Source organism: Levilactobacillus tujiorum, assembly GCF_012641185.1.
GTDB lineage: Bacteria > Bacillota > Bacilli > Lactobacillales > Lactobacillaceae > Levilactobacillus > Levilactobacillus tujiorum.
This window is the reverse complement of sequence record NZ_JAAXLK010000020.1, coordinates 1-54,017: the sequence shown is the minus strand read 5'-3', so window position 1 is coordinate 54,017 and position 54,017 is coordinate 1. Positions and strand designations below refer to the sequence as shown.

At 43.4% G+C, this 54,017-nt stretch carries 69 protein-coding genes, 2 tRNA genes and 1 pseudogene; 4 read left to right on the top strand and 68 right to left on the bottom strand.

Annotated elements, in window-relative coordinates; translation table 11 throughout:
* Nucleotides 1-97: 97 nt before the first annotated feature.
* The 5 genes from HF569_RS10035 to HF569_RS10015 all read right to left on the bottom strand — a co-directional run bounded on the left by HF569_RS10035 (nucleotide 98) and on the right by HF569_RS10015 (nucleotide 7,269).
* A complete protein-coding gene (locus tag HF569_RS10035) occupies nucleotides 98-1,096 on the bottom strand; it encodes an Abi family protein (protein ID WP_168902312.1) in 999 nt (332 codons plus the stop codon).
* A gap of 105 nt (nucleotides 1,097-1,201) precedes the next feature.
* Nucleotides 1,202-1,819: a recombinase family protein gene (locus HF569_RS10030; protein WP_168902311.1), complete on the bottom strand. Its 618-nt coding sequence runs from the start codon at nucleotides 1,817-1,819 to the stop codon at nucleotides 1,202-1,204.
* 554 nt (nucleotides 1,820-2,373) lie between these two features.
* Nucleotides 2,374-4,713, bottom strand: coding sequence for a hypothetical protein (locus HF569_RS10025; RefSeq protein WP_168902310.1), 2,340 nt, complete (start codon nucleotides 4,711-4,713; stop codon nucleotides 2,374-2,376).
* 27 nt (nucleotides 4,714-4,740) lie between these two features.
* On the bottom strand, nucleotides 4,741-5,571 hold the full coding sequence (locus HF569_RS10020) for a hypothetical protein (protein WP_168902309.1): 831 nt from the start codon (nucleotides 5,569-5,571) through the stop codon (nucleotides 4,741-4,743).
* Between the two features lie 777 nt (nucleotides 5,572-6,348).
* Nucleotides 6,349-7,269: a hypothetical protein gene (locus tag HF569_RS10015; protein ID WP_168902308.1), complete on the bottom strand. Its 921-nt coding sequence runs from the start codon at nucleotides 7,267-7,269 to the stop codon at nucleotides 6,349-6,351.
* 1,088 nt (nucleotides 7,270-8,357) lie between these two features.
* Between HF569_RS10015 and HF569_RS10010 the strand changes: the two genes are divergently transcribed.
* Entirely contained in the window at nucleotides 8,358-9,521 is a 1,164-nt protein-coding gene (locus HF569_RS10010; RefSeq protein WP_168902307.1) for a tyrosine-type recombinase/integrase, read from the top strand.
* A gap of 1,593 nt (nucleotides 9,522-11,114) precedes the next feature.
* Here the strand turns inward: HF569_RS10010 and HF569_RS10005 are convergent.
* The 62 genes from HF569_RS10005 to HF569_RS09700 all read right to left on the bottom strand — a co-directional run bounded on the left by HF569_RS10005 (nucleotide 11,115) and on the right by HF569_RS09700 (nucleotide 52,357).
* Nucleotides 11,115-11,519: an Asp23/Gls24 family envelope stress response protein gene (locus tag HF569_RS10005; protein ID WP_024854981.1), complete on the bottom strand. Its 405-nt coding sequence runs from the start codon at nucleotides 11,517-11,519 to the stop codon at nucleotides 11,115-11,117.
* Between the two features lie 17 nt (nucleotides 11,520-11,536).
* On the bottom strand, nucleotides 11,537-11,956 hold the full coding sequence (locus HF569_RS10000) for an Asp23/Gls24 family envelope stress response protein (RefSeq protein ID WP_021742229.1): 420 nt from the start codon (nucleotides 11,954-11,956) through the stop codon (nucleotides 11,537-11,539).
* Nucleotides 11,957-12,172: 216 nt separating this feature from the next.
* The gene (gene amaP / locus HF569_RS09995) at nucleotides 12,173-12,718 is read right to left on the bottom strand and encodes an alkaline shock response membrane anchor protein AmaP (RefSeq protein WP_021742231.1); all 546 of its coding nucleotides are present in this window, start codon (nucleotides 12,716-12,718) and stop codon (nucleotides 12,173-12,175) included.
* 12 nt (nucleotides 12,719-12,730) lie between these two features.
* A complete protein-coding gene (locus tag HF569_RS09990; RefSeq protein ID WP_021742232.1) occupies nucleotides 12,731-12,988 on the bottom strand; it encodes a GlsB/YeaQ/YmgE family stress response membrane protein in 258 nt (85 codons plus the stop codon).
* Nucleotides 12,989-13,224: 236 nt separating this feature from the next.
* Nucleotides 13,225-14,277 carry a GH25 family lysozyme gene (locus HF569_RS09985; protein WP_168902306.1) on the bottom strand — a complete coding sequence of 351 codons (1,053 nt, stop codon included), beginning with the start codon at nucleotides 14,275-14,277 and terminating at the stop codon, nucleotides 13,225-13,227.
* Nucleotides 14,277-14,795, bottom strand: a complete 519-nt coding sequence (locus HF569_RS09980; protein WP_168902305.1) for a phage holin family protein — start codon at nucleotides 14,793-14,795, stop codon at nucleotides 14,277-14,279. Before HF569_RS09980 ends, HF569_RS09985 begins: the two co-directional genes overlap by 1 nt.
* Nucleotides 14,796-14,806: 11 nt before the next feature.
* Nucleotides 14,807-15,169: a hypothetical protein gene (locus tag HF569_RS09975; protein ID WP_024525390.1), complete on the bottom strand. Its 363-nt coding sequence runs from the start codon at nucleotides 15,167-15,169 to the stop codon at nucleotides 14,807-14,809.
* Nucleotides 15,159-15,590, bottom strand: a complete 432-nt coding sequence (locus HF569_RS09970) for a hypothetical protein (protein ID WP_225366131.1) — start codon at nucleotides 15,588-15,590, stop codon at nucleotides 15,159-15,161. The genes HF569_RS09975 and HF569_RS09970 overlap by 11 nt, the downstream gene beginning before the upstream one ends.
* Before the next feature lie 25 nt (nucleotides 15,591-15,615).
* Complete coding sequence (locus tag HF569_RS09965) at nucleotides 15,616-15,783, bottom strand: XkdX family protein (RefSeq protein ID WP_141639479.1); 168 nt, start codon at nucleotides 15,781-15,783, stop codon at nucleotides 15,616-15,618.
* Between the two features lie 11 nt (nucleotides 15,784-15,794).
* Nucleotides 15,795-16,223, bottom strand: coding sequence for a hypothetical protein (locus tag HF569_RS09960; RefSeq protein ID WP_168902304.1), 429 nt, complete (start codon nucleotides 16,221-16,223; stop codon nucleotides 15,795-15,797).
* 12 nt (nucleotides 16,224-16,235) lie between these two features.
* Nucleotides 16,236-17,942, bottom strand: coding sequence for a hypothetical protein (locus HF569_RS09955; RefSeq protein WP_168902303.1), 1,707 nt, complete (start codon nucleotides 17,940-17,942; stop codon nucleotides 16,236-16,238).
* Between the two features lie 16 nt (nucleotides 17,943-17,958).
* Nucleotides 17,959-18,672, bottom strand: coding sequence for a hypothetical protein (locus HF569_RS09950; protein WP_156646352.1), 714 nt, complete (start codon nucleotides 18,670-18,672; stop codon nucleotides 17,959-17,961).
* Nucleotides 18,665-19,813, bottom strand: coding sequence for a baseplate J/gp47 family protein (locus HF569_RS09945; RefSeq protein WP_156646354.1), 1,149 nt, complete (start codon nucleotides 19,811-19,813; stop codon nucleotides 18,665-18,667). The genes HF569_RS09950 and HF569_RS09945 overlap by 8 nt, the downstream gene beginning before the upstream one ends.
* Entirely contained in the window at nucleotides 19,797-20,183 is a 387-nt protein-coding gene (locus HF569_RS09940) for a DUF2634 domain-containing protein (protein WP_084994631.1), read from the bottom strand. Before HF569_RS09940 ends, HF569_RS09945 begins: the two co-directional genes overlap by 17 nt.
* Entirely contained in the window at nucleotides 20,173-20,586 is a 414-nt protein-coding gene (locus HF569_RS09935) for a helix-turn-helix domain-containing protein (RefSeq protein WP_065201442.1), read from the bottom strand. Before HF569_RS09935 ends, HF569_RS09940 begins: the two co-directional genes overlap by 11 nt.
* A gap of 8 nt (nucleotides 20,587-20,594) precedes the next feature.
* On the bottom strand, nucleotides 20,595-21,785 hold the full coding sequence (locus HF569_RS09930; protein ID WP_168902302.1) for a hypothetical protein: 1,191 nt from the start codon (nucleotides 21,783-21,785) through the stop codon (nucleotides 20,595-20,597).
* Nucleotides 21,786-21,847: 62 nt separating this feature from the next.
* Nucleotides 21,848-22,318 (bottom strand): phage baseplate plug family protein, encoded by a 471-nt coding sequence (locus HF569_RS09925; protein ID WP_084994638.1) that lies wholly within the window; start codon nucleotides 22,316-22,318, stop codon nucleotides 21,848-21,850.
* A gap of 13 nt (nucleotides 22,319-22,331) precedes the next feature.
* Entirely contained in the window at nucleotides 22,332-23,309 is a 978-nt protein-coding gene (locus HF569_RS09920) for a phage baseplate protein (protein ID WP_084994640.1), read from the bottom strand.
* Between the two features lie 59 nt (nucleotides 23,310-23,368).
* Nucleotides 23,369-29,239 carry a phage tail tape measure protein gene (locus HF569_RS09915; RefSeq protein WP_168902301.1) on the bottom strand — a complete coding sequence of 1,957 codons (5,871 nt, stop codon included), beginning with the start codon at nucleotides 29,237-29,239 and terminating at the stop codon, nucleotides 23,369-23,371.
* A complete protein-coding gene (locus HF569_RS09910) occupies nucleotides 29,232-29,474 on the bottom strand; it encodes a hypothetical protein (protein ID WP_156646362.1) in 243 nt (80 codons plus the stop codon). Before HF569_RS09910 ends, HF569_RS09915 begins: the two co-directional genes overlap by 8 nt.
* The gene (locus HF569_RS09905) at nucleotides 29,440-29,871 is read right to left on the bottom strand and encodes a hypothetical protein (protein WP_024855653.1); all 432 of its coding nucleotides are present in this window, start codon (nucleotides 29,869-29,871) and stop codon (nucleotides 29,440-29,442) included. The genes HF569_RS09910 and HF569_RS09905 overlap by 35 nt, the downstream gene beginning before the upstream one ends.
* A gap of 45 nt (nucleotides 29,872-29,916) precedes the next feature.
* Nucleotides 29,917-30,330 (bottom strand): hypothetical protein, encoded by a 414-nt coding sequence (locus HF569_RS09900; protein WP_024855652.1) that lies wholly within the window; start codon nucleotides 30,328-30,330, stop codon nucleotides 29,917-29,919.
* A 15-nt stretch (nucleotides 30,331-30,345) separates the two neighbouring features.
* Nucleotides 30,346-31,491 (bottom strand): DUF3383 family protein, encoded by a 1,146-nt coding sequence (locus tag HF569_RS09895; RefSeq protein ID WP_168902300.1) that lies wholly within the window; start codon nucleotides 31,489-31,491, stop codon nucleotides 30,346-30,348.
* A complete protein-coding gene (locus tag HF569_RS09890) occupies nucleotides 31,475-31,963 on the bottom strand; it encodes a phage neck terminator protein (RefSeq protein ID WP_156646366.1) in 489 nt (162 codons plus the stop codon). The genes HF569_RS09895 and HF569_RS09890 overlap by 17 nt, the downstream gene beginning before the upstream one ends.
* Nucleotides 31,950-32,339 carry a hypothetical protein gene (locus HF569_RS09885; RefSeq protein ID WP_156646368.1) on the bottom strand — a complete coding sequence of 130 codons (390 nt, stop codon included), beginning with the start codon at nucleotides 32,337-32,339 and terminating at the stop codon, nucleotides 31,950-31,952. The genes HF569_RS09890 and HF569_RS09885 overlap by 14 nt, the downstream gene beginning before the upstream one ends.
* Nucleotides 32,332-32,817, bottom strand: coding sequence for a hypothetical protein (locus HF569_RS09880; protein WP_139588298.1), 486 nt, complete (start codon nucleotides 32,815-32,817; stop codon nucleotides 32,332-32,334). Before HF569_RS09880 ends, HF569_RS09885 begins: the two co-directional genes overlap by 8 nt.
* Nucleotides 32,818-32,942: 125 nt before the next feature.
* Complete coding sequence (locus HF569_RS09875; protein WP_156646370.1) at nucleotides 32,943-33,281, bottom strand: hypothetical protein; 339 nt, start codon at nucleotides 33,279-33,281, stop codon at nucleotides 32,943-32,945.
* An 11-nt stretch (nucleotides 33,282-33,292) separates the two neighbouring features.
* On the bottom strand, nucleotides 33,293-33,472 hold the full coding sequence (locus HF569_RS09870; RefSeq protein WP_084994666.1) for a LysM peptidoglycan-binding domain-containing protein: 180 nt from the start codon (nucleotides 33,470-33,472) through the stop codon (nucleotides 33,293-33,295).
* Nucleotides 33,473-33,487: 15 nt separating this feature from the next.
* Nucleotides 33,488-33,991, bottom strand: a complete 504-nt coding sequence (locus tag HF569_RS09865; RefSeq protein ID WP_156646372.1) for a fibronectin type III domain-containing protein — start codon at nucleotides 33,989-33,991, stop codon at nucleotides 33,488-33,490.
* An 81-nt stretch (nucleotides 33,992-34,072) separates the two neighbouring features.
* Complete coding sequence (locus HF569_RS09860) at nucleotides 34,073-35,230, bottom strand: major capsid protein (protein WP_156646374.1); 1,158 nt, start codon at nucleotides 35,228-35,230, stop codon at nucleotides 34,073-34,075.
* A 12-nt stretch (nucleotides 35,231-35,242) separates the two neighbouring features.
* The gene (locus tag HF569_RS09855) at nucleotides 35,243-35,623 is read right to left on the bottom strand and encodes a hypothetical protein (RefSeq protein ID WP_168902299.1); all 381 of its coding nucleotides are present in this window, start codon (nucleotides 35,621-35,623) and stop codon (nucleotides 35,243-35,245) included.
* An 11-nt stretch (nucleotides 35,624-35,634) separates the two neighbouring features.
* Nucleotides 35,635-36,144 (bottom strand): hypothetical protein, encoded by a 510-nt coding sequence (locus HF569_RS09850; RefSeq protein ID WP_168902298.1) that lies wholly within the window; start codon nucleotides 36,142-36,144, stop codon nucleotides 35,635-35,637.
* Nucleotides 36,145-36,156: 12 nt separating this feature from the next.
* Nucleotides 36,157-37,086, bottom strand: coding sequence for a hypothetical protein (locus tag HF569_RS09845; protein ID WP_168902297.1), 930 nt, complete (start codon nucleotides 37,084-37,086; stop codon nucleotides 36,157-36,159).
* The gene (locus HF569_RS09840) at nucleotides 37,086-38,717 is read right to left on the bottom strand and encodes a phage portal protein (RefSeq protein WP_168902296.1); all 1,632 of its coding nucleotides are present in this window, start codon (nucleotides 38,715-38,717) and stop codon (nucleotides 37,086-37,088) included. Before HF569_RS09840 ends, HF569_RS09845 begins: the two co-directional genes overlap by 1 nt.
* 17 nt (nucleotides 38,718-38,734) lie before the next feature.
* The gene (terL, locus tag HF569_RS09835; RefSeq protein WP_168902295.1) at nucleotides 38,735-40,243 is read right to left on the bottom strand and encodes a phage terminase large subunit; all 1,509 of its coding nucleotides are present in this window, start codon (nucleotides 40,241-40,243) and stop codon (nucleotides 38,735-38,737) included.
* Nucleotides 40,240-41,070: a phage terminase small subunit-related protein gene (locus HF569_RS09830; RefSeq protein ID WP_168902294.1), complete on the bottom strand. Its 831-nt coding sequence runs from the start codon at nucleotides 41,068-41,070 to the stop codon at nucleotides 40,240-40,242. Before HF569_RS09830 ends, terL begins: the two co-directional genes overlap by 4 nt.
* A gap of 84 nt (nucleotides 41,071-41,154) precedes the next feature.
* On the bottom strand, nucleotides 41,155-41,736 hold the full coding sequence (locus tag HF569_RS09825; RefSeq protein ID WP_168902293.1) for a DUF2829 domain-containing protein: 582 nt from the start codon (nucleotides 41,734-41,736) through the stop codon (nucleotides 41,155-41,157).
* Nucleotides 41,737-41,747: 11 nt separating this feature from the next.
* Nucleotides 41,748-41,993, bottom strand: coding sequence for a hypothetical protein (locus HF569_RS09820; RefSeq protein WP_084994691.1), 246 nt, complete (start codon nucleotides 41,991-41,993; stop codon nucleotides 41,748-41,750).
* Nucleotides 41,994-42,021: 28 nt separating this feature from the next.
* A complete protein-coding gene (locus HF569_RS09815) occupies nucleotides 42,022-42,333 on the bottom strand; it encodes a hypothetical protein (protein ID WP_021742271.1) in 312 nt (103 codons plus the stop codon).
* Nucleotides 42,334-42,345: 12 nt separating this feature from the next.
* The gene (locus HF569_RS09810) at nucleotides 42,346-42,576 is read right to left on the bottom strand and encodes a hypothetical protein (RefSeq protein WP_168902292.1); all 231 of its coding nucleotides are present in this window, start codon (nucleotides 42,574-42,576) and stop codon (nucleotides 42,346-42,348) included.
* A 598-nt stretch (nucleotides 42,577-43,174) separates the two neighbouring features.
* A tRNA-Ile gene (locus tag HF569_RS09805) sits at nucleotides 43,175-43,248 on the bottom strand.
* Between the two features lie 103 nt (nucleotides 43,249-43,351).
* Nucleotides 43,352-43,417: transfer RNA gene (locus HF569_RS09800), tRNA-Leu, on the bottom strand.
* An 81-nt stretch (nucleotides 43,418-43,498) separates the two neighbouring features.
* Entirely contained in the window at nucleotides 43,499-43,966 is a 468-nt protein-coding gene (locus HF569_RS09795; protein WP_097545830.1) for an ArpU family phage packaging/lysis transcriptional regulator, read from the bottom strand.
* 101 nt (nucleotides 43,967-44,067) lie between these two features.
* Complete coding sequence (locus HF569_RS09790) at nucleotides 44,068-44,259, bottom strand: hypothetical protein (RefSeq protein WP_128491767.1); 192 nt, start codon at nucleotides 44,257-44,259, stop codon at nucleotides 44,068-44,070.
* 50 nt (nucleotides 44,260-44,309) lie between these two features.
* Nucleotides 44,310-44,564 (bottom strand): DUF3850 domain-containing protein, encoded by a 255-nt coding sequence (locus HF569_RS09785; protein WP_168902291.1) that lies wholly within the window; start codon nucleotides 44,562-44,564, stop codon nucleotides 44,310-44,312.
* Between the two features lie 12 nt (nucleotides 44,565-44,576).
* The gene (locus HF569_RS09780) at nucleotides 44,577-44,750 is read right to left on the bottom strand and encodes a hypothetical protein (protein ID WP_168902290.1); all 174 of its coding nucleotides are present in this window, start codon (nucleotides 44,748-44,750) and stop codon (nucleotides 44,577-44,579) included.
* Complete coding sequence (locus HF569_RS09775; RefSeq protein ID WP_168902289.1) at nucleotides 44,747-45,241, bottom strand: hypothetical protein; 495 nt, start codon at nucleotides 45,239-45,241, stop codon at nucleotides 44,747-44,749. Before HF569_RS09775 ends, HF569_RS09780 begins: the two co-directional genes overlap by 4 nt.
* A gap of 78 nt (nucleotides 45,242-45,319) precedes the next feature.
* Nucleotides 45,320-45,586 carry a hypothetical protein gene (locus tag HF569_RS09770; protein WP_168902288.1) on the bottom strand — a complete coding sequence of 89 codons (267 nt, stop codon included), beginning with the start codon at nucleotides 45,584-45,586 and terminating at the stop codon, nucleotides 45,320-45,322.
* Nucleotides 45,583-46,056 (bottom strand): hypothetical protein, encoded by a 474-nt coding sequence (locus HF569_RS09765; RefSeq protein WP_168902287.1) that lies wholly within the window; start codon nucleotides 46,054-46,056, stop codon nucleotides 45,583-45,585. The genes HF569_RS09770 and HF569_RS09765 overlap by 4 nt, the downstream gene beginning before the upstream one ends.
* Nucleotides 46,016-46,153: a hypothetical protein gene (locus HF569_RS09760; protein ID WP_168902286.1), complete on the bottom strand. Its 138-nt coding sequence runs from the start codon at nucleotides 46,151-46,153 to the stop codon at nucleotides 46,016-46,018. Before HF569_RS09760 ends, HF569_RS09765 begins: the two co-directional genes overlap by 41 nt.
* 169 nt (nucleotides 46,154-46,322) lie before the next feature.
* Nucleotides 46,323-46,586, bottom strand: coding sequence for a hypothetical protein (locus HF569_RS09755; protein WP_168902285.1), 264 nt, complete (start codon nucleotides 46,584-46,586; stop codon nucleotides 46,323-46,325).
* Entirely contained in the window at nucleotides 46,574-46,993 is a 420-nt protein-coding gene (locus HF569_RS09750; RefSeq protein WP_168902284.1) for a RusA family crossover junction endodeoxyribonuclease, read from the bottom strand. The genes HF569_RS09755 and HF569_RS09750 overlap by 13 nt, the downstream gene beginning before the upstream one ends.
* Nucleotides 46,986-47,696: an antA/AntB antirepressor family protein gene (locus HF569_RS09745; RefSeq protein WP_168902283.1), complete on the bottom strand. Its 711-nt coding sequence runs from the start codon at nucleotides 47,694-47,696 to the stop codon at nucleotides 46,986-46,988. Before HF569_RS09745 ends, HF569_RS09750 begins: the two co-directional genes overlap by 8 nt.
* Nucleotides 47,693-48,604: a DnaD domain protein gene (locus HF569_RS09740; protein WP_168902282.1), complete on the bottom strand. Its 912-nt coding sequence runs from the start codon at nucleotides 48,602-48,604 to the stop codon at nucleotides 47,693-47,695. The genes HF569_RS09745 and HF569_RS09740 overlap by 4 nt, the downstream gene beginning before the upstream one ends.
* Nucleotides 48,605-48,615: 11 nt before the next feature.
* The gene (locus tag HF569_RS09735; protein WP_168902281.1) at nucleotides 48,616-49,530 is read right to left on the bottom strand and encodes a PD-(D/E)XK nuclease-like domain-containing protein; all 915 of its coding nucleotides are present in this window, start codon (nucleotides 49,528-49,530) and stop codon (nucleotides 48,616-48,618) included.
* Complete coding sequence (locus HF569_RS09730; RefSeq protein ID WP_021742294.1) at nucleotides 49,454-50,323, bottom strand: recombinase RecT; 870 nt, start codon at nucleotides 50,321-50,323, stop codon at nucleotides 49,454-49,456. The genes HF569_RS09735 and HF569_RS09730 overlap by 77 nt, the downstream gene beginning before the upstream one ends.
* Nucleotides 50,324-50,539: a hypothetical protein gene (locus tag HF569_RS09725; protein WP_021742295.1), complete on the bottom strand. Its 216-nt coding sequence runs from the start codon at nucleotides 50,537-50,539 to the stop codon at nucleotides 50,324-50,326.
* Nucleotides 50,530-50,823: a hypothetical protein gene (locus HF569_RS09720; protein WP_168902280.1), complete on the bottom strand. Its 294-nt coding sequence runs from the start codon at nucleotides 50,821-50,823 to the stop codon at nucleotides 50,530-50,532. The genes HF569_RS09725 and HF569_RS09720 overlap by 10 nt, the downstream gene beginning before the upstream one ends.
* A gap of 273 nt (nucleotides 50,824-51,096) precedes the next feature.
* The gene (locus HF569_RS09715) at nucleotides 51,097-51,372 is read right to left on the bottom strand and encodes a hypothetical protein (RefSeq protein WP_168902279.1); all 276 of its coding nucleotides are present in this window, start codon (nucleotides 51,370-51,372) and stop codon (nucleotides 51,097-51,099) included.
* Between the two features lie 4 nt (nucleotides 51,373-51,376).
* Entirely contained in the window at nucleotides 51,377-51,886 is a 510-nt protein-coding gene (locus tag HF569_RS09710; protein WP_168902278.1) for a helix-turn-helix domain-containing protein, read from the bottom strand.
* A 60-nt stretch (nucleotides 51,887-51,946) separates the two neighbouring features.
* Nucleotides 51,947-52,111, bottom strand: a complete 165-nt coding sequence (locus HF569_RS09705; RefSeq protein WP_168902277.1) for a hypothetical protein — start codon at nucleotides 52,109-52,111, stop codon at nucleotides 51,947-51,949.
* A 21-nt stretch (nucleotides 52,112-52,132) separates the two neighbouring features.
* Entirely contained in the window at nucleotides 52,133-52,357 is a 225-nt protein-coding gene (locus HF569_RS09700) for a helix-turn-helix domain-containing protein (protein ID WP_168902276.1), read from the bottom strand.
* Between the two features lie 153 nt (nucleotides 52,358-52,510).
* On the opposite strand from HF569_RS09700, the gene HF569_RS09695 reads away from it, so the two are divergent.
* From HF569_RS09695 to HF569_RS09685, 3 genes are all read left to right on the top strand, one after another.
* Nucleotides 52,511-52,894, top strand: a complete 384-nt coding sequence (locus HF569_RS09695; protein WP_168902275.1) for a helix-turn-helix domain-containing protein — start codon at nucleotides 52,511-52,513, stop codon at nucleotides 52,892-52,894.
* 11 nt (nucleotides 52,895-52,905) lie between these two features.
* A complete protein-coding gene (locus HF569_RS09690) occupies nucleotides 52,906-53,319 on the top strand; it encodes an ImmA/IrrE family metallo-endopeptidase (RefSeq protein ID WP_168902274.1) in 414 nt (137 codons plus the stop codon).
* 95 nt (nucleotides 53,320-53,414) lie between these two features.
* Nucleotides 53,415-53,933 carry a hypothetical protein gene (locus HF569_RS09685; RefSeq protein WP_168902273.1) on the top strand — a complete coding sequence of 173 codons (519 nt, stop codon included), beginning with the start codon at nucleotides 53,415-53,417 and terminating at the stop codon, nucleotides 53,931-53,933.
* Here HF569_RS09685 and HF569_RS09680 read toward each other — a convergent pair.
* Nucleotides 53,926-54,017, bottom strand: a pseudogene (locus HF569_RS09680) (IS5-like element ISLpl3 family transposase); the annotation flags it as partial. The gene HF569_RS09685 and the pseudogene HF569_RS09680 overlap by 8 nt on opposite strands.

The following is a 54,017-nucleotide window of genomic DNA, read 5'->3' as shown; positions in this document are numbered from 1 at the left end:
CGGTCCCACTGAGCATCTTCCAGTTCGTATCGTTTAGGTGTTGTCATCGGAATGCCTCGATTCGTTTTTCCTCAGATTATACCTGAATTTTTAGTTTTCAGACAGTCCCTAATCCAATGAAAAAAGTATGTTGCAACATATTAAATACATCCTGTTTAGTTGCTACCTCACTAATCAGAGCCGCATCTTCATCCTGTAATAATGGGTTATACGGAAATTTTTGACCATAGATTTTTGCACTATGGGCCGTAGTGTTGCGCAAAAATTGGATTGCCATAATCCACTCATAAATATATTTATAATAGTGTATGCTACTAAAAGACTCTGCCACCCAGTCCTTAACAATTTGAGGCTTTAATTTTGAAACCAGCATTGAAAACTGACCCAAAGTTAACTCTTCAAATAATACCCAAATAGGAATATCTCCACCATACTTAATTACATGATGCTTAATCATCCTATCATTTTTAATCTTTTTGGTTAATCCTTCCGCAAAATATGAAAGCATGAGCGGAATATCCTTCCTCTTTTTGGGATTATAGATATTCTCATTCAAATAAGCCAAACCAGCAGGAATTTTCTCCGTATCTTCGGCGTAACTGTCGTAATTTACGGAAAGAAATCTTGCTAAAGTTGTCTTTAAATACACCTCTACAGCAGGAATTAATCGACTTAATGACTCACGTAAGTAACGGTCAAATTTATACAGTCCAATTAAGTCTGAGTACGTAGGTGTAATTGCATCAATATCCTTCCGAAAAGCCGAAATTCGATAGTAACTAATCACTCTTAAATCTTCTCGTGCACATTCAAGCTCTTCATCGCTAAATAAAATATGATGAATATTATCCTGCAACTTTTCAATTAATTCATCAGTTGTCAGCGGTGGCTTAACCTCATTATTTTCTAAGTTAATATTCTCACTCAGCTGTCCATTAATATCTTTGATTGGGAAATGATAACCTTCTCGCGAAATATTTAAATCAAAATGAACTTTTTTCTGAGATTCTTTTAATTCAAAATCAACTTTTGCTTCATAGTCCTTAAATGGCCTATCTAATTCGTTGGCCGGAACCTTAATTTCAGCTTTGTTCATAAAATAACCTCACATACAAAAATGGCCGACCAAGTCTGCTCTCAAATTCATGAGAGCCTGGTCGGCAGCTATTAGTTAGTATTATACTCACTACTTTACATTTAGTCAACTTCTTAGCAACTTACTCCCGCAATCTACCTCCTTTTTAGACTGTTCTTCCTTCTTTTCGACCAACAACTTAATCCGACGAATAGTCGACACTGAGTACCCTGTCATAGCTGATACTTCCTTATATGTATGGGTTTGAAGTAGGTCATAGGCATTCTTTCGTCTAGCATCTACCCCTATCCTTGGGCGTCCTTCATGGTAATTAGGATTATGCTTCTTCGCATAGTCCTTACCAGCTTGAGTTCGCTCCACAATCTGGTCACGTTCAAATTGTGCAAAGGCCAACAGCATCGTCTGCATTAACCTACCGGACGCCGTATCATCAAACGTTCCAAGGTTTAAGACGTTAATCTTCACTCCTTCATCGGTCAATTTATCAATGACATCTAAGGCTTCACGAGTATTTCTGGCCAGCCGGTCTAGCTTAACGACCACTAACTCATCACCTACTCTGATTTTTGTCAGTAACTTTTCAAATTCTGGTCGTTTAACCGTTGTCCCCGTATACTTTTCGGCAAAGATTGCCTTATCTTCAATACCATAATTCCTCAGCTTTTCAATTTGGTCATCCAAGCTCTGTGACTGAGTTGACACTCGCGCGTAACCCATCTTCATATTTTTACCCCCTAGTTTATGACCTAAGTTTATGAACATCTTGGCTCTGGTCATACAATCAATCTAATCACCCATCTGACGGGCTTACCATTGATTCAAGAATTTCGGATATAAAGTCATTTCTAAACTGAACAGTTCTTGAACACACATGCTATTTCACATTGTCGCTAACACTGTTATATTACAATTACATTACGATTTCACCTTAAATTACACAGCTATTCCCATAAACGTTGATTTATCAACATTTGTGCAAACGATGGTTGCTGATATTACATTGTAATTCAATGTATTGGAGGTAATTCCCATGCGCAGACGCGAATATCAACAGGCACAACGACCTAATACTACCCGAACGATTGCAACTAAGATTTTAACTAAGATTCTTTGGATAGTCGTATCGACCATTATCACGAACGTCATAAATCAAATTTTCTAATCGAAACGAAAAAATGACTAGAATCTGGATTTCATTCCAAGTTCTAGTCATTTTTATTTTGCGTAATTTTGGTTACACCCTTAATTTACATGTCTTCAGTTTCATATCATCAGACTTAATTATCCATATTATTCAGCCATTCGTTAATCATGTCTAGCTTATCTCTATCAACACCCGCAGCATTATCAACATCTTTATTAGTAGCGGTTGAATACTCATACTCCGATTTATTTTCTGATTTAGATTTATTGTCCGATTCAGCGGCAACTTCTTCACTACCGTACTTATTTGATGTATTAAATTTGCGGTCAAATCCTGCCTTGATTTCAGATGTATCAATAAAGTTGGTTCTTGTCTCAATATAACCACTCTCAAATGACTGTACCGGACTGATTGGTTTGAAGTCCGGAGCATTGACAAAAAACAGCCCTTTTCTGTCCTCCTTCAAATCCTTCATGTAGTTAGCCATCTCTTGGCTTGGGTCAAGGCTATTCCACACGTTGGCGTTAGCATAACCGAGGAACCGACTACCTAACCCATCAGCTAACTTACCCAGCGCGGATTTTTGGAAGTTCTGGGTAATAACAATCATACTAACGCCACGCGAACCGTGCTCTTGGCTAATCTTCAACGCTAAGGCTTCAATTGCATCAGCCAGCTTAATCTTGTCGCCATCATCATTCTCTATCTTCGCGTTACCAGCACGACTCAGCGTGTTAGCATATTCATCCAGCACGACAAGAATCTTGCCCATTTTGGCATCAGGATGGCTCTTATTAAATTGCTTGATATTAATCGCACCTGACTTGACGAACTTATCGACCCTACCAGTAGCTATCTTATCAACTAGCACTAACATCTGATAGATGCTCTCAGGGTCACCCTTCACCATCATGCCAGCCTGTTGATAGCCATTTGATATGTAATCTTCTGGCTTGACTGAACCGATAAATACATCTGAATAATCGAAGACTCCCTTGCTATCCTGCAAATACAACAGCGTACTAATCATCCGATTCGCAAACGTCGATTTACCTGACCGACTGATACCTCCAATTAACGCGAACAGCGGACGGTCACCGCGTGGGATTGTCGTTACCACGTCACCTATCCTACCCCGACCAATCGTTAGCTGACCTTTTTCACCATCTGATTTCACATCATCGAACTCCATATGACTCGAATTCATCACTTTATTTAAGATGAAGAATAGGTAGAACGAACCGCTATCTGACGGTATCTTCTCAATCGTCGGTGTTACCCTAGTGTTAGATGCTACTAAGCCCAACGTCTTTCTGGCATCGCTGATGGTCGTACTACCATCTAGTCTCATCCGTAGCTTCAAATAATCATTGTTACCCGTAAAGCCCTCATTGTTTAAGTCCCAAGCGCTATAACCCAAATCATCGTGGTGAAAGAAAATGTAGGTCAGAATTTCTGCCAACTTGTTCGGTAATCCTCTTTGCTCTGCTAACCGGCTAACTGACCAGCGATATCGTACACGTGCTCTTGCTTGTTGGTCAGTTAGCTGTTGCTCTTGCTGCAGTTCTGCTGCCTCTTCAGTCTCAGCATATGCCAATCCCAAATTTTTATCTTTTTTCAAAATGTTGACTAAATCATTCTTCGATTTAAATCCAAACAATGCATCCAACGACTGGTAAACTTGGCCTTCGATTGAATAGAAATAACTACCTAACTGACTATTAGTCTGGGGTAATAAATAGAATTGAATAAAGTCATAGTCATCAACTGTCTGAACCTCATGGCGTTTGAACTCGTTATCAATCCTGAACGCAAGCAACGGGCCGAACACATTATTCTTCACTACCTTCAATCCTCCACTGTCATCAACGTGGGCGTCAAACCGACCGCTAACAGCCGAATCGCTAAAGAACTCCTCAAGCAACACAATCTTACGATACTGACGCATCGGATATTCACAATAAAACTGAGTGGGTGATATTTTCATATTTCCGAACTTATCATTCAGATAATCACGTTGAACAACCTTGATTATCTTAGGTCGATTAAGGCTATACAACACATTAATCATCAGGACGCCAGCCACTAGCATTATCATCATAAATGTGTAGTGGTGGAATAACGCGAATATTAACGACAGTGACAAAACACCAGAGTATATCAGTAATGTTATTTTTATCTGATGGTTTCTATCACGACCATCGCCAAACTTTACACGCCACTCATTATAATTTCTATTTCTGATTGATTTTCTGAAACTGCTGACCTGCTTTAAATACACAATCTTCGCAAACCAGCCAGCTAAGCTATTGTACGTCCAGCCTATCATCTCAGCCGCCATACCCCGTTCTTCTGGCTGGTTACTCTTCTGATTGGCTTTATTACCCGATTGCTGCTGTTGCTTGCGCTGAGCCATTAGCTGACGTTGCCGGTTGCGCTTGGCAATCAATCGGCGTTTCTCTTCCTCATTCATTCTCTTACCCCCAATTAACCTAACTAATCAATCTTGTAAGTGCCTTAACGACTTACGCACGTTATTACTAATCTCTTGGCTATGGATGTATCCTTGCATCATTCGGCTAACTTCATCAGCATCTTGGACTTGGCCAGCTTCACTAATATTAATCGGGCTTAACAAGCGGGAGTTAACCGCATGATTCTCATCTGTTGTCACCGCGTAGTTATCTATATATGCGCCTATGACCTGTCTACCGTTATTAGCCACGTAATAGACATCATCATTAGACCCGACCATCAGGGCACCTAGTTGTTTTATCACTGTGCTGGCAACCTCCAAATTGCTGAATGTTAAACAACAAATTGCATCCTTTACTTCAGCCATCTTCTTAACGTCAGTTGGTTGATTAATCAGCACAGCTTCAACAACCTGATATTTCTGGCTATCTATCCGAATCTTAAATCGTAAATTGCCATTAGCCGTAATCAGCACCGGCCCGGGATAGAATTTGCGCTCTCTAAAGTACCAGATTGACCGGCTTAAGTAGTACCAATCGTCTATCTCTTTCAGCTCATAATCCCGATTACTGTATACTGCCATACGACTGCGCGGAACTAACTTATAACCACTAATCCGGTCAACCTGCGTTTTGGGCACTGATTCCAACTTCTTAATCGCGCTGTAACTATCATTCCCAATCAGGTTCTGACGAATTTGTTTAGTCATAATACCCAACTTCATAAATAAATCAATCTGTTCACCCGGGCCAGCTGTTCGCTTAACCGTTAGATGATTATTGTCATATACCAATTTACCATTGGCACTTCGTTCTGGACTTGCATTTGACTGATTTGATTCACTCTGATTTTTCAAAAAATCAACCTCCTCTTTTTAACGCTGACCCCCCGTTGGGCCATCAGATGACCCTTTCGGCAGGTAGTTTATCCTTCTGCTGATTGCAATTAACCAATGGACAACTAAGCTATTATCTTAACCGATAGATTGACCAATACATTATCACTACCTGCTAGTTTGACCCTATTTCTATCCCTACTTGTCCTCTTGACCTAAATCTATATTGCTAGTTTCACCCCCCTTTCACTTTCAATCATCCTAGCTAAATCTGACAAATCCTCCTGATTTAAATCAAGCAAGAAATCAGGCTAACTAGGCACCATGCCTCTTCTCGGCTAACGTCATACTTAGCCTTACGTAGCACGCTGTTTCAGCTTTCTTACCCTCCTGCTGATAACCTATACCAATTCGAACTTGGGCTCATTTTGAATTCAGCCATTCTGATTTCATATCCTCATACTTAGTTTGTTGCACATAAATCCCATTGGATAGCCTAGCTACTACTTTATTCGACCATTTTATCGTCAGATTCAATCCTTAAATCGGCTCAATTTCATATCATCACACTTCTATTTATCCACCTAGTTACATTATATTAGCCATATCAGTGACTACTTCGGTCATATATTCGTCACACCTACATAAATCGGACAATAAAAAAGCAGGTCATATGGGCCTGCTCAATCTAACCTACTATTCCTATCTAATTCTCTTCATCCTCATCCAGTCCAGCTAACACAGCTCGTTGATGCTGCAGTTGCTCGTCCATGTCATTATCTTCGTCCTTATTAGTTGCTACCTTATCCGATGGCTTGGCTTCGCCTCTTCCTGTTTATTGACCCGGCTGACCTTCTTGGCTACCGTGACCTTACTCTGCTTTGGTTGCTTAGCACCATGATTTATGCTTCGCTGGACTCCACTATAGCCGACGAATCGCTCCTTCATTGCTTGTGCCTTTGCATATTCGCGGTTAATCTCTTCGATTTGCAATCCTGTTTCGTCAATAGAATAATTAGGCGCCACCGTATACTTCATATCTTCTAGGCTCCCCAACGGCTTCATATCAAGCATGCCCTTCACATCATTAGCCAGCCAATGACGCTCTATAACCTGATATTTATCAATATTGCTAAACGTTAGGAAGATAAGCCCTTGTTGCCGATTGGGTAGCTTACCCGCCATTTTTTCGATAAATAGCAACCGCTCAAGGTCAGATTTATAAACATAAACTCCGACGCTATTAGGTAATAAATCAATACTAGTCAGATTACTAGAATCAATAAAATGGAATTGCAGATTCAAATACTTCCCTGTATTACCAATGGGCCACATGGCAATCAGGTCACCGTTAGGCATGAAACGGACTTGACCCATTTGCACATTCAACTCTCTAATGGCGTAAACGGCCTTGGCTAAGTACTCATTCTTGATGATTCGATTAATATCATACTGACCGTCGCTGAACATCTTAACCTTAACGTTATTGACCAATCCTCTAACCATGCTAGTCTTAATGTTGCCAGATTCCTCCAGCGTTCGTAATTGACGTACTGCAGGTGAACCCATCAGATATGTCAAGCCTACCTTGCTGATTCCGCCTGACTCATTAATCAATCTCAATGCTTCATTACCCTTGACTGCTCGCTTGACCTTCATCTTCTTGGTGACAACGATTTGATTACTCTTCAATCTCTGCTGTAACTCCTCTAACTTCATACTTCTCTCCTCCACTTCAGCTAATCAATTTTATCTTCAACTTCTTTAATCCTTTAAGACATCCAAATCATAACTCTGGCTGACTGCCCTGTCTTAACGCCGTTATCAATTTAGCTAATGACTTGGCCAATGCCCTCAGCTATGTTTTCTTCGTTTCAACATTTCATCTATTTCAGTTAGTCATACTTGCTAATTGACCTGTTATTCCTATCATTTAAACGATTGCGACAAAAAAAGGTAGGTCACATGGGCCTACCCTAAACTTGTTGAACTGTTGAAGATTCACAAATTTAAAATATAAATAGAACAGCCTTAATATCAAAGGCGTAACTAAGAAAGATGTAGGATGGTCGTTTGCCACCTCTGCACAACAATTATCGCTCTGAACTAATTTAACCGCAAATTAAATCGGACTTCAAAATAAGAAAAAAGCGGCCTTTAGCCGCTCCTCCCTAGATATATAATATAGAAGTGCTTCAGATTCGTGTCCCGAAGTAAGCCCTTGCTTCTTGTCCTTATTGTTGCTCTGAATGGCAGTCAAATCAACCTTAATCTGATTTTTTAAATCAAAAGAGCGACCATTCCGGCCGCTCACACAAGGAAATCAGCTGGTCCTGTTACATAGGGTATGGCCAACCGAAATGGTATATGTACATAGGAGATACACAATAGATGGCTATTACCATCTACATGACTATTATTGCTCAATAACCCTGACCTGGCAACATTATTGGCACTTCCGCTCAACTTATCTTCATCCATTATTAATGGTCACATTTGGCCCCGCCCATACCCAATTCTCTTTGGTCGACCATCCTCCATTTTTATCAATCAACTGCCTATCCTATCGCGTTAATAACAGTTATTAACAGTTCATAATTCTTGTATCACTTTTATTAACCGTTATTAATGACCTCCATTGTTACCATCGTCCCTAGCCTAGATAGCCATCATCTTCTTGATTGATTTTGGGATTGCATTCTTCCGCCATTACCATTGCTGTTTCAGCTGGATTTTTCTGATTCATACTGGATTTAACATCAGCCTAAAGCTATCATTAAGTTAAATTAACCACTGGAGGTAGTCATATGAGTGCCTATGAAGATTCCAACCACCCTGGCAACTTCAAATTCAAATTGTATGTTAGCCCCAAGTTAGCGGCAGATGGTAAACGACACCAACTGGTGCGACAAGGATTTAAATCAATGGCTGATGCAGAAGCGGCCGAGGCACAGATGAAGGACGACATCGTCAATCGCTCAGATTCTTATATTAAGACGTTACCGTTTGAGCTTGAGTTCGACAAGTGGTACAAGCTGTTTCACAAAGGTGCTGCTGATGCGACCTTGAAGAATTATGCATATACGCATAACCGGATTAAGGCTTTCTTCGGCGACATGCGGCTTAAAGATGTAAACTCGAATAACGCACAAGAATTCATCAATAGCCTAGTAGATGAAGAACTCAGTCAGCAGACCATCAGTAAGGTATTAGGCCACTGTAAAGCATTCTTCAAACGGCAGATTATTAATCAGCTAATAACCGCTAACCCTTTTCTTGATTTACATTTCAAAGCTAGCAAGGTAAGGGAGAAAAGTGACGAGTACAAGTACTTTGCCCAGTATCAATTAGATAGATTAATGCCAATACTTATGGATAACGATGACAAGATGGACACCGCTAAGTATGCTTGTCTCTTCGACCTTGCCACAGGTGCCCGTCCTGAAGAATTGCTTGCTGTAAAATGGAACAAGATTGACTTCAGCAGTCACACAGTCACTTTTGACCATGCCATTAAGGTTAAGACTAGAGAATACTCAGATAAAATGAAGAACGATAATTCTGCTCGAACGATTCACATAGATAAGCACACCCTGCGTCAGATGAAGAAGCTTCGACAAATCCAACAGGATAACGACTACTATGACCTAGACGGATTTGTCTTCAAGAGTTATCAAACCAAGCAACTGATGTCGCTGGATAACCTAAATCATCAATTGACTAAGTTTGAGAAGTCAGCCAATATTCCGACCAATTACACCATGTATGCGTTCAGGCACACACATGCTTCCTTAATCCTCAGCAACTCAGATGGTGTTTTATCCGAGAGCATGTTATTATCAGCCAGTAAACGGTTAGGTCATGCTAGTCCGACCGAGACAATGAACACTTACTGGCACCTCTTCCCCTCTGACAGTGATAAGGCTAATAAACAGATGGATGATAAAATCGATTCACTCTTCAATTTCTGATTTTTGTCAGTTTGTTAATCAACCTCATCAACTCATCATTGTCGATTAACGTGGCCCCCTAGCTCGACCGGTGCGGACTCTTCATCATCATCACAACTATTTATACCTCAATGACGTTAAATGGCTTAGAAGCGATTTCTGAGCCGTTTTATTTTATCCTGATTTATCTCAATCGATAGTCAAGTCATCAGTTGGTCATCAATAGCCACAGTAATCAGGTCATCAGTTGGTCATGTCTACCCTTTTTAATGCCGGTCTATCAACGTTGATGCTAAGTCATCAATTGGTCATCAATTGGTCATCACCCAACTTCGCCCTGGTCATCAATTAGTCATCAGTTTTCTGGTTCGATTCTTACTATTGGAACCGAACCCATTAGCCAAATAAGGGTATACCAATCTAACAAATCAGACTGATTTTCCTCTTGTATATTCTAGTTAACAAATAGCCATATAATTAGCACTTTCATGACTTTAGTCACGCGTTAGTCATCAATTCGACCACTTCGCCCATCAAATAAGGGGTTAGGTCACCTTTTGAAAGACTATATATGAATATTTATAAAAAACAATGGATACAAAAATAGCAGAAACGCTATTATACCAACGTCTCTGCTACTTCTGTTTTTGCATATCGACTGATTCGATACCGGAGGTGGGGTCTGGAAACTCTTTTAAAATGCTGATAAACCGGCATTCCACTCTAGGTATAGTAGGAATTCTGTAGCATTTTTTAATTTTAATACATAGTTTTTAAATTAATACATCGAATTAAAGCACTCAAATAACCCCGCTCAGAATTATTTACTTTCTGTTCTCTTGTGTGACTGAACGTTCGTTCGTATAATGAGAGCTGAGGTGATTATGTATGAATCGATTTGCGATTAATGGCCGTATCGTATCTGAACCCAAAGTTCTAAAACTGTCTCCCCTACTTCTTTTCGTCAAAATTGAAGGCGATTCCGGTCATCGAATCAATTGCTTAGTTCATCAACATGGGCTTAATTTTCTTTATCAGGCTACACTCAATTCGCATGTCGCTCTCTATGGACATTATAATGATAGAAAACAATTCGTAATTAGCAAGTATGCGATCATATCTACAAAAGTAAGCGCATAGGAGAAAATATGGCGGTTAATAAGTTCAGCTCAATTAACTATAAGCAAAGAATAACAACTGATCGCCTTTTATCATAAAAAACGGTGGTGCATCCAATTGCTCAAATTTAAATTGAAAAACTCTAGTCATGTGTGACTAGAGTCAAATGAAGAATATAACGGCGTTTTCTACGGGTGAAATGAATAATACAAAAACAGCCAAGATAAAGTATAGCACATTGACTTCTCATGATAAATATACCTTGTAAAAAGTTTACACAAAAATGTTTCGGCAACGATTTAAAGATAATAAAAGTGGAATGTTGACAACAAAATACGCGAACAAAGCCAGCGTTCAAAATTTTTATTGAAAAATAGTCTTCTATCAGAAGAATCGAAAAGAGTTAGTGTCTATCACACTAACTCTTAACAGTTTTTACATCTCTTCGCTAATACCGCAACAATAGCTCCATATACCCTACTTTATATCATATCGCTATTTTTTCTTCTTATCACTCGATGACTGCTGCCGTTGCTGCCATTCATCCTTAGTTAGCATATCTTTAACTTGAAGTTTGACTTCAGTAACTTGATAACCGGTCATCGTTGTCACCGCACTACTAATTTTGCTCGTTACTTTTGTGAGAATTTCTTCGGCACGTTTACCGTATTCTAAGATAGCGTCTAATTCAATAGCCACCGTCTTTTGCTGATCGTCCAAATCAATATCGACTCCTGATTGTGGCCGATCACCTGCTGTTAGTCGATCGGATAAATTATCAATTAGATTTCCTTGTAAGCTCAACACACCATCGACTTCGCTGGCAGTCTTACCCGCAATTTTTTCCAATACCGTGTCATCAAATGTAACTATTTTCTTTGTTTCTGACTGTTTATCCATATCTATCGACTCCTCACCTATTTAATTTTAGTATCAGTGTCAACTGTTGAATTTGGTTTACCAGATGCTTGTTCCTGCCATTCCTGTTTACTCATCACATCATTGATATGAACTTTGATATCAACTACTTCTAATCCAGTGAATCGCTCGACATCTTGTTGTACACGCTGGCAAAGCTGATTAAAGATTTGGCGCATATCTTTACCGTATTCAACGGTAATTGTCATATCCAGTGCAACTTGTTTCTCACCAACTTGTGCTTCGACCCCTTGAGTTGGATCAGAATCACTACGAAAGCGATTTGTCAGATTACTAATCATACCGCCTTCTAACGCCAAAACACCATCAATATTACGTGATGCTAATCCGGCAATCTTCTTAATTACATCATCTTCAAATGTCAATTTTGTGGTCAATTTTGTGTTTTCCGTGGTCATAAGACCCCTCCTTAATTATCTTGACAAGAGTTGCTCAATCCGTTTACCTAGAGCTGACAGATCGATGCGAACAAACCTTCCAACCCCCCAACCCACTAGGCCAGCTGCTGCAACTAACAACATCGCGGGAAAGCTTTGAAAGACCCATACGAGTCCTAAAACTAGGCCCCATAGTGCTCCATATGCACCGTTGCTCATGGCACTACCTCCTTTACCTTACACAACTGATACATGCTGTTTTCTATCAACTGGTGATAGCTGAACGACTGGTTTGGTGACCGTCAAATCTAACTGCCGCTGTAAATAGTTTTCAATCACTTGTTCAGCCTGTTCTGCCAACGAGTCAATTTGATCTGCTGAACTAACCTGAGCCACAGCTTTCATTCGAACCCGTTTGTGACGTAATAATTTTATTGTTACTTGTGGGTCAATTACGCCAACTTGTTCAGCCAATTGTTGGCGTAATGCCTTTTCTATCGCAGCTTGAGGTACTTCCAACATTCCAATTTGATTAGTAAATTGCCATTGCTTCTCACGAATTGGTTTGAAGATGCCCATCATCATAAATACTAGACCAACGATTCCAACAATGATTACTGCTCCAGCCAAAGCATATTTTAACCAGAACATTTGAGTATAACTTACATCTGTACTCCATGCCGAAAGACCCGGGATCGGTAACCACCAACCGATTTGAAGGACAGCCAAAGCTAGTAGAATTAGGCCCAAAATAGTTAAAAGCACCTTATTCCCTCGTCGCATTGAATCACCACCTTATTTGGTCTTGCCACGCATACCAAAGATTGTTGAAACAATCAAAACCAAGATAATAGCACCTAAAATTGATGGAACTAAAGCCATTCCTGCTAAAGATGGTCCCCAAGTTCCCAGTAATGATTGACCTAACCAAGAACCAATAAGACCGGCTAAAATATTAGCAATCCACCCCATTGATCCACCTTTATTTGTGATAGCTCCTGCAATAACCCCAATAATAGCTCCAACAATAATTGACCATAGCCATCCAAACATATAAAAACTCCTTTCTGATATTTAATAATTCCCTTTCTCAAGGTAAGCTTAAACATTAGAAAAAAATGATGCAAGTATTTTGCCCATTATCCCACAAATTCAAATACAACATAGCCATTAGTTACAGCGTAATATCAAGATTTATATTGATATTGTACAAAAAAAGCGCCCACCCCCGTTAGGAGTGAGCGCCTTTTCTAAATCAGTAACGTACAGGTATATCTTGTACTATACGCTTATTTGACAAATTTGTTAATCTTTTTGTTGCCACTAATAAATAATCCATTAGCCAACTGAATCCGAGTTGTATCTCCATACTTGACGATCTTAGCGACATCAAATTCAGTGCCGGCTGGTTGCCAGTCCACAACTTGCTTAAGAGCTTTGTCCTTGTACCGGTGAGTACCGCGAACGGACTTTACTCGTTTGACGCCGCCATCAACAGAATAGTATAAGCGATTGACGTTGGCTTGGTTAGACGTGATATAGTACCCGTTGGCTAATTGGAACCGGGTAATTTTACCGTAGGTCACCACTTTAGCAATCGCAAATACTGTGCCGGTCGGGAAACTGTCTACTTTGTGCTTGAAGGCAACATCCTTGTAGCGATTAATCGGTGTCCGGGCATAGATCATCTTGGGATTGTATCGGTAATAGATGACCTTTTTCGGCTTAGCTGCCTTAGTTGCGGTGCCATAGTAGAAGTTTGAGTACATTTGGGATACATCAAACGTCCCATAACAACCTGGGAAGTGCATGCTTGACGTCCATTGCCAGCCATTATATCCGGTATAAAGCTTAAACCCGGACGGGTTATAAGGGTAGTTAGCCACCCAACCGCCACGGCCTGAGTTGTTCAATGGTACCGAATTAATCCAGCTGCCCATCGTATAGACGTCTGTCTTAGGATAGCCCATGCGATGAACTTCGTTGATCCAGGCCTTAACAATTTTAGAGTTCTGATTCCAGCCAGAGTTGGTGGCTTCAAAATCAAGTACGATCACACTGTTCTTGCCCAAGCCAGCCTTTAACGCACTCCGGGCTGCCATTTGTGCTTCGGCCTTGGCTCCTGCCACAGTAGTAAACCGTGCAAAGTGATAGCCGTTGACGTGTAAGCCAGCAGCAACCGCATTACGAATGCTTAGCTTGGCCGTTTGGTCAGTGAAGTACGTGCCTTCGGATAACTTAGCTATCATGGCTTTGACCCCATATTTTTTCATTGAGCTCCAATTGCTAACGGTCATGATTCCGTTGTTATTAGACGTATCCACAACATCATAATGCGGCATTACTTCACATCTCCCTCCGTAGTAGCCGGCGCTTCCGGCACATCTAAAGGTGCTGGTTCAGTGAGTACTGTCGCAGCTTGCTTGTCCAGTTGTGCTTGCTTATCTGCGAACGCTTGCTCTGTGTCCGCCAGAGCGGCATTATATTCAACCTGTTTTGCTTGGGCTTTCGTATCTGTTGTTGTCATCGACTGATATGCTTTTTCGATGGCTGCTGAAATAATTGCCGGTGCCAGACTATCATGACCAAATACTTTCATTTGGCCTGTTACATCAGCAACCGCCTGCTCACGTTTTTCTTCCCCTGGCATTTCATAATTAGTGGCCGCCTTGTTGACAGCGCTGAACGCCAATGTGTCTAACAGTCCCAACACTTCGCGTTGAGTAGCGGACTTATTCGCCGCAATCTTGGTCTTCAATGCCGGATTGATCCGGGTAAACCAGCCAACCAGGGCAAAAATTAAGACACCTAAGATACCGGTGTCGTTGAGTAATTTAATAATCTTCGTAAATTCATTCATGCTTTTTCCTCCTAAAGTTCACCATACCGTTCCCGGTACGCTTGATTCTCACGTTCTAAAGCGGCATTACGTTTTCGCAAAGCTTCATTCTCACTAACCTTCAAGGCAATCTGTTGGTTAAGTTCTTGTTCCATGGCATCTTTCTTAGCCTTCAATTCGTTCAAATCTTTCGCAAATTGTGCTTGATCACTCTCGCGTTCTTTACGAAGCAATTCGTTATCGGCTTTGACTTGTTCCATAATGTACTTCTCTATGCCCTGACGATCACGATCAGCCTGCCGTGTATCAGAGTGGTAGCCATGAATAACAGCCCATATAGTAGTTACGAACGTTCCCAATGCGCCTAAAGCAACTGCCCAGGACTTAATATCCATGTGTGTCCCCCCTAATCAACGTACCGACTAGTAAAAACAGCATGAGTAAGGCGAACACCCACGTTAGGTTAAACCGCACATCAAACAAGCCTCGGACAATAAAAGCCACTGATAAGGCCCCCATTGCCGGTGATAGGGCGACTAGGCCACCATCACGTAACAACCGCCGGTTGTGAAAGACGCCAACCAGAATAGCGAGACCACAGATAATTAACCACAATGAAAACCACCAGTCGTCAGCAAAGGCAAAGATTGCATGCTCAGCTGGTGAAGGTGGTGGCGGTGGTGTCACCCGTGGATCATCTAAATAGCCCTGATGAAACCAAATATACAAGCCGCCTATCATTGAAAACAAGCCAAAACAGAAATGATTCCAATGCGAAAAGGCCCGTTGAACCGGGCCATCTTTAATACGATGCATGCTTACGCCTCCAAAATAAAAGCACCTAGGCGGTAGTAGTATCCGTCGTCGGTGCCGTGTAATCCTTGCCTGTAAGTTCTTTGTACTGATCCGGTGTGATACACCAATTGACCATATAGCCAATGTCTAGGCCCCATGAAGCATACAATTTGGCGTCTTCAATGCTTGGTGCTGAAAATGGATTATTTTCCATGATGATTCCTCCTATTCTGCCTTAGTTGCAAGCTGTTTTTGAACAGCTACTATTTGTTGCGAAAGACTACCGAATTGCTTTTGAAATTGCTCTTGCGTAGTGACAAACTGTTGCTGGGCTTCTACTTGAGCCTTTGTGGCGCTTCCCAATGCTGTTTGCAAGCCTTCGATGGTTTTGTCCCGCTTTTCGGCTTGTTCGCCTTGCTGGTCAATCAATCCTTGCAGGTAATCAATGTCCAAATTGGGTAAGTTCCCTGGAGCTGTGACTTCTTGCGAATCATCACTCTTGAATGCGTACATCCACCAGTAGCGAGTGAAGTATTGAATCGAGGTAGTCGGGATATTGACTGCTCGTAATCCATCTGCTGGCTCAAGCGCAGGTGTGGTGTCCTTATCCGGAAACTGGTTGTCTGAATCTGGTTTTACGTAATAAATTGGCATTTCTTTTCCTCCTTAAATTAACTCCGTGTAGTATACTCTCCGATCATCATGATTAAGCGGATATAAGCTGACTGTGGAACTAGGTTTAACCTGGATCAAATGGTTACTTGTTGACGTAATAATTTTTGTTCCACTAATTTTGAAATCAGCAGCTTGCCCAAAGTTATTGCTTATTTCTGTATATTGAGTAGAAAAATCGATACTTGAAATTCCCTTAACGATCGACGACAAATCCATCAATGTAGTATTGTCTGAAAAAGTTTTATTTTCGGATTGACCAACCCCCAAGTAAAAGAAAGAAAGATACTTTTCATCATCATGTATTTGATAAATGATATATGATCTGAGCACCGCACCACCCAAATTAGCATCTGATCCAAAGTCTAATCTATGCCAAGCACTGTCTTCAATGCTTTTCAAATCGTCGCTGGTAGCGACTGATTTACCTCCGTTCACAGTGAGATTAGTAAAATCAGTAGGTTTAGAAACAACCCCAGTGTCAGGGTTGCGGTCAACCACGTTAGCGGCGTTAGCGGGTGTGTAATCTAGCTTATCCTGCTTAGCATTAACCTCATCAATGCTGGCAACTTGATTGGCTGGCTTACGCATATCTGAACTGTGAACAACAGCTGAATCGTTAGCTATTTGAGTATAATTTGCTTTACTTCCATCTAGCCAAACGTGATACATTACGTATACCGAATTAGAATTTATACCAATTAAAAAGCCTTCACCATAATTATTACCTTGTATATCAATAACACCTTTAACTGATGACATACCTTTAAGAGGATTATTTTGTACTGAACCACTTGCGTAAACTGTGTGGAGTCCTAATCCAAGGCTCGTTAAAGTGGCTGATAGGTCTTGATTGTCACTAGTTAAGCTAATCAATGGTGTACCATCATCACTGGTTACTTTACTCTTTTGCCAATTGGTAGTATCATCGGTCTTTACCTTGTCGCCAACCTGCGCGTCCGCATATTCCTTGGCCGACTTGAGTGTCGTGGCGTCGCCATCAGCGACATCCTTTGCAGTCGCAATGGCATTGCCAGCACCGTCTACCGCACCCTTTTCAAGCGTGACGGATTCCTTGAAGTCCGCTGGCTTGCTACCGTCGATGACGGTGGCAGGGATAAGGCTTTTTACATCGTCCGTTTTGACGTAATCAGCCAGTTTGCTATCAATCGCTATACCTATAGAGCCTTGTAAGTTCTTGATATCATCAAGATCAGTTGCGAGTGCATAAGCACTACCATCCATCTTAATTGTCACATTTTGTGAAGCTGAGTAGGCCTGTGTAATACCGAAAACAAACGATACGTCTGTTCCTTGATATGCTGGTAAAACAAACGGATCATTCCCTACGGCCACGGTTAGCACATGCTGGTCGGCAAAGCTGTCAATGTGTGCAACCACACCGACTAACGCCACGTTGAAGTCCTTGTTGGTCGTGTGATCGGTATTAGCAGAGTCTTGCCAATGGTTGGTAATAACTGACTTAACGCTAAACTGGTTGTCAGATTGAACCTTTGAGCTGATTCCGTACGTTAGTGGGTTCGCAAAGTCGGCCATAGTTAACGCTGAAATATCGGTTCCTGCTGTGATAACTTTTTCAGAAACAATAACTTCATCAATAATTAGCGCTTTTTCTTCTTTATCAGCTAACGCCAGCATTGTCGCGCCCTCACGGGTTAGACTTTTTGAATTGTATTCCAAGTTTGATCACTCCTCTCTAAATGTCAATGGAATAGGTTAGGCCAACGCTGTTGCCAACATTGACATCAACCTTGCCACTTGTTTTAACCTCGATTGCGGCTGGAACAGAAATATCAATTTCTGTAAATCCAGAAACAGCAACACCTATAAAGGCTTTTTGCTCAATTGGAACCGATAAGTTGACGAAGTTGACACGTGTGTCGCCTATGGCCGCACGTTCTAACTCAGCCGGTAACCGATCTAGCAGAAACATGTTTTTTACTTTGTTGTATGGAACATCCACCAAATCAATCGTATTTGGAATTCCAACCAATTTTCCAGCTGCGTTGTAATCACGGTCGCGCTTCATATAAATATCGGTGGGGTCACAGCCAAGTAGGTTTGCAGCAATCCGAATTAGATCGTTGAGTGTGCCTTTTGAATTGCGCACCATTGCGCGTGACAATAACAAAAATTTGTAGGTATCATCGTCCGCACCATTGCGCTGAATTCCTAAGTCATCACCTGTATTATCCAGTTGCAATCCATGTTGATTCACAATGGCATGAGACGAAGTAACCTCATCCATGTTTTGTCGGCGTACAAAACGACCAGCATCAAGGACTTTGATCAATTTGTCAAAATTGGTTCCCTTATATGCTGGTCGAAAATCGTTAAAAGTAGCCATCGAGTTCTTGTGAAATTCGGCAAAAGTCGTCCCATCAAGCAACGTGTCGTCGTCATTAAGCACTAGCCGTCACCTCCAACGTGATGAGTTCATCCGTTGAGTTAGCGAGTTGATAGTCGCTGAATATAATGTTTTCCGCCCCCATGGTGTCCCCGGTTCCAGCAGATATGGATTCAACATAATCAACTCCATCGATTTGATAAAGATAGCTGTATAGCTTGTTGATAATCACTGGCGACCCCATCGCCAAACTACCAAGATAATCTAAAACAGATTGCTTAACAGCATCTTCGTCAATGCCACTGGACGATTGAATTTTAATATCAAATTTCACGTTAACCAGTTCCTCTTGGTCAAATCGTTCGATAACTTGATGTCCGCTGTCATCAATCGCCGTTCCCTGAGACTTACCGACAAATAAGGTTTCACCGCCAGCAACATCCAATATTTTTTGGGCTATTGCATCAGGGTCACCGCCCATAACATAGATGTGCATTGAATGTGGTGGATTTCCATAGCTATCAACTTCACCATCTGGATTGCGAATAACTTGCGCGTCACTAACACCCGTAACGTTGAGCATTGCAACCTTTAATCCATCCTTTGTTCCGTTTTCAGCAGCAACCTCGTTCGGCAAAATTCGCTTCCGAAAATCATAGTCCTGTTCAAGGTCAGCACCACCGACCGCCGCCGTTGCATTGTTGACACCAAAGATATCCTCAACTGGTTCGGCCTGTTGGTTGATGGTATTAGCATCAACGTTGACATACTCAGCTTCGTCATCAGAATAGACCAGCAGCTCTGTCGTTCCATCTTCCCCAATTTGGGTATCATAGGCATTCAAAAACTCTGTACCATCTGACGTCATGAAGCGGGTGTCCGCCTCAATCAAGTAGCCTGGGGTGCCCGTAACCTGTAGCGTTGCTTTGGCCGCTTGTGACAGTTTTCTCTGTAATCCATAGTTTGAAGCTAATCGGTCTAAGCTAACACCATCTGCCTGAGACGCATAGCCAGAATCGTAAACCATTTCCAATTGCTGGTCATCGTCAACATCATCTTGTGCTTCTTTCATACACAGCTTTCCCCAAGGAGAATGCGGTGACAAATCCGTTTCTTGACCTAGCCATGTTTTGAAGCGGGTTTGCTCGTTTGCCAACGCTTGGTCAAGTGTCAGTTCTTCCCAACCATTATCCGTTAACGGCATCTAAACTCACCTCCGCTGTTGTATTTTGTGGAGTTCCAACATCCCCCACAGTTGAAGAATAGGCGATATTAAAAACCGCAACACCTCGCTTATAATCAGGTGCTACGGTTATATCATTTACTGCTAAGATTCTCTTATCCTGCATAATGGCCTCGGTCGCAGCCTCCACTGCCATCTTTTCGTCAAAGCCGCCAACCAGAAAAGACATATCCATTCCAAGCTCATCTTCATTCAAGGCAGTTCCTTTAGGCGTTGTTAGTAGTGATCGCACCGCCTGCGCTAGTTCTTCAACACCACTAATTTCAATGGGGTGTCCGCCGTTGATGACAAGGTCTCCTGTGACCTCATCGTATAAAAGATCAGTCGCCACTAAAATCACCTGCCTCTGCAATCTTACCAATGACTAACGAATTATTAACCAAATGCGGTGTTTTTGTCATCTGTCGGAACTCCCCATGACCGTTATAATGGGTCGTATCATGATCTAATACCAAGCACCCAACGTTATCTCCAACTTTCAAATTAACTTTTGGCGTTTTCCCGCCAATGCTAATTGCTGGAATCATAACTGGGACACTTTCGACAAGCGCCTCTTTTTTATTATCGCCAACCGTCAAAGCTAAAGGCTGTAGGCTAACCGTTGGTGGGCTAATCTTGGTGACTTTGGCAATATATGCCACGTTAACGGCTTGTGCGATGTCAGTTCCAAATAGTTTTAGAAGAACTGTCAGTCCATTTTCGCCTTTTTTGGTGTTACTAATGTTTTTTACCATCGAATCACCTACTTACTTTTTTTATTTTTAGCACGCGCCGTCCGCTTTTTCTTAGCCGCGGCTTTCGACTTTTTATCTGCCTTAGCCTTAGCTGTGCGGTCAGCCTTTTTCTTCTTATTAATCTTCTTAGTCAATTTGGTTTTGTATTCCGAATACAGTTCAACAATGACTTGCGTTGATGGCGCGGAACCAGATTGAAAAGAATTTGACCCACTCAAAACAATTACCCAACCAGTAACTGCTTTTGACTTCAAATGAAAAACATCCCCTACCGCTAAGCTGCGGTACAAGAACGTTACTTGCCATTGGGCCACCTTTGAATCGTTATCAGCCTGATACTCCGGTTCTTCCAGCAATCCCGTTGTGTAGTCAATATATAGGTTTAATTTTCGTTTAGAATCTAGCTTTTCCAGATAAATTGCATCGTTTCGATAGATAATATCCGTATCACTATCGCTGGCAATCTGTTCTATTACCTTCATAGGTTTGGACTTTGCTGTATAACCATTCGTATACTTGCGGTCATAATTTAGGTTGACCTTAGCCAGCTTGATTCCCGATTCCTTAGCCACCTTTTTAACGATTGTCGAGGCCTTAGTGTTTTTCTTAAAGCTCAGATACTCATAGCTCTTTTTGATCTGATATTTCTTTTTGTTATTAAGCTCCTTGCGCTGCTTGTTATAAGCGGACCGCGCATTGGTCGCATAGCTCTTTTTTTTGTCACTATAATACTTGTTTTTTGCAGTAACTTCTTTCTTGCTGGCATGTGGGTGTTCATCAATCCACTTGCGCCGAGCCGTATTCATTTTCGAATTGTAGGCGGTAATGGCCTTATCCAAATCTTTTTGGCTGGCCCGCATGCGGACACGTTTGGATTTCTTGACCTTGACCGCTTTTAAATTGTCGTATTTTTGACCATCCGTAATGTCAAAGGTGACAACCGAATCCGCTGCGCTCTCTGTTGGTGGCGTCACAGTTGAAATCTTATCATCTACTACTTGATGTATGATGTGGGCTGTATCATCGGCATTATACCAGCCAGCCGTTAGCCTTACCCGACGCCCTTTTTTAAAATAATTGGCATGTGACTTGATTAAGTTGTGAATACTGATTTCAGTATTACCGGGAGTACCCTTAGACGTGTAAGTCTTGTTATGCTCAATCAAAATGCGGTATGGCGCCCGCGCCCGATAAATCACTGTAAATGTTTCCTTACTAGATATCCACACCGTTATTTTTTGATAAAAATGGACCAGCTTCATTAATCCTCACCGCCTACAATCTGATCAGTACCATAGAGATTAATGGCATCATCATCGCTGATGGTTTGATCGGCGGACTCAATTGATTCTTCGTCATCATCCAGATCATCGTTAAAGTCAGTTCCCGAGCCATCTGCATCTTCATCATCGTCCTGCGGTAAGAAAATAAAAACGGGGCTCTGAAACGTTGCCCCGGTAACCTCGTGCACTTGATCGGATTCATCATAAGGAATCGCATAAAAGGCCGGCAAACGTGGCTCACTGATTGTGCCAAAAACCTCCATGCCATACATCAATTTTTCTCCAGTAATGATTGGAACCATGTTTTCATCAAATATCGACATATAAATCCGATCGTTTTGCGCATTACGATAAGCCTTAAAGTTATATTTAACGCCATTGAACTCCTTTTCAAAGGTTTCTTCGGTATCATCGCTCAAATCAACTAAAATCCGATCGTTTTCGGCCATCAGTCACACCCCCTTAATAATAAATCTTTGCGCCAACTGGAATCTTAGTGGCCGGATACTTGTTTTTCTTTTCAATGGTCGCTAACGACACCCCAGTTTTAACGTGCACCGACCAATAGGTAGTGCCCTTTTTTGCTATCACATATTTCTTTTTTGACTTAGTGCTAGTGGATTTTGTTGTGGCCTTAGTCCCTGTGTTTTTGGTGGATTTGGCCTTGGCCTTCTTGTTGGAGTCGGCATATTCGACTTCTTGTAGAGTAATTGACAAGTTAATGATATTTTCACCGCCAGTGCCTATTTCGTGGCTATAGTCTGGTGAAAAATCGGAAATATTGGTGGACATCATGGTGTATTCGCCATGCCATTCCAAAGGCGTGTGGTTCTTTTCCCAGCGCTCTAAACGTTTGGCCTGTGTCTTTAACCCTGCTAGATGTGAATTACCACCATCACCACCTAAGACGCCTTGAACAGCAACCGTTGTTGGTTGAGTCTCGGCCGAGCCAGCAACTGTTCCGCCCTTTTCAGTTGGATTGGATGTTAAATTGCTACTAAACGTTGGTTGCTCATCATTAGTGCGGATAAAAACGTACGATGTAGACGCCCAAGGATACTTCGGCATGATATAAGCCCGTTCACCCCAATATTTCGATTTCTTCATCTTGGTAAGAATCTGATCCTTATAGACCTTTGAAGCCTCTCGCGAATGCTTGTAGTTCTTCGTTTTAGCCTTGGCTTTAGTCACTGCCGTTTTGGCGCTCTTAACTTGCTTTTTGTTTGTGGCTACAGACTTAGTCAGATTTGTAATCAGCTTCTCTTTTTTTGTTTTAGCTGATCCGCTTAATTTACCAACTTCTTTTTTTGCAGCAGCTATTTTTTTCTGGTTTTTAGATAAAGTTTTGTTGATCGACTTTAACTTTTTCTCAGCAGCTGCTTGTTCCTTCTGGTACAACTTTTTTACAGAAGTTAAAGTCGTATATTTTTTGGTTGCCACAATGTCACCTCCCATAATTTAATAAAAATCTATGTATGAAAAAAGAGCTTTACAGCTCTTTAATCAGTTAAATGCATATCACGTCCGGCCTGTTGTGCATACTTGGTCAGAGCTTCATTTACCTTCCGATCAATAACTTTGCCAATACTATCAGCCGCATAATCAGCAGTATCTTTATCAACTGAGCCGTTGAAGTTAACGGTTGAATTAATAACGATATTAGGCTTAGCTGGCTGAGCTGCACGACTATTAGTAGAGACTAACTGACGCATAGCAGCGACCGCCTGTTTAAAAAGCGATTGATTGCTAGACTTTCTAGTCTTAGCGCTCATGGCACGATCAAGCTGACCCGCCAAACCTTTGCTGCTAACCTTAGCCCTTTCGTGAATGGCGCTACCAATCAATCCATCGGCGGTTGAACGCTTAGGATTGATGGCAACCTCAGAATCCTTTTCACCAAAAATGTTTAGCTTGCCACTCTTTGACCAGCCACCATTATTGTGTAAAGCCGCCTCCACTTTTCTAGCGCCGGCAACATGTTGCGCGTTGTACCCACCACGTTCCCATTGGCTAGAAAACTTGTTAGCAAGTGATGCAACAGACCCCTTGCCACGTAAAACGCTCTTCAAAACCGAGCTATCCGAACCATCGCCATTCAGCGCAAAGCTAAGTTGAACGCCAGCATCTTTCCAGCTCTTGCCCTTTCGCTTAGCATAGGCAATTAAGTTAGACTTCCGACCGCCTAACCATTGACCAAGACCACTAGCTCCACCGCCGGGATTGATAGCATTTGGATCAAGGCGAGATTCAAATTCCCAGTTGCCTAGGACAGCTGCGATACCAGCGTTTGTTGCTGATGGGTACATGTCCTTAATAGCCGCCGCTAACGTTTTCGCCCGATGAGCCATGCTTCCAGACAAGCTTCCAACATTCGCATCGGATTCTTGCAGATGCTTTTCAATCCACTTAGATGCTGACTTGCCAAGCTGACTCTTAACCAAACCAGTTAGCTTACTATTTTTCTTCGGCTTTTTAGTCCCTGCAACATTGCTTTTTAGCTTCGTTACATCCAGCCACCCAGCAGAACTAGAACCACCGATTGACCACATAGGGTGTGTTGTTGCCCCAATGTGAACGTGAGTTCCACTAGGACCAAGTTTGGCAATAGGTTGTCCTTGCTTAACATGGTCACCAGTATGGACAAGAATGTCTGCGCCAGAACTGGCTTTTCCATTAAGTTCCTGATAAATCAGGCTTAGCTTGCCACCCTTTGTGGTGACATATTGGCCAATTCCGTTGCTGCCTTCCCAACCACGTTTGTGACCACCTGCTCCGGTTACAACTGCGTCCTGTAAGGCATGAACAACTTTGGAGCCAGAAAAGTCAACGCCATCGTGGGAGCTAAAACCACCAGCAACCTTGCCACGGTTTCCAAAGCCAGATGATACAGACCATCCGGAACCCGGAGAACGTAGTACAGGGCCGCCACCACTACCAACAATAAGGCCTTGAATGTATCCCCACATGGCATTAGACCACTTAGGGCCAACCGACTTAGCGGCGGCCTTATAAGTACGACCGATGCCTCTTTGTAGGATTGATCCACTCGGCTTTACATTAGTGGCAAACTCGTCATTATAGGCCTCTGCCGGTTGCTTAGCATTCGCCTTAGCAATCTTGCGAAGTTTGGACTTAGAAACACCAGTCCCCTTAGCAAAATGAGGTAAGTAGGGTTTGATCTGCTCAACTTGTGAGCCATTAAGCACTTCATCGCCCTTTTGCAAAGGAGTCAGCACATCGTGCCCATGAGGTCGTAGCAATTGGTCATGACGGACAACTAATTCTTGCCGTGGTCCGGACTTGGCATCATTTAATACCGCAATCCGGTCACTTGCGATTGGTCCATGAGAACCGCGCGCATAATGAATTGGTTTTAAGACTTGCTTGTTACCACCAAATTGTGCCAAGGCTGAATCAATTCCAGAAAATCCACCATTCAACGAAGAGATAGCCCCAGCCATCCCCTTGTGGGCGTACGGTTTGAGCTTGCCAAAAACATCACCAAAGTAATTAACTAGTGACTTCCAGCTTGAACGCCAGTCCTTGCTAATGTCATCAGTAGTGTTAGAGAGATTAGACTTCAACCACTTATATTTTTTCGAAACGCTCGCTGTCGTATCCGAAACTTTATCAGTGGTGTCAGACTTAATCTTTCCAAAGTCAGACTTGCTGGACTTTTTGAATATCGAAACTGCACGCTTAGAACCCTTGAGTTCCTTATCGTACTTTTTCTTAGTTCCCTCAATCCCAGTCTTGACCTTTTTACCACTAAGCGCAGGAGCTGGCGACAAGTTAATCGTCCCAGAAGCAAGATGCACACCGCCCATTGCTCGCTTAGTATCACGTCCGTTAAGCACGTGCGTACCTTTACGCAACCAAACCTTCTGATTCATGCGCTTAGCAATGAACGATTGACCTGCCGGTGGAATAATTAGCTCCTTCGCACCACCATCATTGACCGTGGCCCACATTGAGTGTGGCAACCCATGAGGATAACGATCAACAGAACCAGAAGCAAATGCCCCTGCCATGCCAAAACTATCCTTCTTGGGCTTCTTAGCAGTACCGTTTTGTTTAGCAGCGGCATCGGCTAATTTTTTCTTTGGGTTGGTATTGTTTCTAATCGCCTGATAGCTAGACACAGGCTTTTTAGCATGCCCACCGAATAAACTGGCATTCTGTTCGATAAGGGCTGGAATACTATTGCCAACATGTTTGGCAGCCGTGCTAAAGGCGGCAGCAGCTTCCCCGGCTTCCTTCTTGGCGGCAGCGACAACATCGTGACGTTGTTGTTCGGCCCATTTCACCGTACTCTTATACTGATCGTGTGCTTTGTCTTTAGCTGCGTCTCGCTGTTTTTGGGCTTCCTTGATAACAGCCTTACGCTGCTTCTCGGATAAGCCCGGCAACGTTTCAGCTAAATTCTTAGCTTTTTTGTAACGTTTATCGGCCGACTTAACCTCAGCGTTGTAAGTTTTCTGAGCCGTTTTGATGGTCTGCTTTTCATTCTTCTTACTAGAAGTAAGAATTTTGGCATAACCGGCAGTAGTTAGATGAGTGTTGGAAGACATCATCTTAGTCATGATTGCCTTCTGTTTAAGTGAACCCTTGTCGGTCAATGAAATAATTTGCCGATTGACCTTATCAATGGCCTTTGCACGTTGTGTGCCACTCATCTTATCGTTGTTCAAAAGCTTATTAAGCCCTGATCTAAGCGAAGAAACCCGCTTTTGAACACTACCCTTTTCTTGGCTATACGCGCTATCGGCAGCCTTAACGTTTAATAATCCTGCCTTTTTTAAATAGCTGTATCCCTTTTGGTCGTTGCTAAGCTGTCCATCAGCTCGTTTTTTGGCAAGGTTATAAAGCGAATTATAGGTACCTCGCAGCTTTTTCGTAGTCTTACCGGCCGAATTGGCCCACTCGATATTACCTTGCTGTTCCAGCTTAGTAGCTTGCTTGATGTACTTATAATTTGATTTGCCAATGTTAGTTTCATTCCACTCGTCAGAACCTAACGTTGTCTTGGGATCAGCCTTGGGTTTAGGCTTGGACTTTTTTCGACTGCCAGAGTTGTATACATCTCCGACTCCCGGCACGTACATGCTGTTCTGCTTACTTTGACTAGTAACTGCATGCTGAATGGCTTTACCTGCTTTAGAACCAGCAAATCCTCCAGCTGCCGCCCCGGCCGCGCCTCCAACAACTGTACCAACGGGTCCCAAAAAGCTACCCAGTGCGGCGCCACCTTCCATTCCAGCGAGGGTTCCACCGAAGTTTCCAATTTTGCCGCCAGCATTTTTCTTGTTCATCCCTATTAGGGAAGTAGCTGATAGCGCCACATCAAGCCAAGGAATTGACCTACCAAAATTAGCTAGTTTGGTTAGCTTAGTTGCCGATCCAAGATGCTTTGCGCCTGCAAGAGACACTTTTTCAGCATCTGTAGCTAATCCAGAGTTTCTACCCACAAAACGTACTAGTCGATTATCCTTGATAGCCGAAGCCATTCTGCCTGATCTACCAAATAATTTTGTTCTTGCTAATCGTTCCGTCCTGGTGCCAAGTCGACCCATTCTGGTTTCACTTTTACCACCAATCGGTAGAGAACTAGCGATATCAGCAACATCGGCAACGGCGTTAGAAGTGGCGCCACCACGTGAAGCTGCACGGCCACTTCCAAATAAGAAACTTCCAGCTTTACCAAGCAGCTTAACACTAGTAACAGCCGCAGCTAATGACCCACCAATGGCGGCAATATAGCCCGCAGTTGTTTTGACTGGTTTTGGCAGCTTAATCAGATAGCCAAGAAGACTATTGGCATATTTCAACGCCTTAGTGAAGCCCGGCAATACGTTTTTAGCGAAGCCTTGCCCCATAACGTTGAGATATTGCTTGGTTCGGTTGATCTGGTTTTGCCAAGATTTCATGTTCTTTTCGGATAAATTGGCGATGTACCCATTGCCTTTTTGATCCTGAGAACGCTCAACCTTTTTGGTCAGGTTACCAATTTGACCAGTGTTCGCCATTAAGAAGTTACCAGCTTCTTGACCGGTTGCCCCAAAGAACTTGTTTTGAAACTTTAGTTTTTGGGATTCCGATAGCTTGCTGGTTTTGCTATTCAAGTAATTCAACAGCTTAGGCAGTGATTTCAAGTTATGGTCTTTGCCATAAAACTTGCTGGTATCAATGCCGTATTCCTTGATGGCTTGGCCTTGCCGTGATTTGAGGGAAGTGTAAGGCGAAGCAAAGGCATTCAAAACCTTACGCAGTCCTGTCCCACTAAGGGTTCCGTCCAAACCGTTGTTGGAAAGGACACCTAAAGCCGAAACCGTGCTGGCAAGCGATTGGTTAGTAGAATGAGCCGTCCCACCGGCCATGTTTAACGCGTTACCAATTCCGGTAAAATCAGTGGCCGTCATATCAGCGGCATACGCCATCTGATTTAAGACTTTGCTGGTATACTTCCGCATCTTGCCAATGGAATCCCCAGCTTTGGTCTTATAACCAAACTTTTCAAGTGCAGAGGCACCATAGTTAACTACCGACTTATAATCATCACCAGAGGCACGAGCCGCTTGCAAGAATGACTTATGGGACGCAAGTTCCTGTTTACCAGAATAGCCACGCCGGATAAGCTCTTCGCCACCACTTGCCATGTCAGACGGATCGACACCATACTTTAGTGCAAATCCGTTGTTTTCTTTCTGCATGGCCTTGGTTTCAGCCTTTGAAGCCCCAAGTGACTCGCCACCAGTGCTCAGCAAGTTACGAATGGTCGTATACTTATTTTCCAGCTCAGTAGCTTGGTCGGCGGCTTGCTTAAACGCCGCCCCAACTGGAAGTAAAGCCATAGTGACCATGCTTCCCATGTTGGTTAGCTTGCTACCCGAGGTATATAACCGGTCAAAACTACCACGAGTCTTTGCGGCCCCAGTACGAGTCTTAGCAAAGGCACGTTCACTCTTGTCACCCATTCGTGTGGCAGAAGCACCCACTTGACCATTGGTTCGTGAAACCGCGGTTCCAAGTTTATTAGTAGCAACGCGCGTTTTGTCTTGAGCGCTAGTGACTTGATCCCAAGACTTAACAACGGATTTAGAAGTTCGTCTGGCCTCATAGCCATACTCTTTCTGTCCTCGTTTGGCACTGTCAATCGATTCACGGGATTTGTCGGCAGACTTACTAATTCGTCCAAAGCCATTAGCTGCCTCATTAAAGGCACGCTGTGGAATCATTGCGTCCAAAGCACGGTTGACCTTATGAGCACGTCTTTCCATCCCGTCCATGAGCTTGTTAGCTCGTTCAAGTTTGGAAAGATCACCTGCGACGCTAAAGCCAATCGTACCGTGACGAATCATCTTATTAGCCACTAATCATCCGCCCCGCTTCCGCTTGTGCCTGGTTCTTAATGCGCTCATTCGTGCAATAGACCATTACAGACAGTTCAGGAATCGTGAGTTTGTCAATATCATCGAACGTTAGGTTAACGGCTCCCTCCATGTAAGCGTACCATTTCAACACATCAGGATCGTCTGAATTTAAATAGGCCTGAACAGCCCGCTGACTCAGACTAGTTGAGCTTGCCTGTAAGAAACGATTCCCCATTATCCATCAGATAATCAAAAGTCTTGTTCCGGTCTGACTGGTTAGCAGCATCTTCAAAAAACTTCATATCAAGTGGTTCATGAACCTTACCGGCCACTTTTGGTGTCCCAAATAAGCCTAATAGCGCTTCGTGATAAGTCCCTGGGGTATCACGCGTGACACCATTGATAAGCCCATAGGAAAACCCATCTAAGTTTTCTGCTACCGTTCGACCAGGCCAATTGAAAGGAACCTCAATCTTTGTCCCATCAGATTCGGTAATTTTGAAAGCACGTTGGTGGTTGGTAACATCTTCAAATGTCCCGTCCCATTTTGGCTGATCCTCGGTAACTTCCTTACTTGCTACTTCTTGATTCTTAGTTTCCTTGGTTGCTGCTTCATTCTTAGTTTCGGTCATGATAAAATTCCTCCTAATTTAATTTTGTGCAAAACAAAAACCGCTCTAGGCGGCAGGTTCAGCAATTGCTTTTGGTGTATTAAATTCGAGCTGCCGTGATGGTGCATCACTGCCAACACCAACGGGTGGCAACTTAGGCAGATATGCCGAATCAATGTGGACGTGTTCAACCGGTGTCATGACATCGATAACATGAGTATCCGCTGGATCGTAGTTTTTCAAAATCGTCAGATAAACTTCATCCAAGGCAGTCAGGTTAAGCTGGAACGTAGCCGACCCATCGTGATGGATAATTGTAATCCCATGCCCAAAAATATCCATACTGATGGTAACTAAATCATTGGTAAAGGTAAGCGTAAAAATATCGCCAGAAGCATAAGCAGTAGGTTGAATTCCATCCACGGTTAATACCGTTGAGGCTGCATCCCACTTATAATCTGTATAGTCCGTAATTGCCATTACATAATCCCCTTTCTATTGGCCGTCATAAACAACGAGCGTTTGCGCAAACTCAGCATCATCAATGTTTGGAACAGATTCCCAATTCCATGCGAAGATATCCAGAATGCCAGTGGCTTTCTTCTCTTCACTAATGCTGTCAGCGTCCGGATCATTCAATGTGTAGCTCTTAATTAATCCCGATGACACATAGCTTCCTAAAACACCCATCAGTAGCCCACGAACGGCCTTGACGCCGGAAGTGGCATATGGAACGCGCCGATTTTTTTGCAAATAGTCGCTAACTGTTTGGATAATGTCATTTGTGATGGAATCTTTAATCACCATCGTTGATAATGCCAATCCAGACATCATGCGGCCGTTAGTGACCATATTTTTGCCGTTTTCAGTTGCATAGGTTCCAATATTCCGCTTCTCATAAACTGCTAAATCATCATTTGTCAGTTCAAAACGATCTTGAGGTGATACAGATAAACCGGTAGTAAATTTGAAATTGGCTCCTACGGCATCGCCTACGAAATGGCCCAGTGCATCCGCACCCATGGTGTTATTTGGATCATCACTCGTTGGTAAAGAAACAATTTTAGTTGCTCGGTTAGCCTTGATTTGTTCGAGAAAATCAAAGTCACTGTCAACTGCCATTCGACCAGCTTCTGTAGTCATGGAAATTAGTAAAATCCCTCGGTCTTGTGCTTCGACAAAGTTCGACACAGTGAGTGCCATATCCTTATCTTCTTCGCTAGCGATTGGGAAAAGGTGGTACTCAGCTCCCGCATAGTAATACTTGGCGAGTGCGTGGATAAATCCGCTCTCGGAAGCTGGGGTGCCTGATAAAGCTACGCTTGCTGAGTTATCAGTTGTGGTGACACCGTCTAAAGCGGGCTTTTGTGCTGCCGTATAGTTGGGGTCATAAGTTCTAACGAAAAAAGCACCATCAGAGGCACCACCGAAGTACGCTTGGCCTTGATTCCATACAGGTGTATCAATGTCATAATCATCTTCGAGGTCAGCAAGGCTGCGATAGCACTTAATGCCCTCCTTGTCGCCCGCGACGCCCATTTGAACGCCGCGCATACCAATGTCGCTGACAACTTGCGCATAGCTAGTTGTCACATGAACTGAGGAGACCTCAATCACGCGGCCATTAATTGTTTGTGTCATTATTTGAACCTCCATATTGTGTGATATTTGGGTATTTACTCGTGTAGTTGCGAACCAACTGCACGACCATATCGAACCCATAATTTGAAACTTGTAAAAAAGAGGCCAACGCCTCACTGCGATGGTCTCTCTCTTCGATCTTATTTAACGTGATTCCGTATGAATTAAGCTGTTCCCGATATTGGAAGTCCTGCAACAACGTTTGCAGATCGTCAGCAATGGCATTAGCTTCACCGTCTGACTCAGCCCAACAGTCAATTGAAATGATGCGATCAAAGACTTCATGAGTCTTTTCAACTGAATAGATGATGTCGGGGTGCGGTCGCAGATCATACACGATGAACGGGTATCCTTTATGGTCCTCAGACCGGGTACGACTATAAATTGGAACTTGGTTATCAGTGATATCACGGAGAACCGTCACCAGTCCTTTAGCGAAATTATCCCAATCGTAGGTCTTAGCTTTGTACATCAGTATCACTTCTATTCTGCATGTAGTAGATGGCAAAACCGCCTTGTGACCAGTACGGCTCAATCTCAACAACTTCAAGCGTCAGGCTATCATAGCGAACCAACGTACCTTTGGGGTACTTAGTCATTGAAAACCATTGGTAAGCATAATCTGTAAAGCTCCCGCCCTCACCCATCTGCATTGATTGAGCCTTCGATTCGGGAATCATTGGTTCACAAATTGTTCCGATTGGTTCCAGCTTGGAAGTCTCTTCGTTAGGCCCAGAAAAGCCCCCGGTTGCATCATCAGACTGTGCTTCTCCTACCCTCAACAGTTCAAATGTTTCAGCCATCAGTGGGAAGATAGCCGGTATTTGTGCTAATAGTGGATTAGTCATATAAATCCTCCGTCCAGCTAATTGACCGATAAAGTGCGCCGGTATCCATCAACGGGTTGTCCTTACCCTTTCGGGCGACAGTGGCCGGCGCATTGTGAGGGGAATGCATGCTCGCAATCCTTGCCTGCACATCTCGTGCCATGTGGCGCCCAATATCAGCCATACACTCGTGAGCCGTCATTTCTCCTACACCTATTTTTGAAATATTGACCTCGGCTAATTCAAACCAAGAAGATTCAAACTTGTTGGTAAAGGTACTTGTTAGAAACGGGCGTTTAGGAATTGTGATCTGTTTGACTAAAACAAAATAGACATCAAGACCACCATTTCCGTTCGCTTTTGCAAGTACATTCTTACCATGTGGTTTAAAAAGCCCATTAATTTGTCTTGCGCTCTGGCTCCCAGCAAGTTTTGTTGGAATGGTCAGCCATTGACCATGAACCGGGGTAATGTGGGGCACCCCAAACTCATTAGCCATGGCTATCATCTCCATTTGCTGTTCAGAGTGACCATTACTGGCTCTCAACGCCCCAACACGCACAGTAAGATGATTCAGCTTTCGATATTCCACAAGAATCCGATCAATGCTATTTATATCTTTCGTCAAAATCCGATCACCGTCGCTTTTCCAAGTCCTAAAGCACTTATTAGCGTCCAAAACTGATCGAACCAAGCATTTGTTGCCGAACTTTCTCGTTCTATCCACACACTATTAATTTTAACCGTCCCTAGATTGGCTAATTTCGCCGCTAGAAGGTGGCAAACCCATAATGCGATTAATTGGTCAGTCACCGTTTCAGGTGGCTTAAATGTGCCCACATAAGCCTGTGCAACACCAATGAATTCATCTAGTTGCTCATCTGTAATGCCAGAAGCATCAGCCCCCGCAAGCAATTTGATCGTTTTCACTAGTTTTGCATGGCTATCGACTTCATCAGCCATGGTTGGCCTCCTTATTTTTCGACTGGGAGATAAATCTTTCGACCCGGTTTCAAATAGTTACCAGCACTCCGTGAGTTAACAAGACGCAATGCCCCGACGCTCACCTTAAAATGTTCTGCAACAGAAAACTCGCTATCACCTTTTTGCACGGTATAGCGAGCCAGTTTTGAATATTCAATTTGCTTATCCATTACTTATTACCCTCCTTAGCTTAGTTCAATTGTGGCGCTATTTGCAGTTGTTGAAATGTTTCCTAGCTTGGGTTTACTCGCCGTAGGCGTACCAGTGACCGAATCGGATTCAGTGGAAGAACCACCAGCATTCTTAGCCGTTACCTTGACCGTATAAGCCGTGTCATTCATTAACCCAGTAATATCACCGGTCACCGTTGAAGTTTCAACATCAGTAAAGGCCTTACCATCCGTAGAATGGCTAACCACATAAGAACGTTCTGCTGCTCCATCGCCAGTTGCAGGCGTGATGGTATAAGTCAGCTTGCCATCCCCGGCGGTAACCGCAACAGTTGGCTTACCCGGAGTGGTCACAATGTCAGGTAACGCTAACTTTGCGGTTTTGCCCGCATACGTTGCCCCATAACCTGAAAAGACGCTGTTACTAGTCAATGACGAAATCACATCAGGCGATGGCTTCCCATCCACCACTTTTGTACCCTTATCATCATAGATATCGAATGTTGCTGTATCTGCCATTAAAAAGCCTCCTAGCTTAGATTAATCTTGGCTGTTGTTGGTGTCGTAATGATCCCATTTAATTTGGGCTTACTCGCACTGTTACTTACTCGCCCCATCAGTGGTCCCGCTGTCAGTGGATGCCGCCTTTGAGGTCGTCATCCGAACAATCGTCCGACCACCTTCAAGTGTTGGCAAACAGTTCATGGAGATCATCGTTTGGAACTGTGATAATCCTTGGTCAAAGTATTCATGGTAAGCGACCGCTGTGTCATAGAACTGGATATCTTTGCTTGGAATGTTGCCAAGTTGGTTTTGCAGTTCTTCTGGTGTTGGGGCAAATGCCATATGGCCTACCGGTTGTCCGGTTGAAACGCCGGTTGACGTGTTACCGCCGTTCTTCGCAAATGACTGTGGGATTGGCGCGTTCATGATTACTACCTTGCCATCAGGCACATAAGGATAGAACGTTCCATTTTCATCTTCGTAGCCCTGATCATAAACAACTGGGACAATGTGAAGCTCATCTAGCATGGCATTAACCACGGCAGATTCCTGTAACCACATGTCCTTGGTATTGGCATTGTTTGCAAACAGCGTTGCTTTTAGCTTCTCGTTATGCCGGAAAAGCCGTAACGTATCGGTGTTCATCAAAATCTGATTAGGCACAATACCATGGGTTTTCTTCAAAGTGTCAACCGCATCGGTAATATCTTTAAATGGATCAGAATTTTCCGTATCTGTCCAATCGGTGCTGGCTTCAAGGTTCAACCGACTATCACTCTCATAAATTAACGTGGGTTCCAAAGGATTAATTGAGATTTGACCATTGACTAGAGCCTGCATATCGAGCCATTCACGCCGCGCACGCATATCAAGCAATGGCTGTACTTTGTTATCAAACAACTTCTTAATCGCTGTCGTAACTAGACTGTCATCTTGGTTTACAATTGCTTGGTTAAGCTCGACCAAATCCTTTTCGTTCATTGCCATCGCAGAACGGAAGAACTTGGTGTGCATTACCTTTTGCTCAAATTTATCACGATTAATCGGTGTTGGCCGTGAATCATAAGAGCTTTGCGCTGTCAGCATTGGTGCTCGTTGATTTTGCATAAGATACGAAAGTAAATCTGTTTGAACCTTGATTGATGGGAAATATAATTCACCGATATAAGGAGGCATGGTTAAAATCTTTTGCTCATACCATGCTGCCATATTTTTAGGGGTATTAATTTCCGCGATATTTTCCATTGCTGTCATTGATTCAGCCTCCTAAACTAAAGTAATTTGTGGTAACGCCTTTTCCATATCCGCCGTAAATAACTTTTGAACATCGGCATCCATGTTATAAAAGACAACATCCCCGCGGAAAATAACCGCGTCCCGCGCCACACCATCGGTGACATTGATATCGTGCATAGCAATACCCACCGCTTGGGCAGCATCAGTTGCTGGGGACAGAACCGTTTTTTCTCGACCTCGTACAGTAAAACCGGTAGCACCTAATGGCGTACCAGCCTTAATGAATTTAACGCCGTTACTGTCCGCAACAGCGTTTGTGTCTTGTACCATGCATGACAATGTCAATGCATGGCTAAAATTGGTCAGAATTTCCCGGCCAGTTCCAAATACTCGTGTCTTAATAAATGCCATTTTGAATCCTCCTATTCTTTAGTGGTCTTGCCGAAACTGGCAGCTAACGCATCCCCGAATACACCTTGAGCGGTATGATCACCGTCCGGACTAAAGCCCGGGTCAGTATTAGGTGGCGTTGACGTTTTCAGTCCAGCAAGAGACTTAATATTGGCAGCAATATCATCCGTCGTTTTACTAGAATTCAAGATCATCGCCGAAAGACTATCGTCTAATTCGATGCCATTTTCTTTAGCAGCGGTAGCGAGAGCTGTTTGGCGATCTTGTTCAGTGCGGGCTTTGCTCTCCGCAGCCATCGCCTGAATTTGTTCCAAATTAAAACCGCCTAGCTCCTTTGGTTCTTCGGGAGTTGGCGGTTCTGGGTCTCGCTTAGGCTCTGGTGTTGGCGGCGTGGCGGGCTGAGAATTGACAAACTTTTCAAGTAATCCGGTAAATTTGTCAACTTTACTTTCAAGTGCACTAAACTGTTCAGCACTTACATTTCGTGGAGCTGGGTCTTGTGGCCCTGGTTCATTTGCCATAATAAATTCCTCCTAAATTTTGTAATAAACAATAAAGCAGCGACAACCGTTGTGGGGAGCATCAGGTATATCGTTCGAAGAGTATGGACTCGCATTGGTCAGTTGAATACATTGCTCACAAACACGGCCATCTTCTACGTTGTACCAATAGCCAACATTTAAACTGTTTTTTTCGGCAACAATTGCACCAGCAAGGGCAGCCATTCCCGCTTTCTTATCCCGGAGAAGTGAGTTGGCTAGATAACCCTTGGCTGACTTGAAATGCTTAGACGCTGAGTTGCTACTATTACTGTCTTCTTTAAACAAATGGCCTTGATAATAAGCATCATCAAGTCCCACTTGGAATGCTCGGTCAAACGTTGCCGTTACTTGGTCACGCAGGGCATCGGTGCGCAACCACACGCGGTCTTCCATCGAAAGTCCCTGGGTAGTTGCATTAATCAGTTTGATTGCACCAGTCTCAACTAATTCACTAGTATCTTGTGGCGCATCTCCACGTGTTCTCATGAAGCTGTTTTGAAATCGCATGGATTGGGTGGCTTCATTCATTAGTGTCTGGTCATTGTAGTCGTTGACGCCTAAAGCGGCATAGGCGATTGATATAGCTACCATTGAATCAAGCAGATGTTCACGGTCAATTCCCGCTTGCTGCTTGGCACTCTTCAAGCGGTAACTAGCAGCCTCATCTTTCATCAGCCGTGGCCCATACTGCTGGATAAAGTCCTGCCACAGTTCGTAATCATCGTTATTGACGTTTGAGCGCATTTCAGATACTGACAACACACCATCAACCGCATAGTGATCGCGAAAATATTTCAGTGTCTCTGCAATCTTACCTTTAGCTCCGGTAAGCAACGCGTCAATATAGATATCATCACTATGGTCATTGGATTTAATTTGCTGTTCGCGCCGTTTGATGAGTTGTAATCCCGTCAATGTCATTAGCTATCATCACCTTCATCTTCGGAATCATCATCACCTTGCGGATCACTTTCATTCTCTGGCCCAACTGGGCCGTCACCTGATGGTGCGTTCGCAAATTTGGTTTGATTAGCGGCTTGTTGCTTTTTAATCCGTGCCATTTCATCAGGAATACTCTTGACGCTAGACAGATAGCTAAGTAACTGGTCCAGCGAAACAATGCCGTTCAAGTTCTTCACAATCTGCGATTCTTGAAGTGTATCGTGAGGAACGTTTGGCGTGAACTGAATGGTAGTATCACGAACCATTTCATCCGCCTTGTCATAAGAACGTGCCTCACCATTGTTGTATGCGTAAATCAAGAACAGTAGATCCTGAACCGCTGCTTCCATTTTTCTAAATTTGATGGCGGCCATCATCTGCATAGGCTGCATCTTTTTATCAAGGGACACACCACTAGCGGTTGAGTTAGCAAAATCAGGGTCATTCATGTTAGTAACTTGGGCCGTGTCATAGACTTGATGGGTTAAGTGTTTAATGGCATTTTCCTGCACGTTATCGCCATCTGGCTTATCTAGGTAATGCACATCGAACTTTTGTGTTGCGTTTTCATTCATCATGACAGTATCTGGGATTTGGAAGATATGCCACTTTCGAATAGTTTCTTTTTGCTCTGGTGTGAGCTCCGCTACTCCCGCGATATAAAGAATGGCTGCCCGGAAGTAATCAACGTCATCAATCTTCGCTGACATGGTGTTGTCCATTGAGTCAATTAAGCTGATCACATCATCAAATACACCCTCTCGCTCGTCGTTCTGTGCCATTTCAATCAGTGGAATCATTTTAAACGGGTTAGAAACCCGCCCTTGGTGTCCTATTACACTGTTCTCAAAGCCAACGGATGACTGTGCTTTTTTTACGTCACCGTTGTTAAATTGATAGTCAAAATCAGTCGTGTGAACCGTGCCATAATAAGCGCCCTGCACGCGATTAAAGTCAACAGCAAATACTGGATCACTGTCATTACTGTTGCTGTACACTACAAAAGCATTCTCAGGGCTCTTAAACGTTAGCTTTAGCTGTCCTCGGCTATTGAGATAAGCCAAGCAATAGCTTCGCCCGTGAATAGAAGCTTGCTTTGACCACTCAAACATCACGTCATTAAAACGGCTACGGCTAAACAACACTGCCAAATCATCGTTAACAGCCTTCGAACCAGCATCAGGTTCGCCATCAGCTGATGGATTATCTGAATAGGTTATTTTTGGGGCAATCCCATTAGTGTAACCGGTAAAAGTATTGACTAAGTTCTTAGGCATATTGACTACAACACGATTCCGATCATCGTTCGCATTAGCTCCCGTCGGGTCATTGTAAGTACGAGTTCGAATATTACCATGATCGCCTTTGTAGTAACGCATCTTTTCATGATAAATGTCGCGTAAGTTATCATAATTATTCAACAACGTGTATATCTGGCCGAAATTTCTAGAGATATCAAAGTCCGGAGAACAGCGTAATACGTCATTCTCATCAACGTAAATATCTTTGCTAAGAAACTGTGAATGGTCTTCATTCCAATCGCCATAACCACTAATAAAACGATTCAATGCGTTCTGTCGAATATGATAGTGATCAATTCCAATCGCCAATTAACTCACCTCTTTTCCTAATGCAACACACCTCCATAGAGACTGTGCTCATATACTGATGCTTCTGGCATCTTTGAAGCCATGTTTTGGCTAAGTGCCTGAGTCATGCTGTCAACTTCATCGTCATGCTCCATGTTTGGAAATCCAGTCCATTCATCCAGCATTTCTCGTACCCATGGTTGCCAACGTGGGTGTGGCAAGTAGATGTTCCCTGCTTCAAAGAATGGAACCACTACACTAGCCCGTTCCGTCTTGTCACCCTTCGGAACAACGGGTAGCACACCTGAGATATAGTTTCGAATCTGAGTGATAACAGCCGAACCGTTTGCCTTGTCTTCGACGTACACCGCACTTGCATCGGGGTGCCGTTGGGCCATAGCCTGAATTGCCCGAATCTGCTCTGGAAAGCTCATACGGTCGTGCACACGGTCAAGCAAGTAGAAGTTACTCCCTTGCTTACCCCACGTCTGCCCGGCCACAAAGTCTGAACTGTCCTTATCCGTGAAGGTAAGGTCCCAGCTGGACCAAACGCGGTCAAGCGCAGGAAGAATTGCCACTGAAGTGTCATGGTCCAGCCCCAACTTGGTCGCAGTCGCGGTGTTCGGTAAGTAATAATGAACTTGGTCGCTCTTGAAAATGTTCCCGCCTTCAATAACCGGTCTCTGTTGATACAACGCAGCCCAAACTTTGCTACCAGATACTACACGCTTTTCCTCAGCCCACTTTTTATCTTTGAATAGAGGTTTTCCAGGGGCTAATGTTTCTCCAACTGAACGACCGAGTGGATCATGCTCCTCAGCAACAAGTGGTAACCGCAATTCTTGCCAAGGCAAAGCCTGTTCGGCCAATAAGTAACCGGCCAAGTCACTGACATGCCAACGCGTCATAATGACAATAATTGAGGCATCGGCGGACAAACGAGAGTTAAGACTACCTTGCCACTCCTCAAGGATTTTCTTACGTATAGTAGGACTATTAGCTTGCTGCATATCCTTAAGTGGATCATCAACGATTAATAAATCGGCATGCTTACCAGTAGCCGCTCCGAGAATGGTCGTACTGTGCATAGCACCACGGTGCCCAGCAATCTGCCATTCATTAGCAGTGTGTTTGCGGTCAGATACTTTTAATCCATACATACGACCAGCAAATTGGTCGAACTTCTCTAAGTTTCGAGTACCAAAACGTTGTGCTAGGTCATCAGCATAGCTGGTAACCATGACTTCTTTATCTGGGTTCTTCATTAAAAAAGCTGATGGAAAAGTTTCAGTGATAGTAGTCGATTTACCATGCTGTGGCGGCATTTCAACTATTAAAAAGCGCCGCTCGCCATCAAGAATAGGCTGCAGTGCGTTACAAATCATTTTTGTGTAAGGGTACATGACCGTACGCTTTGCATCACCCTCATCTCGACCCCAATTTTGAGTCATCATGAAGTACTCCTCATAACTACGGCGAGATAGTTCGAACTCCGCCTCTTCGGCCAAATACTCTCGTTGCTCGGCCGATAAATCGGAAATAATCATGCTTCACTCCCCTTTCGCATAGCTCTCAACTCCTCAACTGATAATTGGCCCATTTGCTTACGCAAGTTAAGTTCACCAGTCTTTTCCTTCACATTCAGTAATTCGTTTTTAGCCAATTCAAGCTGAACATTCAGCAAGCTACGACGCTCATCACTGAGAGAACTAATGATCTGCTGCTTTTGCTTGACTGCCCGCATGAGTGCAGCATTGACCGCATTAAGTGCCGAATCCAGACGATCTAAGTCATCAATCTTTCTGGGCTGTGTGACTTTTCCCTTTTCAGGAATGGCTTTTGCGCCAAGGAAAAACACATCAACGGAGCGCTCCATAGCATCAGAATCATCCATTTCTTGACGAATCTTTATTCGCTCCATGATTCGGTGCTGACGAATTTTCAACGTCCGTATTTGAGTGTTTATTGTCAGCAAAGGATCATCCGTCACGCCTTCGAAAAGTGCGCGTTCTTTTTCCGACATTGTGTCAAAGTCGATTGTCTCGTACTCACCGGTCACTAAGGCATTGTGGTTGCCCCTGGGGGCGCCACCTAAGTTTCCAACAGCATTCTGGTTTCCCGGTGGTGCTCCGCCACTATTGCCTGCCGCATTCTGATTGTAGCGTGCCGAATGGTAACGCTCCTTTTCAGCATCGTCATCATTGGTAACGTTACCTTTGAGCTCATCGGACCACTTATCTAGCGATTTCCATTTACGAATTTGGCTTGGTGATACTCCTAGCTCTTCGGCAATATCCTTCAAATGCCGTTTACCATCGGAATCAAGCCACATTTTCTTTGCTTTATCTCTTTTAGGATTCCGTGCTCGTGCCAATCAAGTTCACCACCTCCGACCATTAGATTTGTGTTGAGTTGTTTCAGAAAAAGCATTAAATTATTTCACTTTAACTGTCGCGAGTTAATTAATGCTAATCAATCCGCCATCGATGTTTTGCTGCAATACATCTTGAACTTCCTTAATTTGATCGGGATAACTGGTTTTAAATGGGATTGCCATTCCTCGAACGTGTTCGGCATCGTCAAGTTTGAGATACACTGTTGAAACCGGTCGATAACTCATAGATAAATGCTCATCGATTTTTTTAACGGCTGTTTTCAAACTGTCGTCATCAATATTAATTTTTACGTTGATCGTTGAATTTGTAATAAGCTTTTTTTGAGCCTTTCTTGAACTATCACGCATTCGCTTAATCACTCGCTTTGTTTGCTCTGCTTGAGTTTCAACTATTTTCCAATCATCAGCCAACATGTCTGTTTGACTGGCTACCCACGGAACACGGTCTTTAGGTGAGTATTCGTTGTCAGTCTTTAACCCGGTGGTATCAATACAAATATAATCATGAGTCATATATTTATTGCGACTTGCATCCTCATAGGCCTCACCAAAAATAATACTGATAAAAATACCTTTGCCGTTCCAACCCGAGCGTCGCACTCGTTTCCCACACTTCATTGCTTTTAATGCTTCTCCAAAATCCATTTCATCACTCCTTAAACATTCATATCCATGCGAAATAGCGGGTGTGATCCCGCAAACTCCGCAACCGCAATTGCTAATTCAGTTGGAAATGGTGAATCAGCCCACGCTTGAATCAAATAAACGCCCTTATAGTCATCTTTGATTTGGGCATGCATCACGCCACGTTGATCTGTAACAACGATCGTCTTTTTCTTCTTATCATGTACAATGTGGCCGTTGAATTTAGCGGCTACCTCAGCTAATTTACTTAATTTCATTCGTATTCACCCTTTTATAAGAAGTCTACTAAATTGCTAAACTAATCAACCAAAGAATAACCATAAACACTGAATCAACTATGATTGCTATGATTCCATGCTTTAAGGTATCAAACGAATCAGCACCGATGCTGGAATTCTTCTGGAACAAAGCTGTCCACATGATCGAAATTCCTGTAGCACCCCAATAGTTCATCACAGGTAGCTTGAAAATTGGCACAATTACCCAACTCCAAGCCAGCATCAAATATAATCCACTAACAAGAATTGAAACAATCGCTAAGCCAATCGTCATGATCGACACTAGGCATCCAGTTGCATCTACTTTTTTATTTTTCATAATTCCTCCTTGTTATACAAACATGTCCCGGATAAACTTTTCAGCAAACAAATTTTTCCGTTGTTTTTCGGTCAGTTCATTTGTTGGCGTCGGACTTAGTTGGGCATAAAAATCACCATGGACATTCCTTTCCATTCCTGTGACGTAACAGTGAGAGCCTTCATATTCTATTTCTTGGTTATACGAATAAGCCCATGAAAATTGAGCTGCGTTTTCTGGATTAAGTTTAACCGTGATGCTCATTGCTCTCATCCTTTACTTTTGTGAGTTCGCCTACAGAAAAAGCACCACTCTTTTGTGAGTGATGCTTTGCATACTGCTCTCTGACCCATGGGTCTAAATCGCGTTCAATTTTATGGCCCGTTTTAGACGCATATGAGCCGTCTTGCCAGTACATGGGTGTTTGTTTGTGTTTTACCATAGGCAGCCCAACCACCCTATCAGAATACCCACAGCAAGCGCCGCAAGTCCCACTATCAAATCTTTAACACTTCGTCGCCACATCGGGCATCCCTCCAAAACGGATAGACATAAGTCTAACCACCAAATTTATGTAACAAAAAAGACCCAGTCGTCCAAACTGAGTCTCTACGAAATCACCTAACCGATGCAGGCGAGACTTCTCAACCGAGAGGAGTCTTCACCTCTTTTCAATTAGATTTTTGACCCAATGTTAAGCAAGATTTGTTTAGGGTCAATGTGATTGGTGTGGAATCGAACCACACACGGGATTCAAACCGCCCTCTTCTGGCAGGCCAACGCCAGTTACAATCACGTGATGGACGCTATAGCCTTGGATGAACGGGAGAGTCCATCTCCTTTTTTGGTTATTTGCGTCCAATGGACCTTGTAGGATTCGAACCTACGACCGAACGGTTATGAGCCGTCTACTCTAACCAACTGAGTTAAAGGTCCAAAAGACCGGTTATGTAGGCCGGTCAATTTTATGAAGGAGTTTGGCGAGTTGAACATGCGCTTAAATGAAGGGGAGTCGCCTCCCATCTGTATTGCTCGCCAATGCACGCAGCGGGATTCGAACCCGCGTCAGACAATTACTGTCTGCTCTGCCATTGAGCTATGCGTGTTTTTCTTAATTCTTTCGATGATACTAGAATAACCCTTAAATATGGCTAGTGCCTGCAGTCCGACTGCACAAAAACTGCACTCAAACTGCATCAAAACTGCTTTTTTTAAAAATATGGAGATCATCCAGCATGTAGCAATCGGCAAACTGTAATAGTGCTTTTGGCTTCCAAACGTGGAAATAGCTGGACTCAGAAAATCCTAAGTCCATAAAGCACATGGTATCTGATAGTTCTTGTAGATATAGTTCATCTAGGATATTCTGGCAATCTTTATCACAGTGTTTAATTGCTTGGATTGTCCGTTTAACGACTTCTTCGGCATATAACCGCCGCACAATTCTTGAATCTGTCGCATTACCTGATGGCTGAGATTTTGGCATTCCATCATAGCTAGGTGATTTTAAATCACTCATTGATTGTCCACTGATACGAACCATCTTAGGCAATACTACAGATAAAAAGTGTGTCACGTTTTGCAAAGTTGCTCCAACATCTACCTCTGGGAAGAGACTTCCCATGTTCATATTGTCAAAATCTAATTCAGCCAACCCTTTCAGCCCCTATCAATGGTATAATTAATGTGTTGACCATTGAGTAAGCATAATTTGGGTGAGGGCTGCTGCCGGGCGGCCCTTTTTTGCTGTATAAATTAATGGATCAGCTTGCGAAGCTCGCGTTGTAACCATAGATCGTTGATATCAGCAGGCATGCCTTGAATATATGCCGCTATTTGACCTGCTCGATGTGCTGATTTAGCAATGGCTACTGGTACACCATCAACCGTGACAACGTTATTCCAAGTCGCGTTGTACTTCTTAACTCGCGTTACCGTAACCTCCATACGTCCTCCTACATAAAATAATAATTTTAACTAATAAATTGGCTATCCAACTATTTTTTAGTATCAAGTTGAACCGGCCGTGTAGACAGTACAACATACCCTGGCATCTGCTTATAATCAGTAATGAAAGTAACTGAGACCGATGCGCTTCTTCCTGTATACTCGCCATTAGACCACTCTCGAAGCCACAGCATATCGTTAACTTCAAAGTTACGATCGTTCTTCCGGATTTCGAAATTCTTTAGTCCACTAAGCTGTGCTTCCATGAATTCTGGGGCAATTTTCAATTCTTGAACTTTAGCCATAAAATCACATCCTTATTTGACGATATCGTATCCCCATTCGAAATGCTCAAAAGCTACCTCTTTAGCAGCTTCTTCAATTTCGGTCTGGGACGCATTGACGGGTAACTCGATGGTATCGCGCCATTCCACGCCAGCAAGCTTAGGGCTTGACCAAACATCAATCTTAATTTTTGATTCATTTCTCATTTTTCCACTTCTGGGGCCAGTACCTTACCCAACTCCACTATTCTGGCAAGACGGTCGCCACCATCGGCACATAACCGAAGCCAATGCGTTAGATCGCGTATTTGCGAATCAGTGAATGAAAATTTGGAGTTCACAAGACTTCGCCAGTCACATCCCGTTTCCACGAAGAATTTACTACCTTTATGTCCATATGCTGTTAATGTGCCGTCATCACTACTTTGGGCAATAATAACGTTCCAATATTGATCTTTGCGAATACTTACCGGTGTTGCGGCATAGCCCAACAAATGATCCATAAGCTCACGCTGCACAGAAATATTCAAACGGAAAAATCTTGGCCATAAACGCAAATTGCCCATAGAGGATACGCTTACACATGCTACCGTGTACCCATCACGCTGGACATCATAAAAATCTTGGCTATCGTAGGTGTTCTTATAAATCACCATTTTCATTGACTTAATCTGATTTTTAAATTCTTTAGTTCTCATACTGCACCTCCGTTTTATCGTGCCGTTCCTGTAGCTCTATAACGGCTTTCTCGTACCAATCTGGTCGTCTAATCATCGTCACTCCTCCAACTCGCTGAGTGGCACTCTGAGCATCGACCCCGGCTTCTGCGTCTTGGCTTGCAGAAAGAGTGCTTCGGGTTCCCGCCCTGGCAAACGCATCACAGAAAAGCACTTGCCAAGTTGTTTTTCGGCTCGGTGGTGGACTGTCTCCATAATCGGGTTCCCTGCATCATCCTTCATGATCACGCCGCTCTTATACTTCTTGGGCTCCTCACTATCCCATGCCGGCTTGTGACGAATTACTAGTGATCCACGTTTAATCATTCCCGTGTCCCTCCTTGAGTTACTGTGAATTTGCTTCGCCGGTTGGCCCTGACAGCCTTAGTAATCCGCTCAGGCAGCCACTCTTCGACGAACTTTGATTCGTACTCGACTACTGTCGTGATAAATTCGTAGTATACGGCATCGATAGCCGTGATCCGTCCAACTATGCCGTTATCGAGCCCTATCAGCTGACCGATGTGCATAGTTGGGATCTTCTTCGTAACAGGGGCCGATGTCTTCCAGCGAACACGATTAGGGTTGTCTGGCTCAAATCCCAGTTGCGGGTTATCCGAGCCAACTTCCTGACAGACGGCCGTGGCCACCAGCATCGGCAAAGCACGGTGAGCGTACAGCGTCAGTTTGCCGACTAGAATCACCACATAGTCCTTGCCCTCAAAGCTAAGTACCTCACCCGCCGTGAGGCTTTTATTAAATCCCTCGCGTTTGAGCCTGAGTAGTCGGCAGGTCATTCGTTTTGCCTCCCTGATTTTCCCGTGCGTGTTGCGCCATGCGGCGCTTCTTTTGCTTCATGGCTCGACGCTTAGAATGTTTTCGTTGTTTTGCCATTACTTGATTACCTCCACTCGCCAGCCGTTGATGACTGGCTTTTTCTGCTGCTGTAATGCGCCCTCAATTTTCCATGTTGATATGTAACCCAAGTAATGCTTCCGAGCATATCCTAGCCGACACTCTACACAACCATGGTCGTTTGATAGTCTTAATAACATGAATATAATCACGACTTTTCTGACTGTTGTTCTTCTAGCACAACCAAGCCTTGGGGTGTCCATTTAACCCTGCGTCCGGTCTCGTTATTTCGCTCTCGTAAGTCTTTAGCACTGTATGACATGTTGGACCACGTTCGCTGGTCGTAGCTGGCTCGTGCGTGCTTTTTGGCCCGTCGTGTAAGCTGTTTATTTTGCTTACGGGAGTGGTGTTTCTTGCGTTGGGTATAATCACGGTCAGATTGACGACCGGCACCCGTAACTAATCTAGCCATTTTTTTGCCTCCGTGATTGTCACTTCAATTCTTGGATCGTCTGAATAATACTTACTAGCCGATAGATCAACAATACAGTTGTCATCCTCCCAGATAACGCCTGTGAGCGCGTCTTCAATGAGTTTGACGTAATTGGACGTGTCAGGCTTAACTATTGGTCGGTGAAGTCCTTGTGCCCTTCTAGCATGTTCGATTTGGCTAACGCTGGTTTGTATTGGTCGATAGATTGCTATACGGACCACTAGTGGCTTCCGGCCAATTAGATCACCGTGATACTGTTTACTAGCTTCTAATGACACATACTGCTTATACGTCCGACTTTTTAATGGATCATACGCATGTCCGCTACGATTAAAACGTGGCCGCGCTGCTGGAACTGGCTCGCCATATACAACTAACTCAATCACCGGCGACACCTGCCAATGGTAATTCTGTCTGCTGAATCAGCATTTTAGTAGCAGTGCTTGGATGCCAGTCATCGATGTACTTCATAGCTTTGTCGAAGTCCTTGGCCTTAATCTGGATTCGTGCACGGACGCCACAAACTTGATTTAGTCCGCCATTGATATCTTTATACAGCGCCGACCGTTGCTCCTTGGTCAACTGCAGATGACGGTCACGAACGTAGAAATTGACTGCCCTAGATACGCCACGGCTAACTGTCGTATAGTCACCAGTCTCTAGTCGGCGGTTCTCCTCGAAGTCGTCCATGCGTTCCTCAACGTGGTCTAGCCGATGATTGGCGCGGCTCCCAGTCTCAATCAACAAGTCAATTTTCTGTTCCGGCGTCATGACCAGTTCGGCTTGCTGGGCTCGCTTCTCCATCGAGATAAAGTACTCGCGGGCTTGCTTGCCCTTGGATGTTCTCTGAATCATTGACACTTCTTTCGCCATGTCTAAAGCCATTGCATATTCAATGCGAGGCCGACCACCGCGGCTTTTCCCCGAAAGTGGGGAAAAGTCCTTACCTTCGACAAAACCGTAATCAGTCATGTCTTTAAACCAAGTTGAGAAGTCTTTTCCAACCTCCAAAAAGTCATGCAATCCTCGAGCGTCAACTGCAACGCTATCGCTATCATTGCCCATAATTAATTCTTGTAAATTTTTCATGATGTAGCCTCCCGTTCTGTTTTTCCATTCTTCTGTAGTCGCGCAATTCGCGCGTTAATTTTTTCCTGTTGTTCAGGCGTTATCTCAGTTCGAGTAGCCGTTGGAGTGGCCCCCGATTGTGCCCAGTCTGGCAAAGTTTCTTTAGCCCTGGAAGGCTTAGACCCACCACGTTCACCTTTCATGCGTTGGTCGTGTTCCTTCGCTGCCTTCTTAGCCTGATCAAGTGTGGAGATACCCCGTTTCTGCCACCCTTCAATCACTGCCCGCATGTACTTGAGTGATCCAGTGGCCTTGACCTGGTGCTCACCGGCGATGGTGATTGCGAAGTCCACCACATCGGCAGGCAAGGCATCAAGCCATTCATTAATCTCAGGGGTGGCGATAGCGTTAGGGAACCCCCAGAGACTGGTCCATTTGTCGATAACATCCCCTCGGGTGACACCCGCGTCATCTTCATCATGGTCAGTACCAGTCAAGTCAAGGTCAGTACCAGTAAGTTCTTTATGTCCTACCGGTTGACCTCCACCTTGCCCAACTGGTTGGCCTACTTCATCTAAACCAGTTGACCTACTTTTTTCATTTGTAGTTGGGTTACTGGTTGTGTAACCAGTTGGCCTACCGTAAAGTTTGACCACCCGATACTCAGGCGGCTTGACGTTTTTCTTACCTTTGATGTACTTGATCAGTCCAAGTTGTACCAGTGAATTTCTTGCCTTATCGAGGCCGGGCTCGGATAATCCTGTTAGACTAAGCAGTGCCGAATTTTTCATGCGAAACTGAACATCCAATTTGCCTTCATCGTTCGCGTAGTCTAATAACTCGCGATACAGATTGTTTTGCCCATTAGAGACGCTCGCTTCATACATCTTAAAATTACGGTACGCTCGTCGTTGTTTGAAGTAATCCAAGTCTTCACCTCCTAAATTTCAATATCTAATGACTTGAATCCGGTCGGTTGGTATGTCGCACGGCAATAGTTGCACTTACCACAACGGATCGGTTTTGTCTTACCGGCAATCACATCCATTAGGAGTGGCTGATATTCTTCAATCTCTTTAAGCCCCTTCTCAATGCGTCCATAATCGACCTCAAAGGATTCAATGGCTGGCTCCGGGGTCTTCTTATCAACTGCGAAGATGAAGACGTGAAACGGCTTGTGATATTGGTCCTGTAGCAGCTTCTTGTAGGCGGCCATTTGTAAGCCGTAATTCCAGTGATCGAACCACAATTCACGGTCACGAATAGCAGGATTATAAAAATCACGATCAATTTCAGCAGTTGTCTTAAGATCACAGAAGTAGCCTTTTTCAACATTGAGAGAATCAATTTTTCCTTTCCAGTTAACTCCGAATAACTGTCCAGAGATGATTGCTTCTTTTTGACACTCAGGCGCGTTGTAGAAGTAATTGAAGAGGTCGGATCGTTCCATACGTTTGACCATCAAGTCCACATAGCTATACTTGCTGAGCAGTTTTCCCTTCTGGGTGTAGATAGTCGGCTCGTCTTTCGAGTCTCCACGTACCGGCGTATGTTCTTCCACAAACTCTTGGTGTGACTTGCCTGATTCAAAGTAAGAGTGAATATGATTTCCCACTAGCATCGCTGGAGTAACGCCCTCGGTCTTGGGAGCATTTGCCGGCCGCAGTTCTTCTGGCGGTTCACTAAGCTCGTACAAAGCCGATGCTTCGCACTCTTCAAACTTCTTGAACCAAGTTGCTGACATGTAGACTTGATCCGTAACCCGGCTGTAGTAATTTTTAGACGTTAATCGAAGTCTGGGCGGAGTGGTCAGGCTCTTCACCAGTTGGCTCTGAGTCGCTGTTGCTGTCGTCATCCGTGTCACCGTCCTTTTCATCGGCATTTACCGTCTTGGCCCCCTCGGCCTTGTTAAAGTCGTTAAGCAGGGCTGCGGTGGTATCAGTGCCCTCTTCGGCATCAATGTCGACTGGCACCTTGCTGTCTTGCTTCTTTTCGTCCTGAGTCAGCGCTTCGGACATTTCCGTGGACATTGGTCCCCACTTACTCAATAAATTCCTCAGGACTGTCTTAAGAGCCATTGCGTCAAAGTCCGATTCCCATACGCCAGAAGGATTCTTACCGCCGGACATCTTAGAGAACCGTTGACGGTGCTGATCAATCTGGTCTCGCGTCCAATAAACAGTTTTCTCGAAGCCGTTCAGCAGCTTAAAGTACCCGATATATCCGATGACTGTGTCTGACTTCTTTCCGGTCGGATTATAGTCGACCTCCTCAGTCAATGCGTTCCAGCCATTAAGTTCGCCGTCGTAGACCACAATGGCGTTAAGCGACTTATACTGACCGGTTCGCATGGCTAATTGGATGTAACCCTTATACCCAATTTGTGGTGTAGCCACATTCTTGTAAGGCACTAACCACATGTAGCCCAGATTCTGATTAATTGGTAGGTCTAAACTAGCAGCAACCATTGCCGAATTAATGACTGACATCGAATCAACCTGAGACAGTTTACGGTTCTCATTGACTACGCTGACCAATGAAGTTGCAAATTGAGTAGCCTTTTCGTGCAGAGCGCCCTCAAACATTTGTTGAATTTTATCTTGCTTAACTAAAGTCTTAACTGGAACCCGTGATAATGAATTAGCCATTTACTTTTCCTCCTCCAAATTGGGTGACCAGGCAACAAGCTCGTCGCTGATGCTGTATAGCCGATCAATCTCATCATTGCTAAGTCGATCATTCTCGGCCAACAGTTGAACTTCCTTGAACAGATCAGATTTAATGTCATCTAGTTCAGCTAAATTAGTAGCAATCACTGCCTTAGGTTGGAAACGGCTGCTTGTGTGTACCTTGACTACGTCCATGAGATCACCTCCGCACTTTTAAAATATTCCAAGATGGTTGCCAAATGGTCATAGTCCCAATCAATCTGGGTTCCGTAATCCTCACCCTCAGCATCTAAAAAGTCGTGCATCGAGTCTTCATCGGTTGGCACATATCGACCTTCTGCTTCCCAATAAGTTTCACCAGAAATCATGGGGTTGCCATTGGTATCTTTGACCACGAATTCCGTTTCAGGCTGTGATTCCAGCCGATTCATGTATCGAACAAAATCGAATGTTGCATGATCTGGCACGCTCATCGCCATTGCAACCACCGCCCTCGTGGAGTAGAATTAGTTTCATAGATGTTTAACAAGAGCAATCTTGTTTTGAGTTCTGAGCTGCCACTCAGAGCTCTTTTTTTATGCCAAAATGTCATTTTTTGTCCTCCAATCCGAAGAAATCCATTGCCCATGCTTTCCAACCGCCCATGTCGTGGACGCTCTCAGAAAGCTTGAATCCTAGAAACATTGCCCCAGAAATCAATCCGAACCATGACACACATTCGCCAACATAGTAATAAAACAAGTCCATTCTAATTACCCTCTTTCATCAAGGTACCGAAGCCAAGCATCACGAATTTGCGGATAAATCCAAACTCGTTTTCCACCTTTTTCACCAACCTTGCGTTGTAGTTCCTTCACATATGACAGTGGGACAAATGTTGTCTCAAGCGTTGATACTGAGGAACCTGTCATCGTGGCAAGTTGCTTAATGTTAACGGAAATTTGAAATTGTTGGTCTTCGTTAAGAAGATCGTCAACACGACTCTCAATGACCTTTTCCGCAACTGCTTGTGGATCAAACTCAGACATAGCCTCACCCTCCATATTGATTGTTATATCTATCAAAATAGCTTTGCAGTTGAACCCCAGCATATTGGGCCTTCATCACAATGTCCGTGTTCTCAGCCCCAATTTCTTCAACATATTCTTTGAAGTAATCTCGGATTAGTTGTTGCTGCTGCGGTGAGCGAAGCTCCGGCTTAGTACCGATGGCCTCATCGAATGCATCTTCCAACTTTCGCCGCTCATTCTCTTCTTTTCGCTGCTGAAACAGGGCCGCCATTACATCGTCATGTTTAGTCTTATTTTTCATAAAAGACGGAATATGGTAATCCTCCCGTGCCCCAGAAAAATTAAGCCAAATGCTTTGTAGTGCATCCGCCAATGATATTCGCGTTGGCTTGTCCGTGTTACGAGTGCCGTTCTTCAAACGACTTAGCTGACCGACAGACACATGAACCTTACCAGCTACTTGCTTGTGTGTTAGCGAACCCTGAATCCCATCTAGGGCAAGCGTTAGTTGTTCCGAAAATTTGCTTTGCATCTTCTTCCTCCTACCGAGATTGGAAATTGACTTCAATCACTTTTCCTAAACTCACAGCTATTATTGATACTGGAGTTCAAATGACTGGTCGTTCGCCTTGGCACACTCGATCATGTACAAACGATCAAGATAGCCCTCGCCATTTGCTTCAACCATCGCAGTAATGATTTCCGTGGTGTGATTACTACTTGCTGCAACGAAGTTGATCTTTTCCTGACGCGTCATTTTGACACCTCCTCAGTAAAATTAAACATTCTCTTTAACTTTATCGCAAAAAAATTCAATTTTAACATCTAATGCTTCAGCAGCAAGAAATGCATATTCTAAAGTTAGCCGATTCTTTCCATTTTCAATATTCCAATAATGCTGTGTTGTTTTCAGTCCCATTCTGCGTGAAACTTCAGCTCCAGATAGTCCTAGCATTTTTCTACGTCGTTTAAGTAGATCAAGTGCATTGGCTTTAACGAACATTTTTTCGCCTTCTTTCTAAATGAATCATTTAACTTATGAATTTAGTATAGTTAAATTTTATGTTTAAGTCAACTCTTTTTTTAAATTTTTCGTTTAAAAATATAAATTATTTGTTTAACTGTTATACAATACATTTAACAGGAGGTTGAAATTATGCCAGAAAAGAAACAAAACGACTTTACAAGACGTTTAATTGATCTCCGTGAGAGCAGAAATTGGTCAAAAACTGAGGTTGCCCGTCGACTCGGCTTAAGTAGTATGCAGCGCTATGCAAACTACGAATATGGAACTAATGAACCAGACTCGAACATGCTAAAGCAAATTGCTTCTTTATACAATGTGACGACTGATTATCTTCTTGGAAAAAATAGCACACCTTCTTGGGCTAACAAAAAAGATACAAATGATTTAGAAAAGTTTCTCAATGATAATGAAGGGTCTATGACTTATGGTGGTGAAGACCTGACGGAAGAACAAAAAGAACAAGTGCGTGTGGCTATGACGGCAATATTCTGGAAGCGCCACAAACACGACTAGGGGCTGATTGTTTGGAAAAGATTAGTAACGTTGTTAAAACAGTGACGAATCGGTATCACACCGCCAACCCTTTCACTATTGCTGAAAAACTTAATATTCAGGTAGAATGGTGCTATTTTGATCGTTTGCCATTAGGAAAAACGATTTATGATGATGGACAACCTATTATCATGCTCGATGAGGCAATTAGGCATACGCCAGACCAATATTTTGTTATGGGTCACGAACTAGGCCACACCATTCTACAAGAAGGTCTAGTAGGTTACTACACTAGTAGTACCCGCGCACACGGTCAGCTTGAAACTGAGGCAGACGAATTTTCGGTTGCTCTGATGGGTTTACTGTTTATTGAAGATAACGACCGAATGCCGTCTTCGTACAAAGACTTAGCACGTCAATATGGCCTACCCTACGATTTTGATTAGGTAATCCTGCCTGATATACTTACAAATCTGGAAAAAATATAATGCGTCCAAAACTGATGACGTTAAAGGCTATATATATTCCTTGGGAGGAAAGTATGAAGATACTTAAAATAATTGGACCCCTTATGATAGGATCAATTTTACTGTCTGGGTGTCAAAGCTCTACTAAAAATGGCAATAACGCGACGGGCAATAAAAAGGCCACAAGCGTTAGTTTGCGGCTCAAAAAAAATAAAATTTATGATATAAACCACGCTGAGGGTAAGACTGTAAAAGGAGCCAGTGTCATTTTTGTTCCAGAAAACAAGCATAATGATGTTGAGAAGATCAAAGCTGGCAGCGATGGCACTTTCTATGAAGATGCACTTGTTCCGGGAAGATATGTCGTATATGCCAAAAAAGACGGGATAAAAAGTAATAAACACCAGTTGAAGGTTATGAGCTACCTTACGACACATAACACCCCTAGCTCTAAAACTGCTGACACTGACAGTGACTCCAAATCATCTTCAATATCCGCAAGCATTGATAGTTCTGTATCTGCTTCACTTGATGAATCAGTGAAAAAATCAAAAGAAAATTCGTCAACTAGGGTCCGTCTGAAAACTACTTAAGTAAGATGCAAATTGAGGCAATGTAAACCGTAGCCAGATAAACATGAGCGAGCTTATCATAACGCGTTGCAATCCTACGAAAGT

What these genes read in the sequence shown, in the direction of transcription:
- HF569_RS10035 (WP_168902312.1), bottom strand. Translation starts at nt 1,096, where the DNA reads ATGAACAAAGCTGAAATTAAGGTTCCGGCCAACGAATTAGATAGGCCA.
- HF569_RS10030 (WP_168902311.1), bottom strand. Translation starts at nt 1,819, where the DNA reads ATGAAGATGGGTTACGCGCGAGTGTCAACTCAGTCACAGAGCTTGGAT.
- HF569_RS10025 (WP_168902310.1), bottom strand. Translation starts at nt 4,713, where the DNA reads ATGAATGAGGAAGAGAAACGCCGATTGATTGCCAAGCGCAACCGGCAA.
- HF569_RS10015 (WP_168902308.1), bottom strand. Translation starts at nt 7,269, where the DNA reads ATGAAGTTAGAGGAGTTACAGCAGAGATTGAAGAGTAATCAAATCGTT.
- HF569_RS10010 (WP_168902307.1), top strand. Translation starts at nt 8,358, where the DNA reads ATGAGTGCCTATGAAGATTCCAACCACCCTGGCAACTTCAAATTCAAA.
- HF569_RS10005 (WP_024854981.1), bottom strand. Translation starts at nt 11,519, where the DNA reads ATGGATAAACAGTCAGAAACAAAGAAAATAGTTACATTTGATGACACG.
- HF569_RS10000 (WP_021742229.1), bottom strand. Translation starts at nt 11,956, where the DNA reads ATGACCACGGAAAACACAAAATTGACCACAAAATTGACATTTGAAGAT.
- amaP (WP_021742231.1), bottom strand. Translation starts at nt 12,718, where the DNA reads ATGCGACGAGGGAATAAGGTGCTTTTAACTATTTTGGGCCTAATTCTA.
- HF569_RS09990 (WP_021742232.1), bottom strand. Translation starts at nt 12,988, where the DNA reads ATGTTTGGATGGCTATGGTCAATTATTGTTGGAGCTATTATTGGGGTT.
- HF569_RS09985 (WP_168902306.1), bottom strand. Translation starts at nt 14,277, where the DNA reads ATGCCGCATTATGATGTTGTGGATACGTCTAATAACAACGGAATCATG.
- HF569_RS09980 (WP_168902305.1), bottom strand. Translation starts at nt 14,795, where the DNA reads ATGAATGAATTTACGAAGATTATTAAATTACTCAACGACACCGGTATC.
- HF569_RS09975 (WP_024525390.1), bottom strand. Translation starts at nt 15,169, where the DNA reads ATGGATATTAAGTCCTGGGCAGTTGCTTTAGGCGCATTGGGAACGTTC.
- HF569_RS09970 (WP_225366131.1), bottom strand. Translation starts at nt 15,590, where the DNA reads ATGCATCGTATTAAAGATGGCCCGGTTCAACGGGCCTTTTCGCATTGG.
- HF569_RS09965 (WP_141639479.1), bottom strand. Translation starts at nt 15,783, where the DNA reads ATGGAAAATAATCCATTTTCAGCACCAAGCATTGAAGACGCCAAATTG.
- HF569_RS09960 (WP_168902304.1), bottom strand. Translation starts at nt 16,223, where the DNA reads ATGCCAATTTATTACGTAAAACCAGATTCAGACAACCAGTTTCCGGAT.
- HF569_RS09945 (WP_156646354.1), bottom strand. Translation starts at nt 19,813, where the DNA reads ATGCCGTTAACGGATAATGGTTGGGAAGAACTGACACTTGACCAAGCG.
- HF569_RS09935 (WP_065201442.1), bottom strand. Translation starts at nt 20,586, where the DNA reads ATGGTAAAAAACATTAGTAACACCAAAAAAGGCGAAAATGGACTGACA.
- HF569_RS09925 (WP_084994638.1), bottom strand. Translation starts at nt 22,318, where the DNA reads ATGGCCGAAAACGATCGGATTTTAGTTGATTTGAGCGATGATACCGAA.
- HF569_RS09910 (WP_156646362.1), bottom strand. Translation starts at nt 29,474, where the DNA reads ATGGGGAATCGTTTCTTACAGGCAAGCTCAACTAGTCTGAGTCAGCGG.
- HF569_RS09905 (WP_024855653.1), bottom strand. Translation starts at nt 29,871, where the DNA reads ATGACCGAAACTAAGAATGAAGCAGCAACCAAGGAAACTAAGAATCAA.
- HF569_RS09900 (WP_024855652.1), bottom strand. Translation starts at nt 30,330, where the DNA reads ATGGCAATTACGGACTATACAGATTATAAGTGGGATGCAGCCTCAACG.
- HF569_RS09895 (WP_168902300.1), bottom strand. Translation starts at nt 31,491, where the DNA reads ATGACACAAACAATTAATGGCCGCGTGATTGAGGTCTCCTCAGTTCAT.
- HF569_RS09890 (WP_156646366.1), bottom strand. Translation starts at nt 31,963, where the DNA reads ATGTACAAAGCTAAGACCTACGATTGGGATAATTTCGCTAAAGGACTG.
- HF569_RS09885 (WP_156646368.1), bottom strand. Translation starts at nt 32,339, where the DNA reads ATGACTAATCCACTATTAGCACAAATACCGGCTATCTTCCCACTGATG.
- HF569_RS09880 (WP_139588298.1), bottom strand. Translation starts at nt 32,817, where the DNA reads ATGGCTAATGAGTTTGGGGTGCCCCACATTACCCCGGTTCATGGTCAA.
- HF569_RS09875 (WP_156646370.1), bottom strand. Translation starts at nt 33,281, where the DNA reads ATGGCTGATGAAGTCGATAGCCATGCAAAACTAGTGAAAACGATCAAA.
- HF569_RS09870 (WP_084994666.1), bottom strand. Translation starts at nt 33,472, where the DNA reads ATGGATAAGCAAATTGAATATTCAAAACTGGCTCGCTATACCGTGCAA.
- HF569_RS09865 (WP_156646372.1), bottom strand. Translation starts at nt 33,991, where the DNA reads ATGGCAGATACAGCAACATTCGATATCTATGATGATAAGGGTACAAAA.
- HF569_RS09860 (WP_156646374.1), bottom strand. Translation starts at nt 35,230, where the DNA reads ATGACAGCAATGGAAAATATCGCGGAAATTAATACCCCTAAAAATATG.
- HF569_RS09855 (WP_168902299.1), bottom strand. Translation starts at nt 35,623, where the DNA reads ATGGCATTTATTAAGACACGAGTATTTGGAACTGGCCGGGAAATTCTG.
- HF569_RS09850 (WP_168902298.1), bottom strand. Translation starts at nt 36,144, where the DNA reads ATGGCAAATGAACCAGGGCCACAAGACCCAGCTCCACGAAATGTAAGT.
- HF569_RS09845 (WP_168902297.1), bottom strand. Translation starts at nt 37,086, where the DNA reads ATGACATTGACGGGATTACAACTCATCAAACGGCGCGAACAGCAAATT.
- terL (WP_168902295.1), bottom strand. Translation starts at nt 40,243, where the DNA reads ATGATTATTTCCGATTTATCGGCCGAGCAACGAGAGTATTTGGCCGAA.
- HF569_RS09825 (WP_168902293.1), bottom strand. Translation starts at nt 41,736, where the DNA reads ATGGATTTTGGAGAAGCATTAAAAGCAATGAAGTGTGGGAAACGAGTG.
- HF569_RS09820 (WP_084994691.1), bottom strand. Translation starts at nt 41,993, where the DNA reads ATGAAATTAAGTAAATTAGCTGAGGTAGCCGCTAAATTCAACGGCCAC.
- HF569_RS09815 (WP_021742271.1), bottom strand. Translation starts at nt 42,333, where the DNA reads ATGAAAAATAAAAAAGTAGATGCAACTGGATGCCTAGTGTCGATCATG.
- HF569_RS09810 (WP_168902292.1), bottom strand. Translation starts at nt 42,576, where the DNA reads ATGAGCATCACGGTTAAACTTAATCCAGAAAACGCAGCTCAATTTTCA.
- HF569_RS09790 (WP_128491767.1), bottom strand. Translation starts at nt 44,259, where the DNA reads ATGGAGGTTACGGTAACGCGAGTTAAGAAGTACAACGCGACTTGGAAT.
- HF569_RS09785 (WP_168902291.1), bottom strand. Translation starts at nt 44,564, where the DNA reads ATGGCTAAAGTTCAAGAATTGAAAATTGCCCCAGAATTCATGGAAGCA.
- HF569_RS09780 (WP_168902290.1), bottom strand. Translation starts at nt 44,750, where the DNA reads ATGAGAAATGAATCAAAAATTAAGATTGATGTTTGGTCAAGCCCTAAG.
- HF569_RS09775 (WP_168902289.1), bottom strand. Translation starts at nt 45,241, where the DNA reads ATGAGAACTAAAGAATTTAAAAATCAGATTAAGTCAATGAAAATGGTG.
- HF569_RS09770 (WP_168902288.1), bottom strand. Translation starts at nt 45,586, where the DNA reads ATGATTAAACGTGGATCACTAGTAATTCGTCACAAGCCGGCATGGGAT.
- HF569_RS09765 (WP_168902287.1), bottom strand. Translation starts at nt 46,056, where the DNA reads ATGACCTGCCGACTACTCAGGCTCAAACGCGAGGGATTTAATAAAAGC.
- HF569_RS09760 (WP_168902286.1), bottom strand. Translation starts at nt 46,153, where the DNA reads ATGGCAAAACAACGAAAACATTCTAAGCGTCGAGCCATGAAGCAAAAG.
- HF569_RS09755 (WP_168902285.1), bottom strand. Translation starts at nt 46,586, where the DNA reads ATGGCTAGATTAGTTACGGGTGCCGGTCGTCAATCTGACCGTGATTAT.
- HF569_RS09745 (WP_168902283.1), bottom strand. Translation starts at nt 47,696, where the DNA reads ATGAAAAATTTACAAGAATTAATTATGGGCAATGATAGCGATAGCGTT.
- HF569_RS09735 (WP_168902281.1), bottom strand. Translation starts at nt 49,530, where the DNA reads ATGACGACAGCAACAGCGACTCAGAGCCAACTGGTGAAGAGCCTGACC.
- HF569_RS09730 (WP_021742294.1), bottom strand. Translation starts at nt 50,323, where the DNA reads ATGGCTAATTCATTATCACGGGTTCCAGTTAAGACTTTAGTTAAGCAA.
- HF569_RS09725 (WP_021742295.1), bottom strand. Translation starts at nt 50,539, where the DNA reads ATGGACGTAGTCAAGGTACACACAAGCAGCCGTTTCCAACCTAAGGCA.
- HF569_RS09720 (WP_168902280.1), bottom strand. Translation starts at nt 50,823, where the DNA reads ATGGCGATGAGCGTGCCAGATCATGCAACATTCGATTTTGTTCGATAC.
- HF569_RS09715 (WP_168902279.1), bottom strand. Translation starts at nt 51,372, where the DNA reads ATGTCTGAGTTTGATCCACAAGCAGTTGCGGAAAAGGTCATTGAGAGT.
- HF569_RS09710 (WP_168902278.1), bottom strand. Translation starts at nt 51,886, where the DNA reads ATGCAAAGCAAATTTTCGGAACAACTAACGCTTGCCCTAGATGGGATT.
- HF569_RS09705 (WP_168902277.1), bottom strand. Translation starts at nt 52,111, where the DNA reads ATGACGCGTCAGGAAAAGATCAACTTCGTTGCAGCAAGTAGTAATCAC.
- HF569_RS09700 (WP_168902276.1), bottom strand. Translation starts at nt 52,357, where the DNA reads ATGTTCGTTAAAGCCAATGCACTTGATCTACTTAAACGACGTAGAAAA.
- HF569_RS09695 (WP_168902275.1), top strand. Translation starts at nt 52,511, where the DNA reads ATGCCAGAAAAGAAACAAAACGACTTTACAAGACGTTTAATTGATCTC.
- HF569_RS09685 (WP_168902273.1), top strand. Translation starts at nt 53,415, where the DNA reads ATGAAGATACTTAAAATAATTGGACCCCTTATGATAGGATCAATTTTA.